This is a genomic window from Delftia sp. WSY_16 (assembly GCF_043104415.1).
In the GTDB taxonomy this organism is placed as follows: Bacteria; Pseudomonadota; Gammaproteobacteria; order Burkholderiales; family Burkholderiaceae_C; genus Comamonas; species Comamonas tsuruhatensis.
Genome location: NZ_JBICKS010000008.1, coordinates 1 through 54,580, shown reverse-complemented (window position 1 = coordinate 54,580; position 54,580 = coordinate 1). Strand labels below are relative to the sequence as shown.

47 protein-coding genes and 2 tRNA genes (1 of these 49 cut by a window edge) are annotated in these 54,580 nt (G+C 67.7%); 25 read left to right on the top strand and 24 right to left on the bottom strand.

Annotation, left to right across the window (positions count from 1 at the left end; all coding sequences use genetic code 11):
* A protein-coding gene (locus ACF8O7_RS06040) for a hypothetical protein (RefSeq protein WP_254788042.1) crosses the window boundary here: on the top strand, window positions 1-30 show its final stretch. 720 nt of this gene lie to the left of the window's left edge; 30 of the gene's 750 nt are visible here — the last part of the coding sequence; its start codon lies off the left edge, out of view; the stop codon is at window positions 28-30.
* Between the two features lie 41 nt (window positions 31-71).
* On the opposite strand, the gene nirD is transcribed toward ACF8O7_RS06040, so the two are convergent.
* From nirD to ACF8O7_RS06025, 3 genes are all read right to left on the bottom strand, one after another.
* Entirely contained in the window at window positions 72-413 is a 342-nt protein-coding gene (gene nirD, locus ACF8O7_RS06035; protein ID WP_288899043.1) for a nitrite reductase small subunit NirD, read from the bottom strand.
* A gap of 32 nt (window positions 414-445) precedes the next feature.
* Window positions 446-2,962, bottom strand: coding sequence for a nitrite reductase large subunit NirB (gene nirB, locus ACF8O7_RS06030; protein WP_203399869.1), 2,517 nt, complete (start codon window positions 2,960-2,962; stop codon window positions 446-448).
* Between the two features lie 251 nt (window positions 2,963-3,213).
* Window positions 3,214-4,221: an AraC family transcriptional regulator gene (locus ACF8O7_RS06025; RefSeq protein WP_392442741.1), complete on the bottom strand. Its 1,008-nt coding sequence runs from the start codon at window positions 4,219-4,221 to the stop codon at window positions 3,214-3,216.
* 162 nt (window positions 4,222-4,383) lie between these two features.
* On the opposite strand from ACF8O7_RS06025, the gene ACF8O7_RS06020 reads away from it, so the two are divergent.
* From ACF8O7_RS06020 to ACF8O7_RS06000, 5 genes are read left to right on the top strand one after another with little or no spacing between them, the layout of a single operon-like run.
* Window positions 4,384-5,232 carry a TauD/TfdA dioxygenase family protein gene (locus ACF8O7_RS06020; RefSeq protein ID WP_392442739.1) on the top strand — a complete coding sequence of 283 codons (849 nt, stop codon included), beginning with the start codon at window positions 4,384-4,386 and terminating at the stop codon, window positions 5,230-5,232.
* Between the two features lie 29 nt (window positions 5,233-5,261).
* Complete coding sequence (locus tag ACF8O7_RS06015; RefSeq protein ID WP_012203932.1) at window positions 5,262-6,320, top strand: 3-keto-5-aminohexanoate cleavage protein; 1,059 nt, start codon at window positions 5,262-5,264, stop codon at window positions 6,318-6,320.
* Between the two features lie 14 nt (window positions 6,321-6,334).
* Complete coding sequence (locus tag ACF8O7_RS06010) at window positions 6,335-7,303, top strand: tripartite tricarboxylate transporter substrate binding protein (RefSeq protein WP_026062972.1); 969 nt, start codon at window positions 6,335-6,337, stop codon at window positions 7,301-7,303.
* Between the two features lie 39 nt (window positions 7,304-7,342).
* A complete protein-coding gene (locus ACF8O7_RS06005) occupies window positions 7,343-8,314 on the top strand; it encodes a quinone oxidoreductase (RefSeq protein ID WP_154835242.1) in 972 nt (323 codons plus the stop codon).
* A gap of 12 nt (window positions 8,315-8,326) precedes the next feature.
* Complete coding sequence (locus tag ACF8O7_RS06000; RefSeq protein WP_046240896.1) at window positions 8,327-9,409, top strand: AraC family transcriptional regulator; 1,083 nt, start codon at window positions 8,327-8,329, stop codon at window positions 9,407-9,409.
* A gap of 4 nt (window positions 9,410-9,413) precedes the next feature.
* Here ACF8O7_RS06000 and ACF8O7_RS05995 read toward each other — a convergent pair whose 3' ends face one another.
* The 3 genes from ACF8O7_RS05995 to ACF8O7_RS05985 are packed head-to-tail and all read right to left on the bottom strand — an operon-like array spanning window position 9,414 to window position 12,364.
* Window positions 9,414-10,472 carry a 3-keto-5-aminohexanoate cleavage protein gene (locus ACF8O7_RS05995; protein WP_392442736.1) on the bottom strand — a complete coding sequence of 353 codons (1,059 nt, stop codon included), beginning with the start codon at window positions 10,470-10,472 and terminating at the stop codon, window positions 9,414-9,416.
* A 57-nt stretch (window positions 10,473-10,529) separates the two neighbouring features.
* The gene (locus ACF8O7_RS05990; RefSeq protein WP_099734467.1) at window positions 10,530-11,375 is read right to left on the bottom strand and encodes a TauD/TfdA family dioxygenase; all 846 of its coding nucleotides are present in this window, start codon (window positions 11,373-11,375) and stop codon (window positions 10,530-10,532) included.
* A 20-nt stretch (window positions 11,376-11,395) separates the two neighbouring features.
* Entirely contained in the window at window positions 11,396-12,364 is a 969-nt protein-coding gene (locus ACF8O7_RS05985; RefSeq protein WP_016454807.1) for a tripartite tricarboxylate transporter substrate binding protein, read from the bottom strand.
* A gap of 247 nt (window positions 12,365-12,611) precedes the next feature.
* Between ACF8O7_RS05985 and ACF8O7_RS05980 the strand changes: the two genes are divergently transcribed.
* Both ACF8O7_RS05980 and ACF8O7_RS05975 read left to right on the top strand, forming a co-directional pair.
* Window positions 12,612-13,832: a porin gene (locus ACF8O7_RS05980; RefSeq protein WP_016450761.1), complete on the top strand. Its 1,221-nt coding sequence runs from the start codon at window positions 12,612-12,614 to the stop codon at window positions 13,830-13,832.
* A gap of 84 nt (window positions 13,833-13,916) precedes the next feature.
* Window positions 13,917-16,451 (top strand): ABC transporter permease, encoded by a 2,535-nt coding sequence (locus ACF8O7_RS05975; RefSeq protein ID WP_141829804.1) that lies wholly within the window; start codon window positions 13,917-13,919, stop codon window positions 16,449-16,451.
* A gap of 747 nt (window positions 16,452-17,198) precedes the next feature.
* Here ACF8O7_RS05975 and ACF8O7_RS05970 read toward each other — a convergent pair.
* Window positions 17,199-18,080 carry a LysR substrate-binding domain-containing protein gene (locus ACF8O7_RS05970; protein WP_046985609.1) on the bottom strand — a complete coding sequence of 294 codons (882 nt, stop codon included), beginning with the start codon at window positions 18,078-18,080 and terminating at the stop codon, window positions 17,199-17,201.
* Between the two features lie 238 nt (window positions 18,081-18,318).
* Between ACF8O7_RS05970 and ACF8O7_RS05965 the strand changes: the two genes are divergently transcribed.
* Both ACF8O7_RS05965 and ACF8O7_RS05960 read left to right on the top strand, forming a co-directional pair.
* Window positions 18,319-19,836, top strand: coding sequence for an MFS transporter (locus ACF8O7_RS05965; protein WP_392442791.1), 1,518 nt, complete (start codon window positions 18,319-18,321; stop codon window positions 19,834-19,836).
* Window positions 19,837-19,875: 39 nt separating this feature from the next.
* Window positions 19,876-20,277 (top strand): group II truncated hemoglobin, encoded by a 402-nt coding sequence (locus ACF8O7_RS05960; protein WP_012203943.1) that lies wholly within the window; start codon window positions 19,876-19,878, stop codon window positions 20,275-20,277.
* A gap of 80 nt (window positions 20,278-20,357) precedes the next feature.
* Here ACF8O7_RS05960 and ACF8O7_RS05955 read toward each other — a convergent pair whose 3' ends face one another.
* On the bottom strand, window positions 20,358-21,779 hold the full coding sequence (locus ACF8O7_RS05955; protein ID WP_392442731.1) for an NAD(P)/FAD-dependent oxidoreductase: 1,422 nt from the start codon (window positions 21,777-21,779) through the stop codon (window positions 20,358-20,360).
* Between the two features lie 334 nt (window positions 21,780-22,113).
* Here ACF8O7_RS05955 and ACF8O7_RS05950 point away from each other — a divergent pair, with 334 nt between their 5' ends.
* Together ACF8O7_RS05950 and ACF8O7_RS05945 are read left to right on the top strand one after the other, a co-directional pair.
* Entirely contained in the window at window positions 22,114-22,512 is a 399-nt protein-coding gene (locus tag ACF8O7_RS05950; RefSeq protein ID WP_013803799.1) for a nuclear transport factor 2 family protein, read from the top strand.
* Between the two features lie 124 nt (window positions 22,513-22,636).
* Entirely contained in the window at window positions 22,637-24,079 is a 1,443-nt protein-coding gene (locus ACF8O7_RS05945; RefSeq protein ID WP_016450754.1) for an amino acid permease, read from the top strand.
* Window positions 24,080-24,126: 47 nt separating this feature from the next.
* On the opposite strand, the gene ACF8O7_RS05940 is transcribed toward ACF8O7_RS05945, so the two are convergent.
* Entirely contained in the window at window positions 24,127-25,650 is a 1,524-nt protein-coding gene (locus ACF8O7_RS05940; protein WP_126312803.1) for a PLP-dependent aminotransferase family protein, read from the bottom strand.
* A 183-nt stretch (window positions 25,651-25,833) separates the two neighbouring features.
* Here ACF8O7_RS05940 and ACF8O7_RS05935 point away from each other — a divergent pair.
* From ACF8O7_RS05935 to greB, 3 genes are all read left to right on the top strand, one after another.
* A tRNA-Arg gene (locus ACF8O7_RS05935) sits at window positions 25,834-25,910 on the top strand.
* A gap of 159 nt (window positions 25,911-26,069) precedes the next feature.
* A tRNA-Arg gene (locus ACF8O7_RS05930) sits at window positions 26,070-26,146 on the top strand.
* 117 nt (window positions 26,147-26,263) lie between these two features.
* On the top strand, window positions 26,264-26,830 hold the full coding sequence (gene greB / locus ACF8O7_RS05925; RefSeq protein WP_016450306.1) for a transcription elongation factor GreB: 567 nt from the start codon (window positions 26,264-26,266) through the stop codon (window positions 26,828-26,830).
* Between the two features lie 6 nt (window positions 26,831-26,836).
* Here the strand turns inward: greB and ACF8O7_RS05920 are convergent, their stop codons facing one another.
* Window positions 26,837-28,249, bottom strand: coding sequence for a lytic murein transglycosylase (locus tag ACF8O7_RS05920; RefSeq protein WP_126312804.1), 1,413 nt, complete (start codon window positions 28,247-28,249; stop codon window positions 26,837-26,839).
* Window positions 28,250-28,337: 88 nt separating this feature from the next.
* On the opposite strand from ACF8O7_RS05920, the gene ACF8O7_RS05915 reads away from it, so the two are divergent.
* Entirely contained in the window at window positions 28,338-29,201 is an 864-nt protein-coding gene (locus tag ACF8O7_RS05915; RefSeq protein ID WP_126312805.1) for an NAD-dependent protein deacetylase, read from the top strand.
* A gap of 27 nt (window positions 29,202-29,228) precedes the next feature.
* Here the strand turns inward: ACF8O7_RS05915 and ACF8O7_RS05910 are convergent, their stop codons facing one another.
* The 4 genes from ACF8O7_RS05910 to ACF8O7_RS05895 form a co-directional block, all read right to left on the bottom strand.
* Window positions 29,229-31,496 (bottom strand): bifunctional (p)ppGpp synthetase/guanosine-3',5'-bis(diphosphate) 3'-pyrophosphohydrolase, encoded by a 2,268-nt coding sequence (locus ACF8O7_RS05910; protein WP_016450309.1) that lies wholly within the window; start codon window positions 31,494-31,496, stop codon window positions 29,229-29,231.
* A 101-nt stretch (window positions 31,497-31,597) separates the two neighbouring features.
* The gene (gene rpoZ, locus ACF8O7_RS05905) at window positions 31,598-31,801 is read right to left on the bottom strand and encodes a DNA-directed RNA polymerase subunit omega (RefSeq protein WP_016450310.1); all 204 of its coding nucleotides are present in this window, start codon (window positions 31,799-31,801) and stop codon (window positions 31,598-31,600) included.
* 18 nt (window positions 31,802-31,819) lie between these two features.
* The gene (gene gmk / locus ACF8O7_RS05900) at window positions 31,820-32,449 is read right to left on the bottom strand and encodes a guanylate kinase (RefSeq protein ID WP_016450311.1); all 630 of its coding nucleotides are present in this window, start codon (window positions 32,447-32,449) and stop codon (window positions 31,820-31,822) included.
* A gap of 44 nt (window positions 32,450-32,493) precedes the next feature.
* Window positions 32,494-33,387 (bottom strand): YicC/YloC family endoribonuclease, encoded by an 894-nt coding sequence (locus ACF8O7_RS05895; RefSeq protein WP_017407182.1) that lies wholly within the window; start codon window positions 33,385-33,387, stop codon window positions 32,494-32,496.
* A gap of 89 nt (window positions 33,388-33,476) precedes the next feature.
* Here ACF8O7_RS05895 and ACF8O7_RS05890 point away from each other — a divergent pair, with 89 nt between their 5' ends.
* The 4 genes from ACF8O7_RS05890 (at window position 33,477) to hemW (ending at window position 37,353) form a co-directional block, all read left to right on the top strand.
* Entirely contained in the window at window positions 33,477-34,508 is a 1,032-nt protein-coding gene (locus ACF8O7_RS05890; protein WP_016450313.1) for a serine/threonine-protein kinase, read from the top strand.
* On the top strand, window positions 34,505-35,410 hold the full coding sequence (locus ACF8O7_RS05885; RefSeq protein WP_016450314.1) for a PP2C family serine/threonine-protein phosphatase: 906 nt from the start codon (window positions 34,505-34,507) through the stop codon (window positions 35,408-35,410). The genes ACF8O7_RS05890 and ACF8O7_RS05885 overlap by 4 nt, the downstream gene beginning before the upstream one ends.
* A 99-nt stretch (window positions 35,411-35,509) precedes the next feature.
* Window positions 35,510-36,112: an RdgB/HAM1 family non-canonical purine NTP pyrophosphatase gene (rdgB, locus tag ACF8O7_RS05880; protein ID WP_034367744.1), complete on the top strand. Its 603-nt coding sequence runs from the start codon at window positions 35,510-35,512 to the stop codon at window positions 36,110-36,112.
* Window positions 36,109-37,353 carry a radical SAM family heme chaperone HemW gene (gene hemW / locus ACF8O7_RS05875; protein WP_046240974.1) on the top strand — a complete coding sequence of 415 codons (1,245 nt, stop codon included), beginning with the start codon at window positions 36,109-36,111 and terminating at the stop codon, window positions 37,351-37,353. Before rdgB ends, hemW begins: the two co-directional genes overlap by 4 nt.
* Window positions 37,354-37,429: 76 nt before the next feature.
* Here hemW and ACF8O7_RS05870 read toward each other — a convergent pair whose 3' ends face one another.
* From ACF8O7_RS05870 to ACF8O7_RS05850, 5 genes are all read right to left on the bottom strand, one after another.
* Window positions 37,430-37,783 (bottom strand): I78 family peptidase inhibitor, encoded by a 354-nt coding sequence (locus ACF8O7_RS05870; protein ID WP_016454730.1) that lies wholly within the window; start codon window positions 37,781-37,783, stop codon window positions 37,430-37,432.
* A 175-nt stretch (window positions 37,784-37,958) separates the two neighbouring features.
* Entirely contained in the window at window positions 37,959-39,530 is a 1,572-nt protein-coding gene (locus ACF8O7_RS05865) for an SPOR domain-containing protein (protein WP_126312806.1), read from the bottom strand.
* A 98-nt stretch (window positions 39,531-39,628) separates the two neighbouring features.
* A complete protein-coding gene (gene fahA / locus ACF8O7_RS05860) occupies window positions 39,629-40,945 on the bottom strand; it encodes a fumarylacetoacetase (protein ID WP_126312807.1) in 1,317 nt (438 codons plus the stop codon).
* Between the two features lie 75 nt (window positions 40,946-41,020).
* Window positions 41,021-41,839 (bottom strand): 3-hydroxybutyrate dehydrogenase, encoded by an 819-nt coding sequence (locus ACF8O7_RS05855; RefSeq protein WP_126312808.1) that lies wholly within the window; start codon window positions 41,837-41,839, stop codon window positions 41,021-41,023.
* Window positions 41,836-42,579: a GntR family transcriptional regulator gene (locus ACF8O7_RS05850; protein ID WP_126312809.1), complete on the bottom strand. Its 744-nt coding sequence runs from the start codon at window positions 42,577-42,579 to the stop codon at window positions 41,836-41,838. Before ACF8O7_RS05850 ends, ACF8O7_RS05855 begins: the two co-directional genes overlap by 4 nt.
* Before the next feature lie 176 nt (window positions 42,580-42,755).
* Between ACF8O7_RS05850 and ACF8O7_RS05845 the strand changes: the two genes are divergently transcribed.
* From ACF8O7_RS05845 to ACF8O7_RS05830, 4 genes are all read left to right on the top strand, one after another.
* Complete coding sequence (locus ACF8O7_RS05845; protein ID WP_126312810.1) at window positions 42,756-45,005, top strand: hypothetical protein; 2,250 nt, start codon at window positions 42,756-42,758, stop codon at window positions 45,003-45,005.
* A gap of 72 nt (window positions 45,006-45,077) precedes the next feature.
* Window positions 45,078-46,193 carry a 3-deoxy-7-phosphoheptulonate synthase gene (locus tag ACF8O7_RS05840; RefSeq protein ID WP_126312811.1) on the top strand — a complete coding sequence of 372 codons (1,116 nt, stop codon included), beginning with the start codon at window positions 45,078-45,080 and terminating at the stop codon, window positions 46,191-46,193.
* Window positions 46,194-46,628: 435 nt separating this feature from the next.
* The gene (locus ACF8O7_RS05835) at window positions 46,629-47,162 is read left to right on the top strand and encodes an MATE family efflux transporter (RefSeq protein ID WP_322736995.1); all 534 of its coding nucleotides are present in this window, start codon (window positions 46,629-46,631) and stop codon (window positions 47,160-47,162) included.
* Between the two features lie 4 nt (window positions 47,163-47,166).
* Entirely contained in the window at window positions 47,167-47,931 is a 765-nt protein-coding gene (locus ACF8O7_RS05830; protein ID WP_227472643.1) for a hypothetical protein, read from the top strand.
* Window positions 47,932-48,029: 98 nt separating this feature from the next.
* Here ACF8O7_RS05830 and ACF8O7_RS05825 read toward each other — a convergent pair whose 3' ends face one another.
* From ACF8O7_RS05825 to ACF8O7_RS05815, 3 genes are all read right to left on the bottom strand, one after another.
* The gene (locus ACF8O7_RS05825) at window positions 48,030-48,485 is read right to left on the bottom strand and encodes a PaaI family thioesterase (RefSeq protein WP_017406679.1); all 456 of its coding nucleotides are present in this window, start codon (window positions 48,483-48,485) and stop codon (window positions 48,030-48,032) included.
* Entirely contained in the window at window positions 48,478-48,945 is a 468-nt protein-coding gene (locus tag ACF8O7_RS05820; RefSeq protein WP_074924135.1) for a MerR family DNA-binding transcriptional regulator, read from the bottom strand. The genes ACF8O7_RS05825 and ACF8O7_RS05820 overlap by 8 nt, the downstream gene beginning before the upstream one ends.
* A gap of 84 nt (window positions 48,946-49,029) precedes the next feature.
* A complete protein-coding gene (locus tag ACF8O7_RS05815) occupies window positions 49,030-49,812 on the bottom strand; it encodes an SDR family oxidoreductase (RefSeq protein WP_126312812.1) in 783 nt (260 codons plus the stop codon).
* Between the two features lie 66 nt (window positions 49,813-49,878).
* Between ACF8O7_RS05815 and ACF8O7_RS05810 the strand changes: the two genes are divergently transcribed.
* On the top strand, window positions 49,879-50,826 hold the full coding sequence (locus tag ACF8O7_RS05810) for a LysR family transcriptional regulator (RefSeq protein ID WP_034367759.1): 948 nt from the start codon (window positions 49,879-49,881) through the stop codon (window positions 50,824-50,826).
* A 162-nt stretch (window positions 50,827-50,988) separates the two neighbouring features.
* Here ACF8O7_RS05810 and dbpA read toward each other — a convergent pair whose 3' ends face one another.
* Together dbpA and ACF8O7_RS05800 are read right to left on the bottom strand one after the other, a co-directional pair.
* Window positions 50,989-52,389, bottom strand: a complete 1,401-nt coding sequence (gene dbpA / locus ACF8O7_RS05805; protein ID WP_016454517.1) for an ATP-dependent RNA helicase DbpA — start codon at window positions 52,387-52,389, stop codon at window positions 50,989-50,991.
* Window positions 52,390-52,730: 341 nt separating this feature from the next.
* The coding region (locus ACF8O7_RS05800) for a hypothetical protein (RefSeq protein ID WP_392442717.1) at window positions 52,731-54,580 on the bottom strand (1,850 nt) is incomplete at its 5' end.

The following is a 54,580-nucleotide window of genomic DNA, read 5'->3' as shown; positions in this document are numbered from 1 at the left end:
CAACGGCGCAGGGATGGTGTGGGAAGCTAGGCACGCAGGACCTTCCTGCGCGGCTGTGCTCCGCACGAATCTCAGTGCAGCGCCACCATCAACTGCCCGTTCTCATTGCGCACCGCATGCACGCGCACGGAGTGCTCGGGCGCTTCCAGGCATTCGCCGGTGGACAGGTCGAAGTGGTGCTTGTAGATAGGCGAGGCGACGACGACGCGCTCGCCCAGGCTGCCGACCAGGCCGCGCGCGAGCACGCTGGCGCCGCAGCGCGGGTCCACGTTGTCTATGGCGTAGAAGCGGTCGTCGCCGATGCGAAAGACCGCCACATGGCGGCCCTGGACGAGGGCGCAGACGCCCGTGTCGGGGACGATGTCCTGGGTGGCGCAAACGGGCAGCCAGTGTTCGTGGGAGGCATGTGCCATGGCGGGTCCTTGTCGCGGGTCTCTAGGGGGTGTCAGGCCGTGGCCTCGCTGCGCTCCTCGGCGCGCGCCGGGCGGATCTGGCCGCGCTCCTGCACGAAGACGATGTGCTCGTCGGGCTGGTCGCTGTTGATGAAGCTGCGAAAGCGCTGGCGCACTTCGGGCGTGGTGACGGCGGTCTTCCACTCGCACTGGTAGGTGTCCACCACATGCTGCATCTGGGCCTCGAGTTCGGCGCCCAGGCCCAGGCTGTCGTTGACCACCACGTCCTTGAGGTAGTCCAGGCCGCCTTCCAGGTTTTCGCGCCAGGTGCTGGTGCGCTGCAGGCGGTCGGCCGTGCGCACGTAGAACATCAGGAAGCGGTCGATGAGCTGCAGCAGCCTGTCCTTGGACAGGTCGGAGGCGATCAGCTCGGCATGGCGCGGCTTCATGCCGCCGTTGCCGCAGACGTAGAGGTTCCAGCCCTTGTCGGTGGCGATCACGCCCACGTCCTTGCCCTGGGCCTCGGCGCATTCGCGCGTGCAGCCCGAGACGCCGAACTTGATCTTGTGCGGCGCGCGCAGGCCCTTGTAGCGGTTTTCCAGCTGCACGGCCAGGCCCACGCTGTCGTCCACGCCGTAGCGGCACCAGGTGGAGCCCACGCAGCTTTTGACGGTGCGCAGCGACTTGCCGTAGGCATGGCCGGACTCGAAGCCGGCGGCAATCAGCTCCTCCCAGATCAGCGGCAGCTGCTCCACGCGGGCGCCGAACAGGTCCACGCGGGCGCCGCCCGTGAGCTTGGTGTAAAGGCCGTATTTCTTGGCCACCTGGCCGACGGCGATCAGGCCGTCCGGCGTGACTTCGCCGCCGGGCATGCGCGGCACCACGGAGTAGCTGCCGTCCTTCTGGATGTTGCCCAGGTAGTAGTCGTTGCTGTCCTGCAGGCTGGCGAGCTGCGGCTGCAGCACGAACTCGTTCCAGCACGAGGCCAGGATGCTGGCCGCCAGCGGCTTGCAGACATCGCAGCCCAGGCCCTTGCCGTGTCGGTGCAGCAGCTCGTCGAAGGTCTTGATGCCGCCCACACGCACCAAGTGGTACAGCTCCTGGCGCGAGTGCGGGAAATGCTCGCAGACATGGTTGTTGACGGCCATGCCGCGCCGGGCCATCTCGGCCTTCATGACCTGGGTGGCCAGCGGCACGCAGCCGCCGCAGGTGGCGCCGGCCTGGGTGCAGGACTTGAGCTCGGCCATGGTGCAGGCGCCTTCGCCCACAGCCGCGCAGATCTGCGCCTTGGTGACGTTGTTGCACGAGCAGATCTGCGCCGTGTCGGGCAGGGCGTCCACGCCCAGCCCGGGCCTGGCCTTGCCGTCGCTGGAGGGCAGGATGAGGAACTCCGGCTCCTCGGGCAGCGCGATGCTGTTGAGCGTCATCTGCAGCAGCGTGCCGTACTCATCGGCATTGCCCACCAGCACGGCGCCCAGCAGCTGGCGGCCGTCCTCGCTGACCACGATCTTCTTGTAGACCTGCTTGCGCTCGTCGATGAACTGGTAGTTGCGGCTGCGCGGCGTCTTGCCCTGTGCGTCGCCGATGCTGGCCACATCCACGCCCATGAGCTTGAGCTTGGTGCTGAGATCGGCCCCGCCGAAGGCGGCCTCGGCCTCGCCCGCAATGTGGCGTGCCGCCACGCGCGCCATGTCGTAGCCGGGTGCCACCAGGCCGAAGGTCTGCTCGCGCCAGGAGGCGCATTCGCCAATGGCGTAGACGCTGCGGTCGCTGGTGCGGCAATGGTCGTCCACGGCCACGCCGCCGCGCGGGCCTATGGCCAGGGCGCATTGGCGGGCGATCTCGTCGCGCGGGCGTATGCCGGCGGAGAAGACGATCATGTCCGTCTCCAGGTGCGTGCCGTCGGCAAACACCATGCGGTGGCGTGCCGTGGCGCCGTCGGTGATCTCCAGCGTATTGCGGCCCGTGTGCACCTGCACGCCCAGGTCCTCGATCTTGCTGCGCAGCACGCGGCCGCCGCCGTCGTCCACCTGTACGGCCATCAGGCGCGGGGCGAACTCGACCACATGGGTCTCCAGGCCCAGGTCGCGCAGGGCCTTGGCGCATTCCAGGCCCAGCAGGCCGCCGCCCACCACCACGCCGACGCGTGATTTCGCGGCCGAGGCCTGCATGGCCTCCAGGTCCTCGATGGTGCGGTAGACAAAGCAGTGCGGCCGGTCGCGCCCCGGCACGGGCGGCACGAAGGGCGCCGAGCCCGTGGCCAGCACCAGCCTGTCGTAGGGGATGACTTCGCCATCGGCCGTGGTCACGGTGCGCTCGCGCCGCTCCACGGCTGCCGCCTTGGCCGCCAGGCGCAGCGTGAAGCCGCTGGCCTCGAAGAAGCCGGGCGCCACCAGGCTCAGGTCCTCGGCGCTTTTGCCGGAGAAGAATTCCGACAGGTGAACACGGTCGTAGGCGGCGCGCGGCTCCTCGCACAGCACAGTGACGTTCGCGTCTGCCACGCCCAGGGCATGCAGCTGCTCGAGAAATTTGTGGCCCACCATGCCGTGGCCGATCACAACGATGTTCATCTGGCGTCCTGCGTTGCGCATCCAGTGTTTTGCGGGCCGCAGGCCAGGGCCGGCGGGTCAGGGCTGCCAATGCAAGTGCCGTGCCAGCACCGCTGCGCGGTGCCTGCCCGTGGTGCACGCTGTCTGGTGCGCAGACAGCGTGCACCGCAATGCGCCCGCCGCACCGCGCAGGGGCGGGGTGCGCCGTGGTGGTGCGTCAAGTGCGATCAAGTGCGCCAGGTCCGCCAGGTGCGCCAGGAACGCTGGGTACGTCAGGCGCGAGGCAGTCCCTGCGCGCGGCTGCGCCAGGCCTCGGGCGCGCAACCGAATTGCGCAGCGAACCAGCGCGTGAAGGCGCTGTGGCTGGCATAGCCGAGCATGGCGGCGACCTGGCCCACGCTGTAGTGGGGATGGTCCAGGTAGCGCAGGGCCAGTTCGTGGCGCACTTCGGTCAGCAGCTCGCTGAAGCTCAGGCCCTCGCGGTCCAGTTCACGCTGCAGCGTGCGCAGGCTGCGCCCCATGCCCTGCGCCACGCCCGCGCAGGTGGCGTTGCCCGAGGGCAGCAGCAGGTAGATGACCCGGCGCGCCTGATGGCCCACGGAGGCGGCACGGTGGGCCGGTATGGCCTCCACCAGCCGCAGCGCATAGCGCGCCAGCGCGGGGTCGGCCAGCGGGTTGGGCTCGTCCAGGTCGGTGGCGCGGCAGGCGATGCCGTTGAACTCGGCGCCGAACGTGATGCGGCAGCGGAACATGCGGCGGTGCTCGGACAGGTCGGCCGGTGGCGCGTGGCTGAAGCTGACGCCCTGCGGCCGCCAGCGCTCGCGCAGCAATGCCTCGCACATGCGCCACAGCACGCCCATGGCCAGTTCCACGGACTGGCGCATGGCGCTGTGCAGGACGAATTCCTCGCGCAGGATGACGATGTCCCCTGCATCCTCCAGGTGGATCAGCAGCGATTCGTTGACCAGGTGTATGTGCGCGACCAGCGTGTCCAGCGCATGGCGCAGCGTGGGCTGGTGCTGCAGCAGCAGGCTCACGGCGCCGAAGCTCGACAGCTGGCGGTGCCGGGCCATGCGCAGGCCCAGGGACTCGCAGCCCGTGGACTGGGCCGCGTCTTCCAGCAGGCGCGCGACGATGGCCACGTCGATCAGCTGGTCCTGCTCGCGCAGCAGCGCGGGCCGCAGGCCGGCCTGGCGCAGTGCCTTGTCGGGGTCGCAGCCCAGTTCGCGCATGACGTCCGAAAAATGGGTCAAGGCCGCCGCGCGCACCATGGTGACCATGCTTGCCCTCCTGTCAGTCCGTGGCCTGGTGGCACGAAATGCAAAGAGGATGGCATGGCTTGCATAGTCCGCGGAACCGGGTTTTCCTACATTGCAGAGACCGGCCCCACGCCGGGCGGACCGTGCCGCCACGGGCCTTCACAACAATGACAGGAGACAGGCATGCGCATAGAGCCCATGACATGCGCCATCGGCGCCGAATTGCTCGGCGTTCGGCTGGCCGACGCGGTGCGCGACGACGCGCTTTTCTCGGAGATCCAGGCGGCGCTGCTGCGCCACAAGGTGCTGTTCCTGCGCGACCAGGGCCTGGCGCGCGCCGAGCACGTGGCCTTTGCGCGGCGCTTCGGCGAGCTGGAGGACCATCCGGTGGCCGGCAGCGATCCCGAGCATCCGGGCCTGGTGCGCATCTACAGGACGCCCGAGCAGCCCAACGACCGCTACGAGAATTCCTGGCACTGCGACGCCACCTGGCGCGAGGCGCCGCCCATGGGCTGCGTGCTGCACTGCGTGGAATGCCCGCCCGTGGGCGGCGACACCCTGTGGGCCAACATGGCGCTGGCCTACGAACGCCTGCCGGACGCCGTCAAGGCGCTGATCGCGCCGCTGCGCGCGCGCCACAGCATCGAATGCACGTTCGGTGCGGCCATGCCCATCGAAAGGCGGCTGGCGCTCAAGGCCCAGTACCCCGATGCCGAGCATCCCGTGGTCCGCACCCATCCCGAGACCGGCGAGAAGGTGCTGTTCGTGAACGGCTTCACCACGCATTTCACCAATTTCCATACGCCCGCCAATGTGCGCGTGGGCCAGGACTTCACGCAGGGCGCCTCCGGCCTGCTGCAGTACCTGATCGGCCAGGCTGCCATCCCCGAGTACCAGGTGCGCTGGCGCTGGCGGCCGGGCAGCGTGGCGATCTGGGACAACCGCGCCACCCAGCACTACGCGGCCATGGACTACCCGCCCAGCCACCGGAAGATGGAGCGCGCGGGCATCGTCGGCACGCCGACCTTCTGAACCACGATCACTACACAAGGAGACATGCCATGAACTTTCTCGACGGCCACCTGTTCCCCGAAAACCAGCAGCCCCTGATCATCACGGCCGCGCCCTATGCGCCCTCGTGGCTGCCCTCGGACTTTCCCGGCGAGATCGCCGTGACCATGGACGAGCAGATCCAGAAGGCCGTGGACTGCTACAACGCCGGCGCCACCGTGCTGCACCTGCATGTGCGCGAGCTGGACGGCAAAGGCAGCAAGCGTTTGTCGAAGTTCAACGAGCTGATCGCCGGCGTGCGTGCGCGCGTGCCCGAGATGATCATCCAGGTGGGCGGATCGATCAGCTTTGCTCCCGAGACGGACGGCGCGGCCGCCAAGTGGCTGTCCGACGACACGCGCCACATGCTGGCCGAGTTGGAGCCTGTGCCCGACCAGGTCACGGTGACCATCAATACCTCGCAGATGAATTTCCTGGAGCAGTTCGATGCGCGCGACATACGCGGCACCTCCATGGAGGACCCGGCCGTCTTCAATGCCTACAGGGAGATGACCGTGCCCGCCCAGCCCGGCTGGGCCGAGGAGCACATCCGGCGCCTGTCGGCCGCCGGCATCCAGAGCGCCTTCCAGTGCTACAACATCAACAGCTTCGAGTCGGTGGAGCGGCTCATGCGCCGCGGCATCTACAAGGGCCCGCTGGTGATGAACTGGGTGGCGATCGGCGGCGGCATGGACGCGCCCAGCATCTACAGCCTGGCCAACTTCGTGCGCGCCGTGCCCGATGGCGCCGTGCTCACCGTGGAAAGCTCGGTGCTCAACGTGCTGCCCGTGAACATGATGGGCATCGCCATGGGGCTGCATGTGCGCTGCGGTACCGAGGACAACCTCTGGAACCAGCGCCGCACGGCCAAGATGGGCACGGTGGCGCAGATCGAGCAGCTGGTGCGCATCGCAGGCGAGTTCGGCCGCCCCATCGCCACGGCGCAGCAGGCGCGGGAGATCTGCCGGATCGGCCAGTTCTACGGCACCGTGGACGAGACGCTGGCGGCCAACGGCTTCGCGCCCAACCGCAACGGCGCCCAGCAGGGGTTTCTGCGCAAGGCCGCCTGAACCGGGAGCCCATGATGCAACGCATGCCCCCCTGGACGGCCATCGCCCTGGCCGCCTCGCTGCTGGCCGGTGGCGCCCACGCCTTCGGCGACAAGCCGGTCCGGCTCATCGTGCCGGCGCCGCCCGGCGGCACCATCGATGTGTTCGCGCGCATCATCAGCGACCAGCTGGCGCAGGAGATACGCCAGCCCGTCATCGTCGAGAACCGGCCCGGCGCCGGTGGCGCCATCGCCGTCAAGCACATGCTGTCCCAGCCGGCCGACGGCAGCACGCTGCTGGTGACGGTGACCAACATCCTCACCGAGGTGCCCCATGTGCTCAAGGTCGGCTTCGACCCCATGAAGGACGTGCGGCCCGTGGCGCAGATGGCGCGCTCGGTGATGCTGTTCATCGCCTCGCCGCAGTTTCCCGCGCGCGACGGGGCCGAGGCCATCGCCTACGTGAAGGCCCATCCGGGCACGCTGTCGTTCGCCTCGTACAGCCAGGGCACGGCCTCGCAGTACGCGGGCGCCATCCTCAACAGAAGGGCCCACCTGGACATGGAGCATGTGGCCTTCCCGGGCTCGGCGCCCGCGCTGGCCCAGGTCATGGGCAACCAGATCCCGCTGATGTTCGACGGATCGGTCACCTCCAAGCCGCTGATCGCGGGCGGCAAGGTCAGGCTGCTGGCCGTGGCCTACAAGAGCCGGCTGCCCGACTACCCGCAGGTGCCCACGCTGGCCGAGCTGGGCTACCCCGAGGTGGATTTCAGCAACTGGAGCGGCGTGTTCGCCTCGGCCCAGACGCCGCGCCCGCTGCTGGAGAAGATCCACGGCGCGCTGGCCCGGGTCAACGCCCGCAAGGCCGTGCGCGAACGCTATGCGGGCACGGGCTTCGAGCCCGTCGAAGGCGATCGCTCGCTGGAGCAGATGTCCACCGACCTGCGCGCCGAGTTCGAGCGCAATGCCGAGATCGTCCGGAACTTCGACATCCGGCTCAACTGATGCAGGGCGCCCCACCCAGGCGCTACACAAGGAGACTCCATGGCAAAGGCCATACGCTTTCATACCACCGGCGGCCCCGAGGTGCTCAGGCTGGAGCATGCCGAGGCCGGCGCGCCGGGACCCGGCCAGGCGCGCGTGCGCCACAGCTTCATCGCCGTCAACTTCATCGACATCTATTTCCGCACGGGCCGCTATCCGCTGGCCCTGCCCAACGGCCTGGGCTCGGACGCCGTGGGCGTGGTCGAGGCCGTGGGGGAGGGCGTGACCGAAGTGCGGCCCGGCGACCGCGTGGGCTACCTGATGGGCCCGCAGGGCGCCTACAGCGATGTGCGCGTGATGCCGGCCGAGGTGCTGATCCCGCTGCCCGACGGCATCAGCGACCGCACTGCGGCCACGCTGATGATGAAGGGCATGACGGCGCAGTACCTGTTCCGCCAGGTCCATCCGCTGCAGGGGGGCGAAACCATCCTCTACCACGCGGCGGCCGGCGGCGTGGGGCTGATCGCCTGCCAGTGGGCGCGTGCCCTGGGCGTGACCATGATCGGCACGGTGAGCACCGACGAGAAGGCCGCCGCCGCGCGCGCCAACGGCTGCGCCCACGTCATCGTGACCTCACGCGAGCGCATCGTGGACCGCGTGATGGAGATCACGGGCGGCAAGGGCGTGCCCGTGGTCTATGACTCGGTGGGCAAGGACACGCTCATGGATTCGCTGGACTGCCTGCAGCCGCGCGGCCGGCTGATCAGCAACGGCACCTCGTCGGGCTCGGTGGTGGTGGACTCCCAGCTGCTGGCCTCCAAGGGATCGATCTGGATGACGCGGCCCGCGATGGTGCACTACATCCAGCCGCGCGCCCACATGCTGGAGATGGCGCGCGAGCTGTTCGACCATGTGCTGGCCGGGCGCATCGCCAGCGAGCCCCAGCAAAGCTTTGCGCTGGCCGATGCGGCCCAGGCGCACCAGGCGCTGGAGTCGCGCCGCACCACGGGCGCGACGGTGCTGATTCCCTGAAATGGACCTGCCATGCAGACCCCTGCGCTCCATGCCATCGGCACCGCGGCCGCAGGCCGCAGGCCCGTCACATGCGGTCTGATCCGCAGTGCCAGCCTGCATGGCTATGCCGACCTGGTGAAAAGCCTGGGCCATGATCCCGCCGTCCTTGTGCGCGCGGCGGGACTGTCGGCGCGCCTGCTCGACGACCCGGAGACGCTGATTCCCATCCATGCCGTGCGCGAGCTGCTGGAGGTGGCCGCGCGCACCACGGGAACGCAGGATTTCGCGCTGCGCCTGGCGGCGCGGCGCAGCCTGTCCCACCTGGGCCCCATCAGCCTTGTGCTGCAGCAAGAGCCCACGCCGCGCCAGGCGCTGGACACGCTGTGCCGCTACCTCAAGCTGCTGAGTGCGGGCATGTTCGTACGCATCGAGGACGCGGGCTCCGGGGTGCTGGTGCGCCAGGACCTGGTGCCCATCGCGGGCATGGCCATGCGCCAGTCCATGGAGCTGGCGGTGGGCGTGATGTTTCGCGTGCTGCGCGAGCTGATCGGCGCCCAGTGGCGCCCGCAGCAGGTCAGCTTCGTACACCGCGCACCGGCCGATGCATCGGCCCACCGTGCCTTCTTCGGCGTGACCCCTTTGTTTGACCAGCCTTTCAACGGCATGGTCTGCCGCCTGGCGGATCTGCAACTGCTGCGCGAATGCGGCCAGGCGCAGGGCTCGGGCGTTGCGCGCTTTGCGCGAAGCCATCTGGAGCAGGCGCTGCGCAGCCGGGGTGAAGGCATGCAGGCGGCCTGCAGGGAGTTGATCATTGCATTGCTGCCGGGCGGCCGCTGCACGGCCCAGCAGGTGGCGCGCCACCTGGGAATGGACCGCCGCACGCTGCACCGCCGCCTGCTTGCGGAGGGGCAGACTTTCTCGGCACTGCTCGACACCCTCCGCAGGGAACTGGTGCTGCGCCATCTGCAAGACGGTGGCCAGCCCCTGGGCGAGGTGGCGGGCCTGCTGGGTTTTGCCGCGCCCAGCGGCTTTTGCCACTGGTTCCGGGCCGCTTTCGGCGCCAGCGTCTCGGACTGGCGCAGGCGGGGGCAGGGACGGGTTGGCGAGGCCTAGTGCGTCAGGCGGTCTTGCGCAGAAATCCCTGGTTGCCGCCGTTGCGGTTGGGCGCGAAGCCGTTGGCCGCCAATGTCTCTTCGGGGGTGTCGTAGAACACGCCAATCTTGCTGATGGCGCGCGCCTGTTGCGCCGTGGCGATGGGGCGGCCGAACTCGCGCGCGATGCGCACCAGCTGTTCGATCTGGGAGACCGTGCTGGCCTTGGCGCTGCGCGACTGGTTCCACAGGCAGTCCTCGGTGCCGCAGCGCACGTGCAGGCCCATGGCGATGCCCATCATGTTCACGGGCAGCACGTTGCGCACATTGCTTTCCACGGTGAGCACGGCGCCGTCGGGCACGGCGCGCACGAAGTTGGCCAGGCTGTAGATGCTGGGCGCGTCCATGCCGCCGCCGATCGCCACCCAGTTCATCACCAGCGGGCCTTTGTAGATGCCGCGGCGCATGAGCCGCTCCACCGACTCGAAGCTGTTGATGTTGTAGCACTGGAAGGCGCTCTGGATGCCGGCGGCGGACAGGCGCCGGATGTGCTCCTCGGCCCAGCCGGGCTGGGCGGGCACGGTCATCTCCTTGTAGGCGTCGAAGATGGCGGGATTCTCGCGCGAGGTGCCCCTGAAGTCCGCGTCCTCGGCCTGCTCCGTCACGTTCATCTGCGAGGTATTGACGGTCACCGTGACCTGGTCGGGCACGGGCTCCAGCTCGGCCAGCATGTGGCGCGTGTCGTCGGACAGCCACTTGGCGGCCGCGCCGTCCGTCTCGGGAGCAAAGCTGATCGATCCGCCCACCTGGATGATCATCTCGGGCACGCGCGCACGCACGCCGGCGATCAGCTCGTTGAACTTCGACAAACGCTTGCTGCCTTTGCCATCCAGCTCGCGCACATGCAGGTGCAGCACGGTGGCGCCGGCGTTGTAGCAGTCCACGGCCTTCTGGATCTGCTCGTCCATGGTCACGGGAATGTCTTCGGGGAAATCGCCGGGCAGCCAGCCCGGCGCATAGGGGGCCGCCGTGATGATCAGGGGCTGCTGGTTTTCGGGGAACAGGTGGCCATCGAGAAAATTCATGGGACGCTCCGGTGGGTGGGGGTGAGGGGTGGGTGTGTAAAGAGTCGGTGCAGGGGCTCAGCGCGGGATGTCGCCGACGATGCCTGCGCGCTCCATGCGGCGGGGCGCCGGGTAGTAGTCGTTGAGCGCGTAGTGCTGGGTGCTGCGGTTGTCCCAGACGGCCACGTCGCCGGGCTTCCAGGACCAGCGCACCTGGTATTCGGGAATCGTGGCGCGGCTGATCAGGTAGTTCATCAGCAGCGCGGCGCCGGGCGCCTTGTCTATGCCGTGGCGCACGTTCTCGGGCGTGCTGTAGTTGACGAAGTGGGTGCTGAAGCCCGCGCCCACGAACAGCAGCTTCTCGCCGGTCTCGGGGTGGGTGCGCACCACGGGATGCTCCACGGGCGGGTGCTCGCTGGCCAGCCGCGCGCGCGCCTCGGGCGCCATCACGGCACCGAAGGTGTGCTCTATGCCGGCCTTGGCGCGCAGGCCGTCGATGCTGCGCTTGATGCTCTCGGGCAGCTCCTCGTAGGCCTTGACCATGTTGACCCAGATGGTGTCGCCGCCGATCGGCGGGCACTCTATGCAGCGCAGCACCGCGCCCATGGCCGGGTTGGGGCGCCACAGGCCATCGCAGTGCCAGGTGTTTTCGTAGCTGTGCGGATCGTCGCTGCGGTAGATGCGCACCAGGCCAGGGTGCTCGGGATCGCTGCCTGCCACGGGATGGTCCTCCAGTGGGCCGAAGCGGCTGGCAAAGGCCACATGTTCGGCGCGCGTGATGTCCTGGTCCCGGAAGAACAGCACGCGATGGGTCAGCAGCGCGGCGCGGATGTCCGCGAACAGTGCGGCGTCGCGTGCGGCATCGCCGAGATGGACGCCGGAGATTTCGGCGCCGATGGCGGGGGTGATCTGTCGGATCTGCATGGTCGGTGTTTCCCTGGAAGTCAGTTCGCGGTGATCTGGTATTTCTTCACGATGCCGGCGTTGCGCTCGGACATCTGGCGTGTCTCGCGCTGCAGCGCGGCGGTGTCGGTGAGCACCTCGGGCTCCAGCCCCACGTCGGAGAGCTTTTGCTGCACGGCCGGCGCGCTGGCCGCTTTCCCGATGGCGGCGCGCAGGCGTTCCATGGTTTCGGAGGGCAGGCGGGCGGGCGCGATCAGGCCCACCCAGCCGCGAAACTGCAGCTCGGGGTAGCCGAGTTCGGCGGTGGTCGGCACCTGGGGCAGGTGGCGCGAACGCCGGGGGCCGGAGAACGCGTAGGCACGCAGCTTGCCGGCCCTGATCAGGGGCACCGAGGTCAGCATGCCGTCGAACATGACGTCCACCTGGCCGCCCAGCAGGGCCTGCACGGCCGGCGGCGAGCCCGCGTAGCCCACGTGCTGCAGGTCCAGGCCCGCCTTGTCGCTGAGGATCAGGCCGGCGTAGTGCGACACGGTGCCGGGGCTGTAGCTGGCAAAGCTGGTCTGGCCTTTGCGTGCCTTGAGCTGCGCGAGCAGCTCCTGCATGTCCTGGGCGGGCTGGCTGGCCCCGGCCACCAGCACCACGCCCGAGCGGGCCAGCGAGGCCAGGGGCACCAGGTCCTTGAGCGGATCGAACGGCATCTTGATCACATGGGGGATCTCGGCCAGCAGATTGCTTGCGCCCACCAGCAGCGTCTGCCCGTCGGCGGGCGCCTGCAGCAGGGTCTGCATGCCCAGCAGGCCGCCTGCGCCCGGGCGGTTGTCTATCACCACGGCCTGGCCTGTTTCAGACGCGAGCTGCTGGCCCACGACGCGCGCCACGATGTCCATGGTGCCGCCCGGCGGTGCGGGCACGATGAGCCTGAGCGGCTGGCGGCTCCAGGCCGTACCGGCGATGGCGATGGTGATGGCGCAGCCCGCGAGCAGCGTGGCGATGGCGTGGGGCAGTCTCATATCCGTGTCTCCTTGTTCCGTGTTCTGGCATCCAGTATCGAAAGCCCGCTTTCCCGGGACTTGCCATTGGGGGACAGGCATTTGCCTTGTTGGGACAAATCCATGGCAACCCTGACCAGGGCAACCCGCGCATGTCGTGAATTGCAAAGCCGTTGGCATGAACTGCCAAGAAGCGGCGCGATGGCTTTCCTAGAGTCGATTCGTGGCGCAGGACCGCGCCAGCCCCCACGATGAACAGGAGACCCCCATGCCCCGACTTCACCCCCATCCCTGCGGCCTGCACGCGCTGGGCCTGCTGTGTCTGACAGGCGCGGCCGCCGCCCAGGCGCCCACCTCGGTCACGCTGTTCGGCGTGATGGACGCCGGCATCAGCCGCTACAGCGTGCGCAGCGAATCCTGGGACGCGGGCCCCGCGCGCTCGGCGCGGCAAAGCACCTGGGCGCTGTCGCCTTCGGGCAACCTGGCCAGCCGCATCGGCATACGCGCCAGCGAGGACCTGGGCGGCGGCCTCATGGCCGGCCTGTGGCTGGAGGCGCCGGTGGCCAATGACACGGGCGGCGGCGCGCTCAACTTCGGGCGGCGCGCCACCATCAGCCTGTCCGGGCGCCTGGGCGAGCTGCGCATGGGGCGCGATCACACGCCTTCGTTTCTGAACGACTGGGCCTTCGACCCCTTCACCGTCAACGGCGTGGGCACCAACCTGATCGCCGTGGTCAACAGCAACCTGGCCATCGCCCGCGCGCTGGCCACGGGCGGCCTGCTGGGCGGCGGGCTGTCGGCGGGCACGGACACCTATCTGCGCGCAGGCAATTCCATCGGCTATTTCCTGCCGCCAGGCCTGGGCGGCGTCTACGGGCAGGCCATGTACGCCTTTCCCGAGAACAGCTCGAAGCGGGGGCGCTACGCGGGTGCCCGCATCGGCTGGGCCATGGGGGCGGCCGATGTGGCGCTGGGCTATGGCGAGAACACCCTGGGCACCTCGGGCGCCGGCGCGGAAAAGATCCGGTCGCTGAACCTGGGCGGCTCCTATGACTTCGGCCCGGTCAAGCTGTTTGGCGAATGGTCCGGCGTGCGCAACGAGCGGCGCGACGCCGGCACGCTGGCCGCCATCAACGACCGCTACCTGGGCGTGCTGGCCGGTGTGAACATCCCCGTGGGCCAGGGGGCGCTGCGCGCCTCCTATGCACGTGTGCAGTTCAGGAATGGCCAGGGCCTGGCCGACGGCGATTCCTCGGTGAACAAGCTCGCCCTGGGCTATGTACACCCGCTGTCCAAACGCACGGCGCTGTACGCCACGGTGTCGCGCATCAGCGTGGGCAACGGGCGCAACAACCCGGGCGTGATGGGCGTGACGCCGCTGGTGGTCAGCAACCCGGCCATCCTGCCCCAGCCCGGCTACCTGACCACGGGCGGCATGCAGCCGGCCGGCGCGCTCGGGCTGGACCTGGGCCTGCGGCTGATGTTCTGAACGGCTGGGCCAATCGTTCTGAACGGCCGTGCCAATAGCCGTGGCGCCCGGGTGCCCATCTTCGCCTGCGCTAATCTGCGCGGCATGAATGGATCTTCTGCATGGACCTTGGGTTGGCGCACCCTGTGGCGCGACCTGCGCGCGGGCGAGTTGCGCCTGTTGATCGTCGCCGTGATGCTGGCCGTGGCCGCGCTCAGTTCGGTGGGCTTTTTTGCCGACCGGCTGCAGGCGGGGCTGCAGCGCGATGCGCGCCAGCTGCTGGGCGGCGACGTGGTCGTGGTCGGCGACAACCCCACGGCGCCGGCCTTTGCCGAGCGCGCACGCGCCGAAGGGCTGCAGGCCCTGGAGACATCCAGCTTCCCGACCATGGCGCGCGCCAGCGACGCGCAAGGCGGCATGAGCCGCCTGGTGGCGCTCAAGAGCGTGCCCGAAGGTTATCCGCTGCGCGGCAGCCTGCGCGTGGCCGATGCCCCCGGCGCGGCCGACCGGGCCACGCGCGAGATACCGGCGCGGGGCGAGGCCTGGGTCGATGCGCCGCTGCTGGAGTCGCTGGGCATAGGCGTGGGGGACATGCTGCTGCTGGGCGACGCCCAACTGCGCGTGGCGCGCATCATCTCCATCGAGCCCGACCGGGGCGCGGGCTTCATGAACTTTGCGCCGCGCGTGATGATCGCCTCCGCCGACCTTGCCGCCACAGGCCTGGTGCAGCCGGCCAGCCGCATCACCTACCGCCTGGCCGTGGCCGGCGCGGGTGATGGCTCCGAGCCGGCCGTGCAGCGCTACCGCGTCTGGGCCGAGCAGCAGGCCAAGGCGCCCGGCGTGCATGGCGTGCGCGTGGAGTCGCTGGACAGCGGCCGCCCCGAGATGCGCCAGACGCTGGACCGCGCCGAGAAATTCCTGAGCCTGGTCGCCCTGCTGGCGGCGCTGCTGTCGGCCGTGGCCGTGGCCCTGGCTGCGCGCGGCTTTGCCAACAGCCACCTCGACGCCTCGGCCATGCTGCGCGTGCTCGGCCAGAGCCAGCGGCGCATTGCAGGGGCCTATACGGTGGAGTTCGTGCTGGTCGGCCTGGCCTCCAGCGCCGCGGGCGTGCTGCTGGGCTGGGCCATTCACCATGTCTTCGTGCTGCTGCTGGCCGGTCTGGTGGAAACCGCCTTGCCCGCACCGGGCCTGTGGCCTGCGGCCTTCGGCGTGGGCATGGGGCTGACCCTGCTGCTGGCCTTTGGCCTGCCGCCCGTGCTGCAGCTGGCGCGCGTGCCGCCGCTGCGCGTCATGCGCCGCGACCTGGGCGCGCTCAAGCCTGCCTCGGTGGTGGTGCTGGCCGTGGGCGTGGCCGGTTTTGCGGCCTTGCTGCTGGCGGCCAGCCGCGACATCAAGCTGGGCCTGATCGCCGTGGGCGGCTTTGCCGTGGCCGTGCTGCTGTTCGCGGCCCTGGGCTGGCTGGCCGTGCAGGTGCTGCGCCGCCTGGTGCACGAGAGCACGGCGCCGCGCTGGCTGGTGCTGGCCACGCGCCAGATCGCCGCGCGCCCCGCCTATGCCGTGGTGCAGATCAGCAGCCTGGCCGTGGGGCTGCTGGCGCTCATGCTGCTGGTGCTGCTGCGCACCGACCTCATCGGCAGCTGGCGCCAGGCCACGCCGGCCAATGCGCCCAACCGCTTCGTCATCAACGTGCAGCCCGAGCAGGCCGACGGTTTCCGCGCGGCGCTGGACAAGGCTGGCGTCACCTCCTATGACTGGTTCCCCATGATCCGGGGGCGTCTGGTCACCGTCAACGGCAAGCCGGTCAGCCCCGACGACTTCAGCGAAGACCGTGCCAAGCGCCTGGTGGACCGGGAGTTCAACCTCTCCACCACGGCGCAGGCGCCCGCACACAACCTGATCACGGCGGGCACCTGGACGCCTGGCGCCAAGGGCGAGATCAGCGTGGAGGACGGCATTGCCGAGACCCTGGGCCTCAAGCTCGGCGACACGCTGGGCTTCGACGTGGGCGGCGTGCCCAGCGAGGCGCGCATCACCAGCCTGCGCAAGGTGGACTGGGGATCGATGCGGGCCAACTTCTTCGTGATCTATCCCGTGGACCACCTGGACGACGTGGCCGTCAGCTACCTGGCCGCCTACCGCGCGCCCGACGTGGCGGGCTTCGACAACGCCCTGGTGCGCGAGTTTCCCAACATCACCAACGTGGACCTGAGCACCACGCTGGCCCAGGTGCAGCGCGTGCTGGACCAGGTGATACGCGCGGTGGAATTCCTCTTCGGCTTCACCCTGGCAGCCGGCCTGGTCGTGCTCTTCGCCGCCGTCACCGCCACGCGCGAGGAGCGCGCCCGCGAGTACGCCATCATGCGCGCCGTCGGTGCCCAGGCCCGGCTGCTGGCGCAGGTGCAGCGCGCCGAGCTGGCCGGCGTGGGCCTGCTGGCGGGTTTCCTGGCCAGCTGCGCGGCGGGGGCCGTGGGCTGGGCCCTGGCGCGCTGGGTGTTCGAGTTCAACTGGACCGTGCCTTGGTGGGCTCCGCTGGCGGGGGCTGTTGCCGGGGCCTTGCTGGCCTGGATGGCGGGGTGGTGGGCGTTGCGAGAGGTGTTGAGGAGGCCTGTGATGGATACGTTGAGGCAGGTGGCTGAGTAGGTCTTTGGGTTCTGTTTTTTGCCCCTGCCGGGTGGTTGTTTTTCGGGGCCGGGTTTCGGCCCGGCAGCCGACTCCCTTTCTTATCGCGCGATAAGAAAGGAAGCAAAGAAGCGCGCCCCAAACTGCCCACGACCCCTTCGCTTCGCTACGGGGCTACCTGCGTTGGGCGGGATGCGGGGTGCGCCGTGAAACTCGTTGCGCGCTGCGCGCTTCACTCAAACATCACGGCGAGTCAGATGACGAAGCAGCCCTGTCCTTCGGCAGGGCTGCCACCCCGCATCCCGCCCAACGCAGGCGTGGGCAGAAGGGGGAGGCTGGGGCAGCCAACAGCCAACAGCCAACAGCCAACAGCCAACGGCCGACAGCCGGCGCCGTCGCTCCGCTCGGCTTCAAACCGGGGCCGAGCGAAGCGAAGGCCCGAGCCAACTCCCCGTATGTCAGCGCCTGCGGCGTGGCGGTTGCGGGGTTGCAGTCCTGCCGAAGGACAGGACTGCTTCGTGATCTGACTCGCCGTGATGTTTGAACGTAGCGCGCAGCGCGAAGTGAGTTTCACGGCGAACCCCGCAACCGCCACGACGCAGGTTGCCCGCAGCGAAGCGGAGGGTCGCGGACATCCGGGTCGCCTTCTTTGATCTGACCTTTCTTGGCGAATCAAGAAAGGGCAGTCGGCCGCCGGGCCGAGACCCGGCCTCGAAAAACAACCACCCGGCAGGGGCAGAAACGAGCAACAGCAGGGGACGGCCCCGTTCAAGACTCCTTGAACAGCCTCTCCCCCACAAAATCCACAAACGCCCTCACCTTAGGCGACAACTGCCGGCTCGACGCCCACAGCGCCGAAAACTGCCCCGTGTGCGTCAGGTCCTCCGCCAGCACCCGCTGCAGTTCGCCACGTCCCAGTGCATCCCGCGCGAGGAAGTCCGGCATATAGGCCAGCCCCATGCCCGCCACGGCCGCGCCCAGCATGGCTTCCATGTTGTTGCAGACCAGGGCGGAGGGCAGGTGGGGCGGCATGCCGGGCAGCACCCATTCCTCCAGCTTGCCGCTGCTCAGGAAGCGGTAGCGCAGGCAGCTGTGCTGTGCCAGTTCGGCGGGGGATTGCGGAATGCCCCGTGCCGCCAGGTAGTCGGGCGAGCCGGCCAGGATGAAGCGGAACGGCCCCAGCCGGCGCGCCACCAGGCGCGAGTCGGCCAGTTCGCCGCTGCGGATGACCACGTCCAGGCCGGCCTCGACCACGTCCACCAGGTGATCGTTGAAGTCCAGGTCCAGGTCAACCTCCGGGTACAGGGCCTGGAACTCGGGCAGCACAGGCAGCAGGAAGCGGTAGCCGATGGTGGGCAGGCTCACGCGCAGCCGTCCGCGCGGCGCCTCGGCGGCGGCCTGCATGGTGGCGCGCGCATCGTGCAGTTCATCCAGGATGCGGCGGCAGCGCTCATGGAACAGCGCGCCTTCCTGTGTGAGCCGCACCTGGCGCGTGGTGCGCTGGAACAGGCGCAGGCCCAGTTGCTGTTCCAGCCGCGCCACGTTCTTGCCTACGGCCGAGGCCGAGATGCCCAGGGCGCGCCCGGCCTCGGCAAAGCTCAGCAGGTCGGCTGCACGCACAAAGGATTCGAGTCCGCTGAAGCTGTCCATGTCGATTGCCAACCTTGGGTTGGGAGTGTGGGGAGTCTGGCGCCTATTTTCACGGCATTGCAGCGCTTTTATCGTTCATGCAAGCCTGGCCATGTGCGGCCGGGAAATTGCGAAAGCCTTGCCAATCATGTCCTCCTGCCTGACTTCTTCCCGCGCACCGGATGCGCTCCACGGCACAGCGCGACCGCGTGCGTCCTCGGTCTGGGTGCTGTTGTCGGTGTGCCTTGCGGCGCTGGCGATGCCGCTGAGCTTTACCGGGCCGGCCGTGGCCCTGTCTGCGCTGCGCGAGGCGCTGGGCGGCGGGCCGCTGGCGCTGAACTGGGTGACGAATGCCTTCATGCTGAGCTTTGGCGCCACGCTGATGGCGGCCGGCGCGCTGGCCGATCTGCACGGGCGGCGGCGCGTTTTCCTGACCGGGCTGGGCGTGGTGCTGGCCAGTGCGCTGGCCCAGGCCTGCCTGGGCGGGCAGGGGGCCATCGTCGTGTTCAACCTGCTGCGTGCGCTGCAGGGCCTGGGCGCGGCGGCCGCGCTGGCGGGCGGGACGGCGGCGCTGGCCCAGGTGTTCGATGGAGCGGGGCGCATGCGTGCCTTCAGTGGCGTGGGCACGTCGTTTGGCGTGGGCCTGGCCTTCGGGCCGTTGCTGTCGGGCTGGTTGCTGGGCGTGGCGGGCTGGCGCGGCGTGGTGCTTTGCGTGGCCGCCGTGGCGCTGGCCGCGCTGGTGCTGGGGCTGCGCTGCATGCCGCAGTCGCGCAACCCGAAGGCGCAGCGGCTGGACCGGGCCGGCGCGCTGCTGTTCACCGCAGCCCTGGCGCTGCTGACCTGGGGCGTGCTGCAGGGGCCGGAGGCGGGCTGGTCCAGCGCTGCAACGCTGCTGCCGCTGGCCGGCGCCGCGCTGGCGCTGGCCGCTTTCGTGGCCGTGGAGCGGCGCGTGCAGCAGCGCACGGGGCAGCCCATGCTGGACCTGTCGCTGTTTCGCTATCCGCGTTTCGTTGGCGTGCAGTTGCTGGCGGGCGCGCCGGCCTATGCCTTCGTGGTGCTGCTGGTGCTGCTGCCGGTGCGCTTCATCGGCGTGGAGGGCATGGCGCCGCTGCAGGCGGGGCAGCTGATGTTTGTGCTGTCCCTGCCCATGCTGTTCGTGCCGTTGCTGGCGGGCTGGCTCACACGCTGGATCTCGGCCGCGCCGCTGTGCCTGGCGGGGTTGCTGGTGTGCGCGGCGGGCCTGCTGTGGCTGGGCGGGTGCGCGCCGGGCACGGCCTTTGCGCAGATGGCGCCTCCGCTGCTGCTGATCGGCCTGGGCATCGGGCTGCCCTGGGGTTTGATGGATGGCCTGGCCGTGAGCGTGGTGCCCAGCGAGCGCGCGGGCATGGCCACGGGCATCTTCAGCACGGTGCGCGTGGCGGGCGAAGGCATGGCGCTGGCGCTGGTGGGCGCGGGGCTGGCTGCATTGCTGGCATGGCGTCTATCGGCCCTGGCAGCTCAGGCACCCCAGGCGATGCCTGCGGTGAACGCGGTGCAGTCCTTGCATGCCACCGGCCGCGCGGCGCAGTTGCTGGTGACGGGGAACATCGCCGAGGCCATGGCCCTGCTGCCCGGACTGTCTGCACCCGCCGTGCTGGCGGCCTATGGCCAGGCCTTTGGCATCTTGCTGGATGTGCTGGCGGGCATCACGGTGCTCACGGCGCTGGCGGTGTACGGCTTCCTGCGTGCCGGGGCGCCCACGGATACCGGTACGGGCACGGACATGGCACATGCCTGACAATCGCGGGTTTCACTCAGCCGCCAGCCGCTTTTCGCCATGTCAGAGGAATCCCAGAACAACGCTCCCCAGACCCCCTATGAATGGATCGGCGGCGAGCCCAGGGTGCAGGCCCTGGTGGACCGTTTCTACGATCTGATGGACCTGGAGCCCGGCTATGCCGAACTGCGTGCCGCCCACGGCAGCACGCTGGCCGATGCGCGCCAGAAGCTGTTCTGGTTCCTGTGCGGCTGGCTGGGCGGCCCCGACCATTACCAGGACCGTTTCGGCCACCCGCGCCTGCGCATGCGCCACATGCCGTTTTCCATCGGCATCCTGGAACGCGACCAATGGGTGGCCTGCATGGACCAGGCCATGGGCGAGACCGGCGTGCCCGAGGATTTGCGCGTGCGCCTCAAGGCCAGCTTCATGAACACGGCCGACTGGATGCGGAACCGGTAGCACGTGGCCGCCCCCGGCGCTGCTGAAAAAAAGGGCCGGCCCCCTGCAGGAGGCCGGCCCAAGCAGCAATCGGTTGGGGTTCAGAGCTTTTCGTCGCGCATGTAGTACCAGTGGTACAGGAACCGCTGCCCCAGCCGGCGAAACGGCGCAAACGCGGGCGAGCGCACCATGTTGAAGACGTTCGGGTACTCCAGCTCCGAGTTGTAGATGGGCAGCTCGAAGGTCTTGCTCTGGCGCCCCGCGATGCGCTCGGCCATGCGACGGCCCGCGTGGGCCGAGAAGGAGACGCCGTTGCCGCCATAGCCCACGGCGTAGAAGATGCTCTGGGCCGGATCGGGCTGGAAGACGCGCGGCATCATGTCGTGGCTCACATCGACCCAGCCCCACCAGGAGTAGTCGATGGTGATGCCCTTGAGCGCCGGGAACTTGCGGTGCAGGCCGTCCACCAGCTTGGCCATGTGGATGGGGTTGGGCGCATCGGCACCCGTGACGGCGCTGCGGCTGCCGATCTGTACGCGGTTGCCGGGCAGGCGGCGGTAGTAAAAGCGCAGCGTGCGGGTGTCGGTGATGACCTGGGTAGTCTTGAAGCCCGTGGCCTCCAGCTCCTGCTCGGTCAGCGGCCGCGTGACCAGCGAGTTCGAGAGGATGGGCATGATCTTGGAGCGCAGGCTGCCATGCAGGGCGTTGCTGGTGTAGCCGCCCGTGGCAAAGCCCACGGCGCGCGCCCGCACGGTGCCGCCGGGCGTGCGCAGGTGGTGCACGCCGTTGCGCGTCTCGACGCCCAGCACCGGACTGGCCGGGTGCACCTTGACGCCCAGCTCCCGCGCCTTGCGCAGGTAGCCGAAGGCCAGCTTGAGCGGGTGCACGCCGATGCCGTCGGGCTCGTGCATGGCGCCATGGCTGTCGGCATCGTTCACATAGTCGCGGCGCAGCTCCTCGGGGCTGAGCATGCGGGCGTCGTAGCCGAAGACCTCGCGCATGATCTGGGTCTCGTTGCGCAGGAAGTCGAGTTTCTTTTCGCGGTGGGCGATGTAGAGGTGGCCGCCGGGCTGGGGCTCGCACTCGGGGAATTCGGCCACCAGGTCCTTGAAGGTCTGGAAGCCCTCGCGGATCTCGGCGTCGAGCTTGAGCGCCACGTCCTTGCCCCAGCGTGCGATCCATTGCGAGCGGTACAGGCGCCCGCTGGCGTTCTGCCCCTGGCCGCCGTTGCGGCTGGTGCAACCCCAGGCGGTCTGGTTGGCGTCCAGCACCACGGCGCGGATGCCGTGTTCGCGCGCCAGAAACAGGGCCGTGGCCAGGCCCGTGAAGCCCGAGCCGACGATGGCCACGTCCACGTCCATGTCGCCGGTGACCGGGCCGTCATCGTCTGGCGGGCGTCCCGCCGTGCCGACCCAGTAAGTGGGCGCATAGCCCGTGCCGTGGCCCGGGTTGGCGGCCACCAGCGGGTCGTACTGAGGGTCGTAGGGACGCAGGTGGCTGGGGCGGATGTCCTCGGCTTTCATGGCGGATGTCTCCTGGTGCGGCGGCTTGGGATCTGCCGCTTTTTGCTATGGATTCGGTGGAATGGGGCCAATGCCGGCGAGCCCTGCAAGGCGGTGCACCGACGATGGAATCAGCATAGCCAGCAGGCCATGGAGCCAGTTAGCGCCACAGCCCAGCTTTCGATAGAGCCAGCGGCGGCCGGTGCGCGCGCCTGGACCTAACGATTGATGGCATCTGGTTCTAACGGGTCCGTGTGCCTGCTACCTACCATGGCCCATCGACATTTCGATGACGCGGCGCGGCGGCCCTGCCCGGGCCCGGCGCCGTGGGACCCACCACAGACAAGGAGACAGCATGAGCGCAGACACCAACCCTCCCGACGCACAGTTCCTGGCCCGCTTTGCCGAGGCCTGGAACCGCCACGATATCGAGGCCCTGATGGGCTTCATGGCCGATGAATGCGAGTTCCACGCCGTGGCCGGCCCCGATCTCATGGGCCGCAGCTTCGTCGGCCGCCAGGCGGTGCGCGAGGGCTTCCAGATGGCCTGGCAGGCCTTTCCCGATGCGGCCTGGCTCGATGGAGACCACTTCGTGCAGGGCGACCGTGGCGTGTCCGAGAGCACCTTCAAGGGCACCAAGGCCGACGGCCTGCGCGTGGAAGCGCGCATGGTGGATGTCTTCACCTTCAAGGACGGAAAGATCGCCGTGAAGAACGCCTTCCGCAAGGACCGCCCGCCGGTGGCGGCCGCCTGACGGCGCGGGGCCTTGCGGCCCCGTGCCACCGGGAACACCGGATACGCCACGGCAAGGCGCGCACCTGCGCAGCCACCACAACAGAGCATCAGCCGTGGCGCCTGAATAAAACAGGAGACAAGACATGATCGGAAATCAGCACGCCTCTTCACCGGGGCTTTCGCACGGGCTCAAGGAACGCCACATGACCATGATCGCCCTCGGTGGCGTCATCGGCGCCGGGCTGTTCGTGGGCAGCGGCGTCGTCATCAAGTCGGCCGGGCCGGCCGCGATTCTTTCCTTCCTCATCACGGGTCTGCTCGTGGTCCTGGTCATGCGCATGCTGGGCGAGCTGGCCTGCTCCATGCCCGGGGGAGGCTCGTTCTACGAGTTTGCGCGAGAGGCCTGGCGCGACCGCCCCGGCGTGGGCCGGCTGGCAGGCTTTCTGACGGGCTGGATGTACTGGTACTTCTGGGTCATCGTCGTGGCGCTGGAGGCCGTGGCCGGAGCCGACCTGGTGCGCTACTGGCTGCCCGATGTGCCCAACTGGAGCATCAGCCTGGTGCTGCTGGTGATGCTGACGCTGACCAACCTGGTGTCGGTCAAGTCCTTTGGCGAGTTCGAGTTCTGGTTCGCCTCCATCAAGGTGGCGGCCATCGTGGTCTTCCTGTTCGTGGCCGGCGTCTACGTGCTGGGCCTGACGCCCGCCTCGCAGGGCATGCACTTCGGCAACCTCACCGGCAACGGCGGCTTCATGCCCAACGGCATCGTGCCGGTGCTGACCGGGGCGGTGGCGGCCACGGGCTTTTACTTCGGCGCCGAGATCGTGACCATTGCCGCCGCCGAGACGGCCGAGCCGCAGAAGGCTGTGGCCAAGGCGACCAACTCGGTGATCACGCGCGTGCTGGTGTTCTATGTGGGCTCCATCTTCCTGGTGGCCTGCCTGGTGCCCTGGAATGCGGGCGGCATTGCCACGCCGTATGTCAGCGCGCTCAACACCATGGGCGTGCCGGCCGCCGCGCAGATCATGAATGCCATCGTGCTGACGGCCGTGCTGTCGGCGCTGAACTCGGGGCTGTATGCGTCATCTCGCATGCTGTTCGCGCTGACGCGGCGCGGCGACGCGCCCCAGGCGCTGGCCAAGGTCAGCCGCAATGGCGTGCCCACGCGGGCCATCCTGGTGGCCACGCTGTTCGGCTACGGCGCCGTGGTGATGTCCTATGTGTCGCCCGACAAGGTGTTTGCCTTCCTGGTCAACTCCTACGGCACGGTGGCGATCTTCGTCTACATCCTGATCGCCATCTCGCAGCTGCGCCTGCGCGCCCGGCTGGAGCGCGAGGCGCCCCACCAGCTCAAGGTGCGCATGTGGTGCTATCCGTACCTGACCTGGTTCGCCATCTTCGGCATGCTGTCCATCGTCATCGCCATGGCCTTCATCCCCGAGCAGCGCACGCCGCTGGCGCTGGGCGTGGCCAGCCTGTGCATTTTGCTGCTGGCCTACGCCGTGCGGCAGTTCCTGCAGCGCGGCGTGGCGCCCGTGGTGACATCGCTGTCCGAGGCTGCGCGGCCCGAGCCGCAGAAGTACTGACCCAGGGGCGACGGGACCGGCAGGGCCGGTCCCGGCCATTCCTTGCGTTACTGCTGCTCCTCACGGATCGCATCGGCCAGGGCCTTCACGCCCTGGCCGATGTCGTTGGCGGGTATGGATTGGTAGCCCATGCGCATGTAGCTGCCGGGCGTGCCCGGGCGGGCGAAGAACACATCGCCGGGCTCGATGAGCACGCCGTGCGCGGCGGCGCGCTGCGCCAGGGCTTCGACAGGAATGTGGTCGGGCAGTTGCACCCAGCACGAGCCGCCGCCGCGCACGGGCGTGATGCGGCAGCCGGGCGCATGCTCGGCCATGGCGGCCGTGAGGGCTGCGTGCCGCTCCTTCTGCGCCTGGGCCAGGCGCCGCTGCTGGGCCTCGTAGTGGCCCAGGGAGATGAACATGGCCAGCGTGCGCTGCACGAAGGTGGCGGGGTGGCGGATCATGAGCCGGCGCAGTGCACGCAGCTCGCGTATCAGCTCTGGTGCGGCCACGATGTATCCCACGCGCAGGCCCGGCGCCAGGCTCTTGGACAGGCTGCCCACGTAGATCACGCGGTTGCTGCGGTCCAGGCTCTTGAGCGCCGGAATGGGCTGGCCGTCGAAGCTGCTCTCGCTCTCGTAGTCGTCCTCGATGAGGATGATGTCGTGCGCCTCGGCCATCTCCAGCAGCGCCTCGCGCCGGGCCAGCGGCATGGTCACGCCCGTGGGGCACTGGTGACTAGGCGTCACGTAGAGGTAGTCCAGCTGGCGCAGCAGCGGCGTGACCGGCAGGCCCTGGCCGTCCACCGGCAGCGGGATGACCTGGGAGGTGCGGCTGCTGAAGATGTTGCGCGCATCGGGGTAGCCGGGCTCCTCGATGCCCACGGCCGTGCCCTCGCGCATCAGCAGGTCGGCCACCATGTAGAGGGCGTGCTGAGCACCCACGGTGATGATCAGCTCGTCGGCCGAGGCCCAGACGCCGCGGCGCGGCAGGATCTTGGTCTGCACCTGCTGGATCAGCATCTCGTCGTCGCGCGCGATCTGGTCGGGCGCCCACTGGCGTATGTCCAGCACGCCCAGGGCCTTGAGGCAGCATTCGCGCCAGGCGGCCGTGGGAAACAGCTCCTTGTCGAACTGGCCGTACAGGAAGGGATAGGGGTAGCGCTGCCAGTCCTCTTCCTTGACGATGCTGCGCTGCTGGCTGGGCAGCAGCCACAGGCGCCGCGACCAGTCGGTGCGGCGGCCTTCGCCAGGGGGGCTGCTGGCCGCAGCGCCGCCCGGCGTGCGCCCCTTGAGTACGTCGGGATGGATGAAGTGGCCCTTGCGCTGGCGGCTCAGCAAAAAGGCTTCCTCGGCCAGCTGCTGGTAGGCCAGCACCACGGTGATGCGTGCCACGCCCAGGTGGCGCGCCAGCTCGCGGCTGGAGGGAATGGATTCGCCGGGTGCGAGGATGCCCGAGAGGATGGCATCGACCAGCATCTCGCGGATCTGGCCCTGCAGGCTCAGGGAGGGGCGGGCGCTGCGGCGAAACAGCTGCCCCCACATGGCGCCCTCGGGCGGTTGCGGCTGCGTGGCCGCGCGCTTGTCTGTCATGTCTTGTCGTTCCCGCCGCTGCGGCGGGCCGCTCGCTGTGTTTGTCTCCCGCGCAGGTGCAGGGCAGGGCCTGCATCCGCGACCGGCCAATATAGGCCAGCGCGGTGCGCCACGGGGCCGGGAGTTTGCGATGGTTGCAATTTTTGCGGAGAGGCCGGAAATTGATATACAATCGTTATCTTGGCGGCTGTAGCTCAGCTGGATAGAGTACTTGGCTACGAACCAAGGGGTCGTGGGTTCGATTCCTGCCAGCCGCACCAAAACGACAAGCCTCAGAACTGCAAAGTTCTGAGGCTTTTTCGTTTCAGGTGCCCGCACGGAGGCCGTGGCCATGGTTCAGGCGCTGGTCAACGGTTATTTTTCGATATTTTCATGGTTTTCCGTAGGCGTTCAAAAAGCACGCTATAATTCAAAGCTTGGCGGCTGTAGCTCAGCTGGATAGAGTACTTGGCTACGAACCAAGGGGTCGTGGGTTCGATTCCTGCCAGCCGCACCAAAACGACAAGCCTCAGAACTGCAAAGTTCTGAGGCTTTTTCGTTTGTGCTCAGTTGGTGTCGAGGTTTGTTCGGCGTCTTCGCCTGCTGCGGTGATCTGTGTGAAGATCGGCTCCCTATGAGCAAGGCTTTCACCAAGGAATCCGACGGCGACGACGATGATGAAGTCGGCCTGCCGCCCTTGCCGCCGGGCGGCAAGAACTACATCACGCCCCAGGGCTTCGCGCGGCTCAAGGGCGAGCTGCTGGACCTGATCGACAACGAGCGCCCGCGCATCGTGGAGATCGTGCACTGGGCGGCCAGCAATGGCGACCGCTCCGAGAACGGCGACTATCTGTACGGCAAGAAGCGCCTGCGCGAGATCGACCGGCGCATCCGCTTCCTGACCAAGCGGCTGGAGATCGCCGAGGTGGTCGATCCCTCCGTGCATGCCGGCAGCGAGCAGATCTACTTCGGCGCCACCGTCACCTACGTCGATGACGAAGGCGAGGAGCGCACCATCACCATCATGGGCATCGACGAGGCCGACAGCGCACGCCAACAGGTCAGCTGGATCGCACCCGTCTCGCGCGCCCTGCTCAAGGCCCGTGTGGGCGACGAGGTGGCCCTGCCCACCCCCGCAGGTGTGCGCACGCTGGAAGTGCTGGACGTCACCTACCCGGAGCCGGGCAGCGCCGCCGGGTGAGAGCGTTCAGGGCTGCAGTTTCTGCAGCAGCTCCAGCGTGGGATAGCCATCGGCCACCAGGCCCTGGCTTTGCTGGAACTGGCGCAGGCCCGCGCGCGTGGCCGGGCCCATCACGCCATCGGCCGTGCCGGCTGAAAATCCCCGGTCGTTGAGCGCGGCCTGCAAGGCGCGCAACTGCTCGCGCGACAGCGGGGCCAGATCGCGCGGCCAGGCCGCCTGCACGCCCGGGCCACCGGCCAGCTGCTGCGACAGCAGGCCCACGCCCAGCGCGTAATTCACGGAGTTGTTGTAGCGCAGGATGGTGCGGAAGTTGGCGCCCACCATGAAGGCCGGGCCGCGCGCGCCGGCCGGTGCGATCACGCTGGCTTCGGCCATGGCGGGCAGGGCGGAGCCGTCCACGGCCTGCACGCCCTCGGCCGCCCATTGCGCGCTGTCCTGGCGCACGCTGGTCTCGGCGCGTGCATGGTCAAAGCCTGCCGGCAGGCGCACTTCCACGCCCCAGGGCTCGCCCGTCTTCCAGCCCGAATGGGCCAGGTAGTTCGCCGTGGAGGCCGTCACATCGGGCAGGCTGCCCCAGATGTCACGGCGGCCATCGCCATCGGCATCCACCGCATAGGCCAGGAAGACCGAGGGCAGGAACTGCGTATGGCCCATGGCGCCGGCCCAGGAGCCGATCATGTGGGCCGCGTCGATGTCGCCGTTGTCGATGATGCGCAGGGCGGCCAGCAACTCCTTCTGAGCCCAGGCCGCGCGCCGGCCGTCGAAGGCCAGGGTGGCCAGCGCATCGACGGTGGGGAAGTTGCCGAAGTTGCTGCCGTAATTGCTTTCCATGCCCCAGATGGCGGCGATCACCTCGGCCGGCACGCCATGGCGCTGGCTGGCCGCCTGCAGCGGTGCAGCCGCTTCGCGCAGCTTGGCACGGCCCTGGGCAATGCGCTGGGCCGAGACGGCGCTGTCCAGGTACTGCCAGGGCGTGCGCGTGAACTCGGGCTGCGAGCGGTCCAGCTGCACCGCGCGCCGCTGCAGCCGGGCCGGCTCCAGCGCGCTGCTCACGGTCTTGGCGGAGATGCCGGCCTCCAGCGCCTTGCGCGCAAAGTCCCGCTTCCAGGCCTCGAAGCTGGCGGCCTCGGCCTGCTGGGACGCCTCTTGCGCGCCGCTTGCCTCGGCAGCAGGCGCTGCGGCCGGGCCGGCCTGTGCCGCCGCGGCAGGGGCGGTAGGGGCGGCAGGGGCGGCAGGGGCGGCCGCAGCCATGGAAGTCGCCGCAGCGGAAGCTGGCGCTGGCACCGGCGTGGGCGCAGGTCGGGAGGCGCAGCCGGCCAGCAGAGCGGCAGTCAGGGCGGTGGCCAGTCCGGCGCGGGTCAGCATGTGGGGGCCGTTGGCGTTGCTGGGGACGGGGGCGGTGGCATGTGCGTGGGGCATGCAGCCATTGTCTCCGCTGCGCCCTGGCGCTGAATGCAACACGGTGTTTCCGCACCAAGCCATCCATGGATCGCTATGCTGTGCTCCCATGACTGCTGCACCATCGCCCTCCCTGTCCCCGCCTGTGCAGGATGCCGCGCAGGCGCTGCGTGCCCTGCTGCGCCCTGGCCAGCGCTGGCTGGTGCTGACGGGCGCAGGTTGCAGCACAGGCTCGGGCATTCCGGACTACCGCGATGCGGCGGGGCAGTGGAAGCGGCCCCAGCCCGTGACGCTGCAGGCCTTCATGGGCAGCCATGCCACGCGCCAGCGCTATTGGGCGCGCAGCCTGCTGGGCTGGCCCGTGATGGCGCAGGCCCGGCCCGGCCCGGCCCATGAGGCGCTGGCGCTGCTGCAGCAGCGCGGATGGATGGCCGGTCTGGTCACCCAGAACGTGGACGGCCTGCATACAGCGGCAGGCAGCGAGGGTGTCATCGACCTGCACGGCCGCATTGCCGCCGTGCGCTGCATGGGTTGTGGCGCCGGCATGGAGCGCGCCTCGCTGCAGGCCATGCTGCTGCAGCGCAACCCCGGCTGGGCCGGCCTGAGCGCCCAGGCCGCGCCCGACGGCGATGCCGATCTGGAGGGGCGCGACTTCAGCTGCTTCGACGTGCCGGCCTGCCCGCACTGCGGCGGCGTGCTCAAGCCCGATGTGGTGTTCTATGGGGAAGGCGTGCCCAGCCAGCGGGTGCAGGCCGTGCGCGCCATGCTGCAGCAGGCCGGCGGGCTGCTGGTCGCCGGTTCTTCGCTGATGGTGTATTCAGGCCTGCGCTTCGTGCATGAGGCCGTGGCCCAGGGCAAGCCGGTGGCCGCCATCAACCAGGGCCGCATGCGCTCCGAGGATTTGCTGGCCCTCAAGATCGAGCAGGACTGCGGCCCGTTGCTGCAGCAGCTGGCCCAGGACCTGGAGCAATGAAAAAGCCCCGCAGGAGCGGGGCAGTGTTCAGGGGATGACGCGCGATGCGCGCACCACCGAGTGCACGCGGCGCAGGTTGCGCAGCGCGGACTCCACCTGCTGGTTGTCGTGCACCGAGATCACGAAGCACAGGTCCGTGGTGCTCATGGCGGCCTCGTCGGCCATGTCCACGCGCAGGATGTCCACTTCGGCGCCGGCCAGCTCGGCTGCCACGCGGGCGAGCACGCCCTTGCCGTTGTTGACGGTGACGACGATGCGGGCCTCGAAAAGGCGCGCGGCATCGATGTCATCTGCCCATTCCACGACGATGAAGCGGTCGCTGTCCTTTTCCTGCAGGCGCTGTGCGATCTTGCATTGCGCGTGGTGCACGATCAGGCCTTCGCCGCTGCCCAGATAGCCCACGATGGCGTCGCCCGGCACGGGCCGGCAGCACTGCGCGTAGTGGATGGAGCCCTGGTTGGAGCCGTCCAGCAGCACGGCGCCCTGGAAGGGCCGGTTGCTGGCATTGAAGCGTTCGCGCGTGAGCAGCAGGGCGTCGGGCCGGTGGCCGTGGCGCGCCATCAGCGCCGTCAGGCGCGAGGCCACCAGCGATGCAATGCGCCGGCCCATGCCGATGTCCACCATCAGGTCGGCGCGGCTGCGGCTGCCTGCCATGCGCAGCACTTCGTCCCACAGCGCCTGGTTGGCTTCATCGGCCGGCGGCACGGCGTCCATGCCTTCGGCGCGCATGGCCTGGGCCAGCAGGTTCTCGCCCAGGCGTGCCGATTCGCTTTGCGCGGCCGACTTCAGGTAATGGCGGATCTTGGAGCGCGCGCGGCCGGTCTTGACGAAGCCCAGCCAGGCCGGGTTGGGCGTGGCGTCTTCGGAGGTGACGATCTGCACCACGTCGCCGCTCTTGAGTTCGGTGCGCAGCGGCACTTCCTCGTTGTTGATGCGCGCGGCGGTCATGTGGTTGCCGACCTTGCTGTGGATCGCATAGGCGAAGTCCACCACGGTGGCGCCGCGCGGCATGGCCATGATCTCGCTCTTGGGCGTGAACACGTAGACGGCGTCGGGGAACAGGTCCACCTTGACGTGGTCCCAGAACTCGGCGGCATCGCGCGTCTCGTTCTGGATGTCCAGCAGCGATTGGAGCCACTGCGTGCCCAGCTGCTCGGAATCGTGGCCGGGCTGGGCCTTGTAGAGCCAATGGGCGGCCACGCCGGCCTCGGCGACGATGTGCATTTCCTCGGTGCGGATCTGGAACTCGATGTTCACGCCCGAGGGACCCACCAGCGTGGTGTGCAGTGACTGGTAGCCATTGTTCTTGGCAATGGCGATGTAGTCCTTGAAGCGGCCCGGCATGGGCTTGTACATCTGGTGCAGCACGCCCAGCGCCGTGTAGCAATCGATCACGCGCGGCAAGATGATGCGAAAGCCGTAGATGTCCGTCACCTTGGCAAAGCTCAGCTGGTTCTTCTCCATGCGCAGATAGAGCGAATACAGCGTGCTTTCACGGCCGGCAAGGCGGGCCTGCAGCCCCGCGCCGGCGAACTCGGCATTGACCTCGTCCTGCACGCGCTGGACCAGGTCGCGGCGTCGCTTGCGCGAGCGGGCGATGGCTTTTTCCAGCGTGGCGTAGCGCCAGGGATGCAGATGGCGGAATGCCAGGTCCTGCAGCTCGCGGTAGGTCTGGTTCAGCCCCAGGCGGTGGGCGATGGGTGCGTAGATCTCCAGCGTTTCCGACGAGATGCGGCCCCACTTGCTGCGCGGCATGTCGCCCATGGTGCGCATGTTGTGGGTGCGGTCGGCCAGCTTGATCAGGATCACGCGCACATCGCGCGCCATGGCCAGCAGCATCTTGCGGAAGGATTCCGCCTGGTTCTCTTCGCGCGTGTTGAACTGCAGCTTGTCCAGCTTCGTGAGGCCGTCGACCAGCTCGGCCACGTCCTGGCCGAAGCGCTGGGCGAGATCGGCCTTGGTGACGCCGCAGTCTTCCATCGCATCGTGCAGCAGCGCGGCCATCAGGGCCGGGGCGTCGAGCTTCCAGCTCGCGCACAGCGCCGTGACCGCGATGGGATGGGTGATATAGGGTTCGCCGCTGCTGCGCCACTGGTCGCTGTGGGCCTGGTCGGCGAAGGCATAGGCTTCGCGCACCTGCTCGATGCTGGTGGCATCCAGGTATCCCAGGTGCTCCATCAGTCCGGCAAAGGCATTGGCCGACACGGCGGTTGCCTGCTCTGCAGACATGCGCTCGGGCCGGGGTGGCGGTACGGGATCAGAGGGGGCTGTGAACGAAGTCAAGGCCGCTTTCATGACTTAAATGTAGCGTGCATGCTGGTTTGTGCAGGCTTCATGTAAAAAAAGCACCGCTGTGCGGTGCTCTTTGTGGGGCCATTGTGTTGCTTTGCAGCAAATCAGCCCGGAACCTTCTTCAGCATCTCGATGCCGACCTTGCCTTCGGCGATCTCGCGCAGCGCGGTGACGCCGGGCTTGTTCTTGGTTTCGATCTTGGGCGTGTGACCCTGGCTCAGCATGCGTGCGCGGTAAGTGGCGGCCAACACGAGCTGGAAGCGGTTAGGGATCTGCTCCAGGCAGTCTTCAACAGTGATGCGTGCCATCAGGATCTCCGGGAAACGTCAGTTGGGTTCAGAAATATTGAGAGACTCGAAGGTCTCTGCGCGGCGGCTGCGCTGAGCCGCATACTTGAGGCGCTGGGCGTGGATGATCGTCTTGAGATCAAACAGTGCGCTCTCGAACAATTCGTTGATTATAACGAAGTCGAATTTCGCCACCTGGGCCATCTCCTCGGCCGCGTTCTTCAGGCGCAGCTCGATCACCTCGGGCGCGTCCTCGCCCCGGTTTTCCAGGCGGGCACGCAGCTCGTCCCAGCTGGGGGGCAGGATGAAGATCAGCACGGCGTTCGGAAACGCTTGCTTGACCTGCAGTGCGCCCTGGTAGTCGATCTCCAGCAGCACGTCGGTGCCGACCTGGATGCGCTCTTCCAGCGCCTTCTTGGCCGTGCCGTAGCGGCGGCTGTGCACGTTCGCCCATTCGACGAAGGCGTTGTTCGACACCATGGCGTCGAACTCCTGGTCGGAGACGAAGTAGTACTCGCGGCCGTGCTTTTCCTGGCCACGCGGCGCGCGCGTGGTGTGGGAGACGGAAGGGGAGACGCGCGCATCGAACTCGCGCAGCGCGCGCACCAGGCTGGACTTGCCGGCCCCGCTGGGGGCCGAGACGACAAAGAGGTTTCCGGGGTAATCCATGGATTTGTGCGCAGTTTGGTTACGCATGGGCATCTGTGATGGGCTTATTCGATGTTCTGCACCTGCTCGCGCATCTGCTCGATCAGCACCTTCATGTCCACGCTGATGCGGGTCAGCTCCAGCGTGGCGGACTTGGAGCCCAGCGTATTGGCTTCGCGGTGCAGTTCCTGGATCAGGAAATCCAGGCGCTTGCCGATCTCGCCGCCCTTCTTGAGCAGGCTCTGGATCTCGTCCAGGTGCGAGTCCAGGCGGGTGACTTCCTCGGCCACGTCGATGCGGATGGCAAAGGCCGTGGCCTCGGTCAGGGCGCGGTCCTGGGCGGCTTCGGGCGCCACGGCGCCTTCGGCCAGGGCCATCGCTTCCTTCCAGCGCTCCATGAAGCGCAGGCGCTGCTGCTCCACGAGCTGGGGCACCAGGGGCGTGGCATCTGCCGCGAGCTTGCGCAGCTGCGCGATGCGGTCCAGCAGCATGGTGGCCAGGCGCTTGCCTTCGCGGGCGCGGGCCTCCAGCAGTTCGGTCAGGGCCTGCTCTGCCAGCGTGGGCAGCACGCTGCTCCAGTCAACGGCCGAGTTGCCGCTGCCGCTGGCCAGGCGCAGGGCGTCGGAGACGGACAGGCTGCGGGCGTCGGGCAGCCAGGACTGGACAGTGTCCTGGAGCATGGCCAGGCGCTGCAGCATGGCGGTGGAGGGGTCGGGCAGGGAGTTGCCGTCGTCGTTGTCGATGGCGGCGCGCACCTCGACCTTGCCGCGCTTGAGGCGGGCGGTCAAAAGGGCCCGCAAGGCTGGCTCATGCGCGCGCAGTTCGTCGGGCAGGCGGAACGAAAGATCCAGGAAGCGGCTGTTGACCGAGCGGATCTCCAGACCGAGCCGGCTGTTGCGGCCCGACGCTCCACCATCTTCTTCGGACGCGCCGTGCTGGGCACTGGCGTATCCGGTCATGCTGTAAACTGGCATTGGACTTTTGATGGATGCTTGCAATTGCCCGATTATCCGGGTTTCGCCCCATCCCTGAGACTCACCGGAGAAAAATGTCTTCCAAGATCAAGCCGGCGCCATTGCCGCCAGGCAGCACGATCGGCGGCTATCGGGTGGTGCGCAGGCTTGCTTCCGGCGGTTTCGGCGTCGTTTACCTGGCCTTGGATGCAGAGGGCAAGCAGGTGGCGATCAAGGAATACCTGCCCGCCTCGCTGGCCACCCGTGCCCCCGGAGAGCTGCAGCCCGCCGTGGCGCCCGAAAAACTTTCGCTGTACCGCCTGGGCCTCAAGAGCTTCTTCGAGGAAGGGCGTTCACTGGCGCAGATCTCGCACGCTTCCGTGGTCAGCGTGCTCAATTTCTTTCGCGAGAACGAAACCGTCTACATGGTGATGAACTACCTGGAGGGTGCCACCCTGCAGGACTTCGTCGTCACCGCGCGCGAGCTCAAGGCCGAGAAGGTGTTCCGCGAATCGACCATCCGCTCGCTGTTCGATGAGGTGCTGCGCGGCCTGCGCATCGTGCACCAGCACAAGATGCTGCACCTGGACATCAAGCCGGCCAACATCTTCATCACCAATGACGACCGTGCCGTGATGATCGACTTCGGCGCGGCGCGCGAGGTGCTGTCCAAGGAAGGCAACTTCATCCGCCCCATGTACACGCCGGGCTTTGCCGCGCCCGAGATGTACCGCCGCGACGCATCGCTGGGGCCCTGGACCGACATCTACGCCATCGGCGCCTGCATCTATGCCTGCATGCAGGGATTTCCGCCCAACGAGGCGCCGCAGCGCCAGGACAAGGACCGGCTCACGCTGGCGCTGACCAAGCTGCGCGGCGTGTATTCGGACAACCTCATCGAGGTGGTCGAGTGGTGCATGGCCGTGGATCCGGGATCGCGTCCGCAGTCGGTGTTTGCGCTGCAAAAGGAATTGAGCCGCGAAGGCGAGCGTCGCTACACCAAGCTCAGCGTCTCCGAGCGCATGCGCCTGCAGCTGGACACGCTGGTGACCGACGCCAAGAAGAACATGCAAAAGATCAGCGGCGCAGCGGGCCTGCCAGCCGTGGGCCAGGAGCGCAAGCCATGAGGTTTTCGGTATTCCAGCTGAGCCGCCGCGGCGGCCGTGCGCTCAATGAAGACCGCATGGGTTACTGCTACACGCGGGAAGCCGTGCTCTTCGTGCTGGCCGACGGCATGGGCGGCCATCCCGAAGGCGAGGTCGCCGCGCAGCTGGCGCTGCAGGTGATGTCCGTGCATTTCCAGCGCCAGGCCAAGCCGCTGCTCGAAGATCCGCAGGGCTTTCTGGTCGATGCGCTGCTGCACGCGCACCGGCAGATCCTGCGCTATGCCAGCGCCAAGGGAATGATCGACACGCCGCGCACCACGCTGGTCGCCGCCGTCATCCAGAAGGGCAAGATCACCTGGATCCATTGCGGCGACTCGCGCCTGTACCTGGTTCGCGGCGGCGAGCTGCTGGTGCGCACGCGCGATCACTCCTATCTTGAGATGGGCGAGATCGCGGCCCAGCTCAAGACATCGAGCCGCAACGTGCTGTTCACCTGCCTGGGCTCTCCGTCCAAGCCCATCTACGACGTGACCGAGCCGCGCCGGCTGGAGCAGGGCGACAAGCTGCTGCTGTGCTCCGACGGCCTGTGGGGCAGCGTGGACGAAGGGCACCTGCTGCGCACCCTGCACGGCCGCACCGTGTCCCAGGCCATTCCCCAGCTGGTCGATACGGCGCTGCGCAATGCGGGCGATGCCAGCGACAACGTCACGGCCATTGCCATGGAGTGGGAGACGCCAGACGCCTTCGAGTCCACCATGGGCATCTCCACCCAGGACATCGAGAACGACGCGTTTGAATCCACGATCCAGGGCGGGGCAATCGAAGACCTGGAAGATGAGCTCGACGACGCGGCCATCGAGCGCTCCATCGCCGAGATCAACGAAGCGATACGCCGCTCGGCCGAGCGCCAGTTCAAGCGCTGACCGCCGCTGCCGGCCCGCGGCAGCGGTGCCGTTGGCGCGCATGGACTACCGAACCTATTGACGACAAAGGGCGCACGGGCGCCCGACTGGATTTCTACGATGAAGATTGTGTTGGCCTCCAACAACCGCGGCAAGCTCGCCGAGCTGCAAGCCATGTTCGCCCCGCTGGGGGTGGAGCTGATCCGCCAGGGCGACCTGTTCGAGGGCGAGGCGCCCGAGCCGCATTGCACCTTTGTGGAGAACGCGCTGGCCAAGGCCCGCTTCGCGGCCGAGCGCACGGGCCTGCCCGCCATTGCCGACGACGCCGGCATGTGCGTCTCGCACTTCGGCGGGCTGCCGGGCGTGGATACGGCCTACTACTGCACGCAGTTCGGCTACGAGAAAAGCGACGACAACAACGTGCGCGCGCTGCTGGAGCAGATGCAGGGCGTGGCCGACCGCCGCGCCGCCATGGTCAGCACCCTGGTGGGCGTGCGCAGCGCAAAGGATCCCGAACCGCTGATCGCCATGGGCCGTGTGCAGGGCGAGATCACCACCGAGCGCCGTGGCACGCAGGGCTTCGGCTTCGACCCCGTGATGTACATCCCCGAGCTGGGCCAGACCTTCGCCGAGATGGACCCGGCCGTGAAGCACGCGCACAGCCACCGCGGCCGCGCCACGCTGCAGATGATCGAACTCGTGCGCGAGCGCTGGGTGCGATGATTCCCATCCAGCCCCAGGATTCGGCCTCCGGCGCCCAGGCCGCCGTGCAGCGCGACATCCAGCACTACATGCGCCCCGGCACGCTGCAGCTCGGCAGCCTGCCGCCGCTGTCGCTGTATGTGCACCTGCCCTGGTGCATTCGCAAGTGCCCGTACTGCGACTTCAACTCGCACGAGCACGGCCGCGACGGCCCCGAGCTGCCCGAAGACCGCTACGTCGACGCCCTGGTCGCCGACCTGGAGAGCGCGCTGCCGCTGATCTGGGGCCGCACCGTGCACAGCATCTTCATCGGCGGCGGCACGCCCAGCCTGTTCTCGCCCGAGGCCATCGACCGGCTGCTGGCCGCCATCCGCGCGCGCCTGCGCATGGAGGCCGATTGCGAGATCACCATGGAGGCCAACCCCGGCACCTTCGAGACCGACCGCTTCCGCGCCTTCCGCGCGGCCGGCGTCACGCGGCTGTCCATTGGCGTGCAGAGCTTCGACGACCGCTTCCTGCAGGCCGTGGGCCGCGTGCACGACGGCGCCCAGGCGCGTGCGGCCGTGCGCGAGGCGGCCGACAGCTTCGAGACCTTCAACATCGACCTGATGTACGCGCTGCCCGGCCAGACCGAACTGGACCTGGCGCGTGATCTGGACGTGGCCCTGTCCTTCGCGCCGCCGCACCTGTCGGTCTATCACCTGACCATCGAACCCAATACGTATTTCGCCAAGTTCCCGCCGGCCATCCCCGAGGACGACCTGGCCTACGACATGCTGGACCGCATCACCGCGCGCACCGCCGCCGCAGGCATGCAGCGCTACGAGATATCGGCCTATGCGCGCGAGGGCCACCAGTGCTGGCACAACCGCAACTACTGGCAGTTCGGCGACTACCTGGGCATAGGCGCGGGCGCGCACAGCAAGCTCAGCTTTGCGCACCGCATCGTGCGCCAGGTGCGCTTTCGCGATCCCGCTCGCTACATGGACCAGGCCCTGGCCGGCGCGCCACTGGCGCAGGACGGCGAGGTGCGCCGCGCCGACCTGCCCTTCGAGTACATGCTCAACGCGCTGCGCCTGCGCGAAGGCTTTGCGCTGCAGGACTTCATGGAGCGCACGGGCCTGCCGCTGTCGTCCATCGCCAAGGGACTGGACGCCGCTCAGGCCAAGGGCCTGATCACGCGCGACCTGGGCCGGGTGGTGCCCACGGAGCGGGGCTTTGACTTCCTCAGCGACCTGCAGGAGCTGTTCCTGGCCGAGTGAGCGGGCCGACGACGATTGAAAAAGGACGCCTCGGCGTCCTTTCTTCATCCAGCGCCACAGCGCAATCGGTCGGCGATCAGCCGCAGCGCACGGCCACGATGCGGCCTGTGCCGTCGACCACCAGGTTCAGGCGTTCCTGGTTGAACTCCATCGTCGTTGGCTGGCCTTCGCGCAGCACGCGGGCCATGTAGGCGCCCGACTGCTTGCGTGCGGCCTCCAGCGTGGCCGAGGTATTGCTCTTGCCCACGAAGGACTGGGCCGATGCCGCATTGCAGACCTGCACGGGGCGCGGGGCCGGTTGCGCCGCGCCGCCGCTGCTGCCGCCAAAAGGATTGCCCATGCCGGCGCAACCCGCAACCAGAGTGGTGGCGCCCAGCAGGGCCAGGGCGGCAAGGCGGCGGTGCAGGGCTGGGGTGGTGATCGTCGGCATGGTCTGTCTCCTCAATTCAGGGGGTGTGTGCTGCGCAGTATCAGGGCGGGCGCTGGCGCATCGCCTCGGACAACGCCGCATACCTTAGCCGGGCTCGGGCGGTGCCATTGGCATGCGGAAGTAACAGGCGGCAGCAAAGGCATCACGAAGGCATTGCCAAGGTGCTGCCAGGGCATCACCGCCGCGCGCTGCGGCCTTCCGCGGGGGCGTGGTGGAAGACCGTGGCCTCCAGGCCCATGGCGCGTATCCTGGCCGCCGCCTGATCGGCGCTGCGCTGCTTGGCAAAGGGGCCCGAGCGCACGCGCACGATATCGCCCTTGTTGCTGTGCAGGGTCTGGCTGAGCGTGGGCAGCTTGGCTTTCTCCAGCCGCTCCACCACGCGCCCGGCATTGGCGGCTTCAGAGAACACGCCGATGTTGATGTAGTAGTTGCCCGGCTCCAGAGCCGCCGAGGCAGGCTTGGCAGGTGCCGGGGCCTTTGCGACGGGTTCGGCAGGCTTGGCAGGCTTGGCTGGTTTGGTTTCAGCCGCCACCTTGGAGGGCTTGGCGGGCGCTGGAGTGGCTGTGTGTACGGACGCTGGTGCAGGTGCAGGTGCAGGTGCTTTGGCTGGCACCAACGCGGCCTTGACGGGAATGGCTGCCGCTGCAGTGGCCGCGACGGCACCCGCAGCGCCGGCAGCTGCTACTACGGGCATGGGTTCGACCGTGCCGGAGACGGTGTTGCCGGCGGCGGGCAAGGGCGCTTGCGGATCAGGGCGCGCCTCGGCCTGGGCGACTGGCTCTTGCGGCCGGGGCGTGGGTGCAGGAGTGGGGGCGGGTGTGGGCGCCGGTTCCGTCCTTGGCGTTTCAACGGCAGCTAAGGCTGCGGCGGGCGTTGGCGCCACGGCTGGTGCAGTTGGCGAAACTGGTGCAGCGGCCGGTATGGCTTCGGACGGAATCACCTCGGTCTGTGCCGCCATGAAATGTGGCGTGCCCGACAGCGCCCAGATGCCGGCACCCGCAGCGGCGGCAAGCACCGCACCGGCCGCCACGGCCAGCCGCTTGCGCAAGGGCGTGGCCGCGCGGCGGGCCAGGCGTTCGTGCGCTGCGGCCATGTTGGGGGCCTCGCCAATGGCTTGCAGCGTGTGGCGGCGCACATGGTGCCAGTACAGGGCATTGGCGCCCAGGCCGGGAATGGCAACGGCCAGCAGGATCAGCGTGGCATCGATGCCGTGGGCAATCGCCGGGGGCAGGCCCAGCGCGGGGCGCAGCAGCAGGCCCCAGACCAGGCCCGTGCCGCCGGCGGCCAGCGCATAGAGGCCGCCCTCTTGCCACAGCCCGCGCAGCCCGCACCAGGGCAGGGTGAACAGGCCTGCGGCCAGGTTCCAGGTAGGCAAGGGCTTGCCCAGCGCATCGAAGCGCTCGAACAGGCGCAGGTAGTAGTCGCGCGAGGGCTCGCCAATCAGGCTGGCGTACAGGCCGGGCATCAGGCCTGCTCCCTGGCCACCGGTGAAGCTGGTCGTGCCGGAATTCGTGCCGGAACTTGCGCCGGGGGCCGCCCGTTCGTCGGCGGCCGGGCCGTCATCGCCGTGCTGCAGCGCATAGGCTGCGGCGGCGAAGGCGCTGGCGATCGAGGGCGGCAGCTTGCTGGGGCTCTTGGCGGTGCCGGGCTCGGCAAAGGCGGGCTCCTGCCGTGCAGGGGCCGCCTGCCTTCCGAAGTCGATGGTGGCGGGAGGTGCTGAGAGGGCTTCTTCCGATGGGGCGGGCATGTCAGCAATTGTGTCATGCACTCGTGGCTGTCGGAATCACGACATTCGTGGCTATCGATCGGGCGACTCCATCGCGCCCGATCGATTGGAGGCTGCTGTCAGCCCTGGCGCGCGGGCAGCACCGTGGCGCGGCACTCGCCGAAGCCGATGCGCGCGGCGCCCGGCTTCTCGCACCAGCCGCGCAGGATCACGGCATCGCCATCCTGCAGGAAGGTGCGGCTCTCGCCATTGGCCAGCGCCACGGGCTTCTTGCCGCCTTCGGTCAGCTCCAGCAGAGCGCCGGCCTCGGTGGCCGTGGGGCCGGACAGCGTGCCCGTGCCCAGCAGGTCGCCGGGCTGCAGGTCGCAGCCGTTGACGCTGTGGTGGGCCAGCAGCTGGGCCATGGTCCAGTAGGCGTGGCGGTAGCTGGTGTGGGTGATCTGCTGGGCGGCCTGGCCTTCGGCGCGCATGCGGCCGGTCTCCAGCGCCACGCTCAACTGCACGTCGAACGCGCCGCGCTCGGAGTTGGCGGCCGAGCTCAGGTAGGGCAGGGGCTGGGGATCTGCGGCGGGCCGCGTAAAGGCCGTGCGGTAGGGCTCCAGCGCCTCCAGCGTCACGATCCAGGGCGAGACCGTGGTGGCGAAGTTCTTCGACAGGAAGGGGCCCAGCGGCTGGTATTCCCAGGCCTGGATGTCGCGCGCCGACCAGTCGTTGAGCAGGCACAGGCCGAAGATGTGGTTCTCTGCCTCGTCCATGGAAATCGCCTCGCCCCAGGCGTTGCCGGCGCCGGTGTAGATGCCCATCTCCAGCTCGTAGTCCAGGCGTGCGCAGGGCTTGAGTGCGGGCGCGGCAGCGTCGGGCGCCTTCAGCTGGCCCATGGGGCGGCGGAAGTCCACGCCCGACACGCGCAGGCTGGAGGCGCGGCCGTGGTAGCCAATCGGCACCCACTTGTAGTTCTCCATCAGCGGGTTGTCCGGGCGGAACAGCTTGCCGACGTTGGTGGCGTGGTGTACCGAGGTGTAGAAGTCCGTGTAGTCGCCGACCTGGGCCGGCACCGTGTATTCCACGTCGGACTGGGCCACCAGGCAATCCTGCAGTGCCGCCTGTGCGGCAGCGCCTTCGCGCAGCGCGCGCGACAGCGCCAGACGCAGGGCCGACCAGGCGGCCGGTCCCATGGCCATGAAGCCGTTCAGGTGCTGTTGCGAAGCGGCCTCCAGCTGCGGCTGCACGGCATCGCCCAGGGCCTTGAGGGCGCTGGCGCGCGCCAGGTCCAGCACCTGGTCGCCGATGGCCACGCCGCCGCGCCAGGCCTCCTGGCTGCCTGCGCGGCGGAACACCGCAAACGGCAGGTTCTGGATGGGGAAGTCGCTGGCGCCGGTGTTGGCCGAGGCCACCCAGCTGCGCAGGCCTGCGTCATGGGTTTCGTTCAAGGACATCTGTCTCTCCTGGTTGGGTTTGTCTGTCGTTGGTATGAAAAGGGGTTTGGCGGGGCAGGGCGAGGCGTGGCGGGGTCAGGCAGCGGCAAAGCCGCCGTCCATGTTCCAGTGTGCGCCGCGCACCTGGGCGGCCTGCTCGCTGGCCAGGAAACCGGCCAGCGCCGCCACCTGCTCCACGGTCACGAAGGCCTGGGAGGGCTGCTTGGCGCCCAGCAGCTGGCGGGCCGCCGCGTCGGCATCCAGCCCTTCGCGCTCGGCCAGCGCATCGATCTGCCGTTGCACCAGCGGCGTCAGCACCCAGCCCGGGCAGATGGCGTTGCAGGTCACGGGCGTGGTGGCGAACTCCAGCGCCACCGACTTGGTCAGGCCGATCAGCCCGTGCTTGCTGGCCACATAGGCCGGCTTGCGCGCCACGCCCACCAGCCCGCTGACCGAGGCGATATTGATGATGCGGCCCCAGCCGCGCTCCAGCATCTGCGGCGCGCAGGCCTGGATGGCGTGGAAGGGCGCCGAGAGGTTGACGGCCAGCAGCTCGTCCCACTTGCCGGCCGGGAATTCGAGCAGCGGGCTCACATGCTGCATGCCTGCGTTGTTGACCAGGATGTCGATGGGCCCCAGCTCGGCCGCAATGCGCTGCGCCAGCGGTGCGATGGCGCTGCCGTCGCGCAGGTCCAGCCCGTAGTGGCGCACCGGCACGCCATGCGTTTGGGCGATCTCGCGCACCAGCGCATCGGTCTCGGCCGATGCGGCGGCCTGGCCATGCAGCGCGATGGCCGCGCCCTCGCTGGCCAGATGGCGCGCCACGGCCAGGCCGATGCCGCTGGTCGAGCCGGTGATCCAGGCCACGCGGCCCGCATGCGGGCGGCTGGCCGGGGCGGAGGGGGTGGGGTTCATTTCAGAAGATCCATTTCCATATGCACGTACTCGCTGAGAAAGCGCACCCGCGCCCAGTAGATCAGCAGCCCGTCGGCATTGCAGGCCCAGCGCAGCGCCTGCATCAGCGGCGTGCCCAGGGCCACGCCCAGGTGCTCGGCGGCCAGTTCGTCGGCCGGTGCCACGCTCAGGTGCTGGCGCGCCACGGCAATGCGCGAGGGGTCGCTGCTCAGGGCCACGGCCAGGGAGCTGCGCTGCAGCTGGGCCTCGATCGCGGGGAACAGTTCCTGCTCCAGGTACAGCTGCGACAGGCAAAACCGCGCCGCGTCATGGTCGTACACGCGCAGCAGGTGCACGTAGGCGGGGGCCATGCGGCCCACGTCGGGGAAGCCTTCGGGAATCGGCGGCAGGCAGTCCCGCCCGGTGTGCAGGGTGATCTGGCCGATGTGGGCGCCAAAGGCCACCAGCTCCTTCCAGCTGGTGGGCAACAGAAAGGACGGCGGCTTGTAGGGCGCCGCAATCACCCGCGTGCCGCCGCGCTTGCGCGTGAGCAGCAGGCCCTCTGCCACCAGGGCGCCCAGCGCCATGCGCACCGTGGTGCGCGACACGCCATGCAGCGCCTGCAGCTCCTGCACCGTGGGAATGGCGCTGCCTACGGGCCAGGCGCCCGTGGACACCTTGCTGCGGAACAGCCGCGCCAGCTGCAGGTGTAGCTTGTCCCGGCCTTGTTGAGGGGCCGACGCGGTGGAGTTGGAGGGCATGAAGGCAATAAAGTATCTATTCAGTGCTTTTATTTTTGCACAAAGCAATAGCCCTGACAGCCTGCACTGACGCCCGTCGTTGACAAATGTCTTCAATTGGACAGGCCGAATGACTTTTAAACTGCGGCCCTTTTTCCGTTTTTCGAACGTTGGCCAGAGCGGCCGTTGGGTATTTCATGCAGCAGCAACATGCTTGGGAGTTTTTTCGCGCCGGTGGAGTGGACCAGGTGGTCATCCGCACCGGGCAGGACATTGCGCACATCGGCGAGCTGGACCAGAAGCTGTGGGTGGCCCTGGCCTGCCCCACGCGCGGCATCGAGTTCGACAGCGACACGCTGGACCTGATCGACGAAGACAAGGACGGCCGCATCCGCCCGCCCGAGCTGATCGCCGCCTGCCAATGGGCCGTGGCGCGCGTGCGCGACCCGCAGGTGCTGGCCGATGGCGGCGACGTGCTGCAACTGTCCAGCCTGGAGCGCGACAGCGAGCAGGGCGCCCTGCTGCATGCCGAGGCCGAGCGCATGCTGGCCCTGTCCGGTCAGGCCGGCGGCGCCGCGCTGAGCCTGGCCCAGGTGCGCGAGCGCCTGGCCTCCCTGGCGGCCATGCGCTTCAATGGCGACGGCATCGTCAGCCCCGCCACGGCCGAGGGCGACAAGGCACTGGCCGAGCTGATCGAACGCATTGGCAAGGCCTACGGCACCGCTGCCGGCGCCGACGGCGTGGCCGGCATCGCGCGCCAGCAGGCAGAGGCTTTCTATGCGGACCTGCGCGCACTGCGCGACTGGCATGCGGGCGCCGAGGCCCTGGGCTGCGGCATTGCCGAGCGCGACCAGGCCCTGGCCGCCGCCCGCGCCGTGGACGCGGTCCAGGCCAAGGTGGACGACTTCTTCGCACGCACACGCCTGGCCGCCTTCGACACGCGTGCGCAGGACCCGCTCAACCCCTCCGTGGAGGGCTATGCCGCCCTGGGCCGCGAAGTGCTGGACAGCGGCGCCCAGGCCATTGCCGCGCTGCCGCTGGCCGCCGTGGCGGCCGATCGCGCGCTGCCGCTGACGCAGGGGGTCAACCCCGCATGGGCCGGCGCGCTGCAGGCCCTGCGCGAGCAGGCCGTGCAGCCCGTGCTGGGCGAAGACCTGCAGGAGATTACCGCCGCGCAGTGGGAGCAGGTCAAGGCCGCCCTGCAGCCCTGCCGCCAATGGCTGGCGGCCCGGCCCGCCACGCCGCTCGATGCCCTGTCTCAACAGGAGGTGCAGGCGCTGCTGGACGGCGGCCAGGAAGCCGCGCTGCTGGACCTCATCGCCCAGGACGAGTCCGAGAAGGAACACAGCCTGCAGGCCGTGGCGCTGGAAAAGCTCATCCGCCTCCAGCGCGACCTGCTGGCGCTGCTCAACAACTTCGTCTCGTTCAGCCTCTTTTACCGGCGCGAGGGCGCGGCCTTCCAGGCCGGCACGCTCTACCTGGATGCCCGCAGCTGCGACCTGACCGTGGAAGTGAGCGACACGGCTGCCCATGCCGCGCTGGCCGGCCGTGCCAAGACCTGCCTGGCCTACTGCGAGCTGCGGCGCGAGGGCAAGAAGAAAGCCATCGTCGCGGCCTTCACGGCGGGCGATGTGGACTTTCTCTTCGTGGGCCGCAACGGCGTGTTCTATGACCGCGCAGGTAACGACTGGGACGCCACCATCGTCAAGCTCATCGAGAACCCCACCAGCATCGGCCAGGCCTTCTTCCTGCCCTACAAGAAATTCCTGCGCATGGTGGAGGAACAGGTGGCCAAGCGCGCCTCGGCCAAGGAGGAGGGCGTGACCGCCAGCCTGGGCACGCAGGCCGGCCAGCTGGTCACGGCGCCCGGCACCGCAGCGGCCAGCGCCGACACAGCCACGGCGGCCGCCGCCCCGCGCAAGACCGATGTGGGCACCGTGGCCGCCCTGGGCGTGGCCCTGGGCTCCATCAGCGCCGTGCTGGTGGGCATCTTCGGCAAGTTCATCGACCTGGGGCCCTGGATTCCCGTGGCCCTGGTCGGCCTCATCGCGGCCATCTCAGGGCCCAGCATGATGATTGCCTGGCTCAAGCTGCGCCAGCGCAGCCTGGGGCCCATCCTGGACGCCAGCGGCTGGGCCATCAACGGCCGCATGCGCATCAACCTGCCGCTGGGCCGCAGCCTGTCGCAGACCGCCAAGGTGCCGGTGGGCGCGCGGCGCACGGCGGGCGATCCCTATGCGGAAGGCAATGGCCTGCGCAACACCCTGGTGGCGCTGGCCGTGGTGGCCTTGCTGGCGCTGATGGCCTGGCGCCTGCACTGGATCGATGGCCTGCTGCCCGCCGGCTGGCAGTACGGCGCGGCACCGGCCGCTGTGCCGGCTGCGCCAGAGTCCGCACCTGCGCCTGCGCCAGCAGCGGCACCGGCACCTGCAGCGGCGGCTCAGTAAGTCGATGCCAAGGGGCGGGCAAGCCACTTGCCCCGCCCCGGTCGGGAAACCTCAAGGCGCGACAATAGCGCCATGACCACCCCCACCCACGTACAACGCAGTGCCGTGCCCCTGAGCACGCACGACACCACCCGCATCGACGACCTGCGCATCAAGGCCGTGCGCCCCCTGATCACCCCGGCCCTGCTGCAGGAATGGCTGCCCGCGCCCGAAGCCGCGCAGCAACTGGTGGAAACCAGCCGCGCCGCCATCTCGGACGTACTGCAGGGCCGGGACGACCGGCTCATCGTCGTCGTCGGACCCTGCTCCATCCACGACCACGACCAGGCCATGGACTATGCGCGCCAGCTCAAGGCCCAGGCCGACGCCCTGGCCGGCGAGCTGCTCGTGGTCATGCGCGTCTACTTCGAGAAGCCCCGCACCACCGTAGGCTGGAAGGGCTACATCAACGACCCGCACCTGGACGGCAGCTTCGCCATCAACGAAGGCCTGGAAATGGCCCGCGCCCTGCTGCTGGACGTGCTGGCCCTGGGCCTGCCCGTGGGCACGGAATTCCTGGATCTGCTGTCGCCGCAATTCATCAGCGACCTGGTCAGCTGGGGCGCCATCGGCGCGCGCACCACGGAAAGCCAGAGCCACCGCCAGCTGGCCAGTGGCCTGTCCTGCCCCGTGGGCTTCAAGAACGGCACGGACGGCGGCGTCAAGGTGGCCAGCGATGCCATCCAGGCGGCCAGCGCGCCCCACGCCTTCATGGGCATGACCAAGATGGGCCAGTCCGCCATCTTCGAGACCCGCGGCAATGGCGACTGCCACGTCATCCTGCGCGGCGGCAAGCAGCCCAACTACGGCGCCGAGCATGTGCAGGCCGCCTGCGCCCTGCTGGAAGGCGCAGGCCTGCGCCCGCAGGTCATGATCGATGTCTCCCACGCCAACAGCAGCAAGCAGCACCGCCGCCAGATCGACGTGGCGGCCGACGTGGCCCAGCAGATCGCCGGTGGCGATGCCCGCATCACGGGGTTGATGATCGAAAGCCACCTGCAGGAAGGGCGGCAGGACATCGTGGACGGCCAGCCGCTGGCGCATGGCGTGTCCGTGACCGATGCCTGCATCAGCCTGGAGCAGACCGTGCCTGTGCTGCAGCAGCTGGCTGCGGCAGTGAAGGCGAGGCGGTTGAAGCTGCGGGGATGAGTAGACCTGCCGGGTCTGTTTTGGGCCCGCGTCAGGCAATGGGGCAGTCCTGTCCTTCGGCAGGACTGCAATGCTGCAACCGCTACAGCGCAGTGGCGTGCATACAGGTCGCCGATGTAAAGACAGGGTCGGCAGACTGCGAGATCTCATTCAGATGCTGGGGCAGCGCGGGCCTGCATCACGCTTTTCAGACCAGTCCGATTGCATCATGCATTTTCGCATTGAATGATTGATTTTTATATCGGCTCAAGAGATTTTCTATTGTTGCATCCAGTGTATCTCAAGGATTGCGCCGATATGTTTGTCCATATTCCGCAGTGACAGGGATGGCGGGCAATGAATAATGAATGGCAGCTTCAACGTAACCCAGGATCTTCATTTCAAAGAATTCGGGTCATATATCATGGGTTTTGATTCTGCGGAGTAGGGATAGGTATGAGGCCTGGTGATGCAAAGCGGGTATTTGACCTCGCAGTTGGGCGCTCCGCCCCACCGCTTGCCTCCATGGTCACCATTTTTGCCATTAGTTTCCATAGCCCTACTCTTGTTGCCCAATTCAGCATAGCCCTTTCCTTTGCATCACTTTTCTTTGTATTGCCGGCGAGTATTGGCGCCATCTTCTTTTCGGAAATGGCTGCCAGCAAAGGTAAGGGGCAATCGGATTCACTCATCAGTTTGATGTTCTGGATAGTCCTCCTGTACACCGGGTTTTGTTTTATTTTGGTGTATTGGCTTCCTGTTATCTCGAAAACCCTGATATCCGGTTTGCCAGAGGAGCTATTGGATGGAGCCATATCCCAGGCAAGATTGATAATTCTGTGTATTCCCTTCTTCGGAATCATCAATGTATGCGGCTGCGTTCTTGAGTCAAGACCACATACTGCCATCGTTGCAAAATTCAGAATGTGGCAGGTTTTTTTTCCATGCAGCCTGTGTGATTGTTGTGCTGGTGCTGCTTGGGAGGAATGAGTGGATGAGTGATGACTCGGTCGCTCTTGCCTATCTGTTCAGTGACATCATTTTTTCCATTGCCGCATATGCTTTGATGCGGAAATACTGTCAATTCAGTTTTTCATTCAATTTTCGTGGATTGCCTGGCAGAAGAATATTTTCCGTTTTGATTCCTGGCTATGCCAATGCTTTCTTTGGAAAATATCTGATTTATATATTGTCAATGTCTGTTGCAGGGCTGGGTGCAATGTATTCTGCAATTCAATCCCAAGCTTCTGCCATATTGCTGTTGGCAGAGCTGCCTGCCATGGGAGTCTGTGCTCTTCTGGCGATGGAGATATCAAAAAATCGTGGAAGATGGGCAGTGCAATTTCAGTTTATCAAAGATTCTTCTTCATTGATGATTTATTGTGCCATTATTCCGGCTGTTGCATTGTTTGTATTCATGCTGTTCTATGAAATATCGATGGCCAATGGTTATCAAATTGTCGGGGAGGGGTTCCTTTCCTTGGTGTGCAAAGGAATTACGGATGTGGGGTTTTTCTATGCGGCAGCAATTTCTGGTGGGCTAGGTCTTTATTGGTCGTCAAGAATCATTTTTTGGGTTGTTTACGCATTGGTGTTTTTTGCCCCGATGTCATTGGGGTTTCATGGCTCCAGTTATTCCATGATCAATTATGTTTTCTCATTTTCTTCTCTCCTGTCCGGTGCGCTGTTGGTCCTGCTTATCCGCAACAGGCGAGATTCCCTATCCGAAGAGAAGATTGGCTTGAAGCAGAGCCTGTAGCAGTGGTGGCCCTTGGCGAGGTGATCTGTCCTTCGGCAACCCCGCAACCGCCACGACGCAGGCGCTGACATACGGGGTGGGGAGGCGGGGGAACGTTCTCAGGCCCGCACGGGCCTGGGCTCCAGATTGCGCGCCGTGCCCAGCCAGGTCGCGCAATGCGTTTCATGACCGCCCTCGGCCACCGCGTACAGGTCGGCTGCGCAGATGCTGAGCACGCGGCCGGCATCCACCACGCGGCCGCGCGCCCGCAGGTGGGTGCCGCGTGCGGGGGCGAAGAGCTTCACGCTGCCGTCCACCGTGGCATTGGCCCAGCCGGCAGGCAGCAGTGAACCTGCGGCCGACACCGCCGCAAAGTCGCCCAGTGCAAAGACCGCCGTGGCCTGCAACTGGCCCGGCTGAAAGCACAGGGCATCGGCAATGGGCATCTCCAGCTCGGTGGCTCCGGGCTCGGCACGCACGAAGCGCAGGCCCAGGGTGCGCGCCATGGGCATGGCCAGCACGGCGTTCTGCAGCGCCTGGGTGGATGGGGTGGGGTGGGTGGTCGGCTCAGTCATGGCTTGTCTCCTTCGTGGTGGGTGAAGCGGCACGGCGCACGCGCGGCCAGGGCGCGGCGGGTTTGTCGGGTGCGTTGGATGGGGCCGGTGCCGTCTGCGCCAGATCCCGCTCGGCCTGGCGGGCGCGCAGCCACTGCACATGGTCCAGGGCCTGGGCGCGCTGGGCCTGCAGCGCGGCGATCTGTTCGTCTATCTCCTGCACGCGCTGCTGCACGGCATCGGCCAGGTCACCGGGGCCTATGCGCCCCGCACGCCAGGCGCGCAGGTTCTCCGCAATGCGCGGCAGCCCGAACCCCAGCGCGCGGGACATGGCGATGAACACCACCTCGCGCCGGGCCGAGCGCGGATAGTCGCGGTAGCCATTGGGCAGGCGCCGGGGCTTGAGCAGGCCCGCGCGCTCGTAGTGCCGCAGCGCGTGGATGGAGACGCCCGTGAGCCGGGCGAGTTCGGAGATCAGCATGTGCCAAGGCTAGCAAGGCTCGTGCTGGGCTAGGGTTGGGAAGGGGACAGGTTTTTTTCTATCGCTGTCTCTTGCCAGTCGTCTTCAAGCCGGCTGCGCGGCAGGCCTCATCACGCGCGCCGTGAACCGGGCCATGAACTCGCGAGTGACAATGCGCCCGCCCAGGGCCGTCAGGTAGTTGGCGCAGCCGTGCACCACCGATGCGCGGTTGTCGTCGAAGGCTTTCAGCCCCAGGCGAACCACGTCTTCGCTGGATGCTTTTTTCCCGAAGGATGCGGCCTCGCCGGCGCGGGCGAAGAACGCCGTGTCGGTAGCGCCCGGGCACAACGCCAGCACGCGCACGCCGCGCGGCCGGTACTCGGCCCAGAGCGCTTCGCTGAACGAAAGGACGAAGGCCTTGGTCGCGGCGTAGACCGCCATGTACGGGACCGGCTGAAACGCTGCCGTGGAGGCGATGTTGATGACGCCGCCCTGGCGCTGCTCCAGTGCGGGGAGACACAGGTGCGTCAAATCCACCAGGGCGCCCACATTCAGATCGATGGCCTCCCGCTGTATGTCCAGCGCCAGTTCATCAAACCTGCCGTGGGTGCCGAAGCCCGCGTTGTTTACCAGCAGATCCGGCAGCAGGCCCCTGGCGCTGACGGCCTCGAAGACCCGCCGGGCCGCCCCGGGTGCGGCCAGGTCCTCCACCAGGAATTCGGCGCCGGGCAATTCGCTGGCGAGCTTCTCGAGCCTGTCGCGGCTGCGCGCGATCAGCACGACTTTGGCGCCACGGCGGGCAAGCTCCCTGGCGAATACTTCACCGATGCCCATGGAGGCGCCGGTCACCAGGACGGTTTTCTGGGAAAAATCAAAAGGGGTTTTCATGCACTCGAGTATTGCGACGGGGGGCCCGCCTGGGAATGGGCAGCGCTGGTAAGCTGATTTGCATTCATGAAAAACCAACCGCCCACCACCTGGGATGACCTGCGCGTGCTCCTGGCGCTTCACCGCCACCAAAGCCTGCTGGCCGCAGGCGCTGCCCTGGGCCTGTCCACCTCCACCGTCGCGCGGCGCATCGAGGCGCTGGAGCAATCCCTGGGCCGCGCCCTGGTACACCGCAGCAGCGCAGGGACGACGGTCGAGCCCGATGCGATGGAACTGGTGGAGCTGGCCGAGCAATTCGAGCTGGGACTGGGCGGCATCAAGCGCGACGACCGGCCCGCTGAGAAGGCCCATGCGCTGACCGGCACCATCCGCGTCAGCATGGGCGAAGGCTTCGTGAAGCCGGTGACCGCCGTGCTCTCGCAGTTGAGAAGCGCGCACCCCGGGCTGCATATCGAAGTGGCCGTGGAGTCGCGCTTCACGGATGTCGGGCGGCGCGAAGTGGACGTCGCGCTCCGGGTCGGGCGCTCCAGCTCGGCCGTGGTGGTGGAGAAATGGGCGGGGCAACTGACGTTTGGCCTGTACGCCTCGCACGGCTATGTCGAGCAGCGCCTGCCGGGTCGCCGCCTGCGCGTGCAGGACTTCGCCAGCCACGACTTCGTGGGACAGGACCTGGCCACCGGCCGGCAGGACGCCTCCAACCTGTGGCTGGCCAGCCGGGGCGCCACCCGGTTCGTCTTTCGATCCGCCTCCGACCTGGCCCGCCAGGAGGCCACGGAGCAAGGCCAGGGCATCTGCCTGCTGCCCGACGCCATGGCCCATGCCGTGCCCGGCCTGGCACGGCTGGAGGTGGATGCGCCACTGCCGTCCTGCCCGGTGTACCTGGCCTATCACCGCGACCGCCGCAACGTGCCGGGCGTGCGGGCCGTGATCGACGCGCTGGGCGCGGCGCTGGCCGAAGGGCTGCAGCCGCCCGCAGAAAAAGCCGAAGCGGCCAACCCTGCCGCGCAGTCATGACAGGCCCGGTCTTTCCAGACCGTTCAAGGCGAGGGCGCGGACGACGGACCCGGTGAGCAGCCAGGAGCATCGTTGGCCGTCGATCCCAACGAAACAAGAATGGGCAGTGGCTGGCGCGAAACGACCCGTTGTGGTCGTTCGTGCCTCGGCGCCTGCAACCGCTCAATCCTTGAGCAAGCGCGCCTTCACCGTTCGCCCCTTGATCTTTCCGCTATTGAGCCGGGCAACGACGTCATGCGCAATCTTGCGGTCCACGGCCACATAGGTTGCGAACTCGTTGATGTCGATCTTGCCCACTTGCTCGCGGGTGTAGCCCAGGTCTGCGGTGAGCGCGCCCAGCACATCGCCCGGGCGGATCTTGTCCTTGCGGCTGGCATTGATGTGGATGGTGGCCTTGGATGGCAGGAGCCGGCCGCCGGGAGTCGGCGTCAGCTCGTCCAGCGGGTACCAGACGGATGGGCTGCCCTGCATCTGCTCGATGTTTCCGACCGCGCCCATTTCGTCCATCGTCGCAAGACTCAGGGCCAGGCCTTTCTGGCCGGCGCGGCCTGTGCGGCCGATGCGGTGCACGTGCACTTCAGGGTCGGGCGTGATGTCCACGTTGATGACGGCGCCCAGGTTGGTCACATCCAGCCCGCGAGCCGCCACATCGGTGGCGACCAGCACGGAGCAACTGCCGTTCACGAAGCGCACCAGCACCTGGTCACGGTCACGCTGCTCCAGATCGCCGTGCAGCTCCAGCGCGCTGTAGCCCTGGGCCTGCAGCAGCTCGGCAAGGGCCCGGCAGCGCGCCTTGGTATTGCAGAAGGCCAGCGTGCTCTCGGGCCGGAAATGCTCCAGCAGGCGAGCCACCGCAGGCAGCCGCTCTTCCTTGTCCACCTCGTACCAGCGCTGCTCGATCTGCTCGCCGCTGTGCTGCGCGGCGACCTTGACCGTGACCGGGTCACGCATGAATCGCGCGGCCAGCTTGGCGATGCCTTCAGGGTAGGTGGCGGAGAACAGCAAGGTCTGGCGCTGCGGGGGGCACTGCTTGGCGACCTTGGCGATGTCATCGACGAAACCCATGTCGAGCATGCGATCTGCTTCGTCAAGCACCAAGGTGTTCAGCGAATCAAGGTTCAGATTGCCCCGGTCCAGGTGATCGATCACACGGCCGGGCGTGCCCACGATCACGTGCGCGCCGTTCTCAAGGCTCGCGTTCTGGCCGCGCAGCGGAACGCCGCCGGACAGGGTCACCACCTTGACGTTGTCTTCCGCACGCGCCAGGCGGCGAATCTCGGTCGTCACCTGATCGGCCAGCTCGCGGGTGGGGCAGAGCACCAGGCCTTGCACCGAGAAATTGCGCGTATCCAGCTTGGCCAGCAGCGCCAGGGCAAAGGCTGCGGTCTTGCCGCTGCCGGTCTTCGCCTGGGCGATCACATCCTTGCCTTCAAGCGCAGGGGGCAGGCTGGCGAGCTGAATCGCCGTCATTTCAAGGTAGCCGAGCCGCTCAAGATTGGCGAGCGTCGCAGGCGAAAGCGCAAGTTTGTCGAAGGAATGGGGGGAAGCCGAGGGTGCAGTCATGGCGGCATTTTAGTTTTGGCGCTCTCAGGACCGGGGCGCGGCACGCTGGTCACTGAGAAAGAGCAGGGGCTTGCTGGGCCATTGCCGGCATGTGCGAGAAGACGGCCAGCGGGGTGTTGACGGCATGGATGGCAAGAGGTCTGCCGTGGGGCTAACAGATAGCAACCAGCCTGAAGCTGCCGGCCAGCAGTCGGCTGGCGACCCATTGCGGTCTTCGAAGCAAATTCAAAAGCGGTCGTCCAGAGCACCCCAGTTTCGAAGACCTGCGGCCGCATCGGCGTAACTCAATGCAAGCCTGAAGGCTCTTGCAAACGTTGGCTGGCGAGCGGTCGGCTGGCCTACTACCGGCCGCGCTTCTCCAAAATCGCGATGAGTTCTGCGTCGACCTCGTCCGGCACTTGGTTCTGTCGATGGCGAAGTCGTTCAACTACCGTGCCGGTCGGGGGATGGCTGTCCCACGCCTCGCGGCTCCAGTCGCCCCGCAGCAAGATGTCCCAGTAGATCTCGCCTTTCGTGCTATCCACCAGATCGCCTGCGTCATCGGGGGCTGCGCCGTAGCTCAGCAGCAGCGCCGCCAGCGGTAGGCAGATCGGGCGCATCTCGCTGCCGCGACCGCACAGCAGCAGCGCAACGGCACCGAGCAGCGAGCCGCGCCAGTACAGACGCTTGTAGCGGAAGTCAGCGTCAATGCCGCTGCCCGTCAATTTGTGCAAGCACAGGCGCACAGGCATGTTGGCGTCTAACCCCTGGGCAAGCAGCCCGGCCAAGAAATCCAAGATCAACTGACCATCGCGCGCCGGGACGAAGTGTCGGTCGCCGTTCAGTGGGACGTCGGCCATGAGCGCCCGCTCCTTGGCGTCGAAAATGCCAACTAACACCTCGCGCTGAAACGCATCGGGCTCCATCCAGAACGCGGCGCTGGCACCGTTGGTGAGCAACTCATTGGCCAGGGTCAGCGGCTGGCAACCCATCGTCGGGTGGCGCATGACGTTACGCAGCAGGGAGGTGGGGCGGTCATCCCACAGCGGGGTGTCCAGATTCACCCCTGCGGCGACCAGCTCGGCAACGGTTCCTGCGTCGCGCTCCTGCCAGTACAGGCGCTCCAGGCGGCGCTGATCGCTCATGGCCGGCGGCGCAACGGAGCGCGCGCCCAGTGTCTCCAGCACGGCCAGCACGTCCAGCCGGTCCTTAAAGAAACTCACACTGTTGAAGAGAAGGCTGCCCCTCACCTGCTCCGGGTGCAGGGCCCAGCGGATCTGCGCGTTGACGTCCACGCCCTCGCGAGAGGCCAGCAAGGCCAGCAGTTCGGGATGTTCGCAGAGCGCGCGCAGCACACACTCCGAGCGCCACAGCGCCACGGGGTCGGCTTGTGGCGCCTGCACGAGCGTGCGCAGCAGTGCCGGAGTGTTCTTGCCGCCGTAGCTCTGCACCACCTCTGCGACCTCGTCGACCCAGGCCAGGCAGGCGATTAGGTCGACGTTCGCGTCCAGCAGCGCCGACACCGCCTTGCCTAGCCGGGCCTTGGCCGCATGCACCAGAAGCGGCGTGCCATCGACCACGGCATTCTTCGGTGCGCCGGCCTTGATGGCCTTGGCGAAGGCAGCCTCCTTGCCGTCCAGCAGCAGCTCCAGCAGCTCCTCCTCCTCAGTCAGCATCGGCGCCGGGAAGGCCTTGGCAGCAACCTTTTTGCCGCCTTGGTAATGCAGCGTTCGCGTTTCGCCGACCTGCCCGTACCAGATGCGCACTCGGATGTGCGTCGCGCCGGCGTCGTGCAGTGCCTGGATATGCGCCTTCTCCAATTCGTCACCGGATGAGGTGTCAATCACGAAGCGCAGCGTCTCGCCCCGCAGCGACGTACTGGTCACGAAGGGCTTCTCCCAGTCGTCGAAGCAAGCTTGCAGCGGCGCGGGCCACTGGTCGGCGAACTGGCCGACTGCGGTCTGGAGGTGACCGTGCAGCGCGGAGAGCATAAGGGCATCAGCGCCGATGCAGGTAAAGGTCAGGATGTTGGAAGACATGAGAGGGGTGTAGACAGGCGAGAAGGCGTCTGAGGCGCCATTGTGTCCAAGCTCGGTGCCCGTTAGCTTGACACTTTGTCCACACACCCATATCCAGCCTTTGCGACTTTCAATCGACGTTGCAAATTCGGCTTTGGATTTGACTATCGGATAAAAGCAATGTCCGCTCTTGG

Excerpts from the sequence above, each read along its gene's own strand:
- nirD (WP_288899043.1), bottom strand. The coding sequence starts at position 413 with ATGGCACATGCCTCCCACGAACACTGGCTGCCCGTTTGCGCCACCCAG.
- nirB (WP_203399869.1), bottom strand. The coding sequence starts at position 2,962 with ATGAACATCGTTGTGATCGGCCACGGCATGGTGGGCCACAAATTTCTC.
- ACF8O7_RS06025 (WP_392442741.1), bottom strand. The coding sequence starts at position 4,221 with ATGGTCACCATGGTGCGCGCGGCGGCCTTGACCCATTTTTCGGACGTC.
- ACF8O7_RS06020 (WP_392442739.1), top strand. The coding sequence starts at position 4,384 with ATGCGCATAGAGCCCATGACATGCGCCATCGGCGCCGAATTGCTCGGC.
- ACF8O7_RS06015 (WP_012203932.1), top strand. The coding sequence starts at position 5,262 with ATGAACTTTCTCGACGGCCACCTGTTCCCCGAAAACCAGCAGCCCCTG.
- ACF8O7_RS06010 (WP_026062972.1), top strand. The coding sequence starts at position 6,335 with ATGCAACGCATGCCCCCCTGGACGGCCATCGCCCTGGCCGCCTCGCTG.
- ACF8O7_RS06005 (WP_154835242.1), top strand. The coding sequence starts at position 7,343 with ATGGCAAAGGCCATACGCTTTCATACCACCGGCGGCCCCGAGGTGCTC.
- ACF8O7_RS06000 (WP_046240896.1), top strand. The coding sequence starts at position 8,327 with ATGCAGACCCCTGCGCTCCATGCCATCGGCACCGCGGCCGCAGGCCGC.
- ACF8O7_RS05995 (WP_392442736.1), bottom strand. The coding sequence starts at position 10,472 with ATGAATTTTCTCGATGGCCACCTGTTCCCCGAAAACCAGCAGCCCCTG.
- ACF8O7_RS05990 (WP_099734467.1), bottom strand. The coding sequence starts at position 11,375 with ATGCAGATCCGACAGATCACCCCCGCCATCGGCGCCGAAATCTCCGGC.
- ACF8O7_RS05985 (WP_016454807.1), bottom strand. The coding sequence starts at position 12,364 with ATGAGACTGCCCCACGCCATCGCCACGCTGCTCGCGGGCTGCGCCATC.
- ACF8O7_RS05980 (WP_016450761.1), top strand. The coding sequence starts at position 12,612 with ATGCCCCGACTTCACCCCCATCCCTGCGGCCTGCACGCGCTGGGCCTG.
- ACF8O7_RS05975 (WP_141829804.1), top strand. The coding sequence starts at position 13,917 with ATGAATGGATCTTCTGCATGGACCTTGGGTTGGCGCACCCTGTGGCGC.
- ACF8O7_RS05970 (WP_046985609.1), bottom strand. The coding sequence starts at position 18,080 with ATGGACAGCTTCAGCGGACTCGAATCCTTTGTGCGTGCAGCCGACCTG.
- ACF8O7_RS05965 (WP_392442791.1), top strand. The coding sequence starts at position 18,319 with ATGCCGCTGAGCTTTACCGGGCCGGCCGTGGCCCTGTCTGCGCTGCGC.
- ACF8O7_RS05960 (WP_012203943.1), top strand. The coding sequence starts at position 19,876 with ATGTCAGAGGAATCCCAGAACAACGCTCCCCAGACCCCCTATGAATGG.
- ACF8O7_RS05955 (WP_392442731.1), bottom strand. The coding sequence starts at position 21,779 with ATGAAAGCCGAGGACATCCGCCCCAGCCACCTGCGTCCCTACGACCCT.
- ACF8O7_RS05950 (WP_013803799.1), top strand. The coding sequence starts at position 22,114 with ATGAGCGCAGACACCAACCCTCCCGACGCACAGTTCCTGGCCCGCTTT.
- ACF8O7_RS05945 (WP_016450754.1), top strand. The coding sequence starts at position 22,637 with ATGATCGGAAATCAGCACGCCTCTTCACCGGGGCTTTCGCACGGGCTC.
- ACF8O7_RS05940 (WP_126312803.1), bottom strand. The coding sequence starts at position 25,650 with ATGACAGACAAGCGCGCGGCCACGCAGCCGCAACCGCCCGAGGGCGCC.
- greB (WP_016450306.1), top strand. The coding sequence starts at position 26,264 with ATGAGCAAGGCTTTCACCAAGGAATCCGACGGCGACGACGATGATGAA.
- ACF8O7_RS05920 (WP_126312804.1), bottom strand. The coding sequence starts at position 28,249 with ATGCCCCACGCACATGCCACCGCCCCCGTCCCCAGCAACGCCAACGGC.
- ACF8O7_RS05915 (WP_126312805.1), top strand. The coding sequence starts at position 28,338 with ATGACTGCTGCACCATCGCCCTCCCTGTCCCCGCCTGTGCAGGATGCC.
- ACF8O7_RS05910 (WP_016450309.1), bottom strand. The coding sequence starts at position 31,496 with ATGAAAGCGGCCTTGACTTCGTTCACAGCCCCCTCTGATCCCGTACCG.
- rpoZ (WP_016450310.1), bottom strand. The coding sequence starts at position 31,801 with ATGGCACGCATCACTGTTGAAGACTGCCTGGAGCAGATCCCTAACCGC.
- gmk (WP_016450311.1), bottom strand. The coding sequence starts at position 32,449 with ATGGATTACCCCGGAAACCTCTTTGTCGTCTCGGCCCCCAGCGGGGCC.
- ACF8O7_RS05895 (WP_017407182.1), bottom strand. The coding sequence starts at position 33,387 with ATGACCGGATACGCCAGTGCCCAGCACGGCGCGTCCGAAGAAGATGGT.
- ACF8O7_RS05890 (WP_016450313.1), top strand. The coding sequence starts at position 33,477 with ATGTCTTCCAAGATCAAGCCGGCGCCATTGCCGCCAGGCAGCACGATC.
- ACF8O7_RS05885 (WP_016450314.1), top strand. The coding sequence starts at position 34,505 with ATGAGGTTTTCGGTATTCCAGCTGAGCCGCCGCGGCGGCCGTGCGCTC.
- rdgB (WP_034367744.1), top strand. The coding sequence starts at position 35,510 with ATGAAGATTGTGTTGGCCTCCAACAACCGCGGCAAGCTCGCCGAGCTG.
- hemW (WP_046240974.1), top strand. The coding sequence starts at position 36,109 with ATGATTCCCATCCAGCCCCAGGATTCGGCCTCCGGCGCCCAGGCCGCC.
- ACF8O7_RS05870 (WP_016454730.1), bottom strand. The coding sequence starts at position 37,783 with ATGCCGACGATCACCACCCCAGCCCTGCACCGCCGCCTTGCCGCCCTG.
- ACF8O7_RS05865 (WP_126312806.1), bottom strand. The coding sequence starts at position 39,530 with ATGCCCGCCCCATCGGAAGAAGCCCTCTCAGCACCTCCCGCCACCATC.
- fahA (WP_126312807.1), bottom strand. The coding sequence starts at position 40,945 with ATGTCCTTGAACGAAACCCATGACGCAGGCCTGCGCAGCTGGGTGGCC.
- ACF8O7_RS05855 (WP_126312808.1), bottom strand. The coding sequence starts at position 41,839 with ATGAACCCCACCCCCTCCGCCCCGGCCAGCCGCCCGCATGCGGGCCGC.
- ACF8O7_RS05850 (WP_126312809.1), bottom strand. The coding sequence starts at position 42,579 with ATGCCCTCCAACTCCACCGCGTCGGCCCCTCAACAAGGCCGGGACAAG.
- ACF8O7_RS05845 (WP_126312810.1), top strand. The coding sequence starts at position 42,756 with ATGCAGCAGCAACATGCTTGGGAGTTTTTTCGCGCCGGTGGAGTGGAC.
- ACF8O7_RS05840 (WP_126312811.1), top strand. The coding sequence starts at position 45,078 with ATGACCACCCCCACCCACGTACAACGCAGTGCCGTGCCCCTGAGCACG.
- ACF8O7_RS05835 (WP_322736995.1), top strand. The coding sequence starts at position 46,629 with ATGAGGCCTGGTGATGCAAAGCGGGTATTTGACCTCGCAGTTGGGCGC.
- ACF8O7_RS05830 (WP_227472643.1), top strand. The coding sequence starts at position 47,167 with ATGAGTGATGACTCGGTCGCTCTTGCCTATCTGTTCAGTGACATCATT.
- ACF8O7_RS05825 (WP_017406679.1), bottom strand. The coding sequence starts at position 48,485 with ATGACTGAGCCGACCACCCACCCCACCCCATCCACCCAGGCGCTGCAG.
- ACF8O7_RS05820 (WP_074924135.1), bottom strand. The coding sequence starts at position 48,945 with ATGCTGATCTCCGAACTCGCCCGGCTCACGGGCGTCTCCATCCACGCG.
- ACF8O7_RS05815 (WP_126312812.1), bottom strand. The coding sequence starts at position 49,812 with ATGAAAACCCCTTTTGATTTTTCCCAGAAAACCGTCCTGGTGACCGGC.
- ACF8O7_RS05810 (WP_034367759.1), top strand. The coding sequence starts at position 49,879 with ATGAAAAACCAACCGCCCACCACCTGGGATGACCTGCGCGTGCTCCTG.
- dbpA (WP_016454517.1), bottom strand. The coding sequence starts at position 52,389 with ATGACTGCACCCTCGGCTTCCCCCCATTCCTTCGACAAACTTGCGCTT.